This window comes from Vibrio salinus (assembly GCF_021272385.1).
Taxonomy (GTDB): Bacteria; Pseudomonadota; Gammaproteobacteria; order Enterobacterales; family Vibrionaceae; genus Vibrio; species Vibrio salinus.
In genome coordinates, this window is sequence record NZ_JAJSDZ010000009.1 from 285,945 (window position 1) to 343,615 (window position 57,671).

Annotated in this window: 56 protein-coding genes, 9 tRNA genes, 1 other RNA gene and 1 pseudogene (2 of these 67 cut by a window edge); 23 read left to right on the top strand and 44 right to left on the bottom strand. The window is 43.0% G+C overall.

Annotated elements, in window-relative coordinates; all coding sequences use genetic code 11:
* From serA to LRQ06_RS09445, 5 genes are all read right to left on the bottom strand, one after another.
* On the bottom strand, positions 1–400 hold the 5' end (the start) of the coding sequence (serA, locus tag LRQ06_RS09425) for a phosphoglycerate dehydrogenase (RefSeq protein WP_232766099.1). Its footprint begins 830 nt before the window's first position; only the first 400 of its 1,230 coding nucleotides appear in the window; it begins with the start codon at positions 398–400; its stop codon lies off the left edge, out of view.
* Positions 401–642: 242 nt separating this feature from the next.
* On the bottom strand, positions 643–1,299 hold the full coding sequence (rpiA, locus tag LRQ06_RS09430; protein WP_232766100.1) for a ribose-5-phosphate isomerase RpiA: 657 nt from the start codon (positions 1,297–1,299) through the stop codon (positions 643–645).
* A 55-nt stretch (positions 1,300–1,354) separates the two neighbouring features.
* Entirely contained in the window at positions 1,355–1,948 is a 594-nt protein-coding gene (locus tag LRQ06_RS09435) for a 5-formyltetrahydrofolate cyclo-ligase (protein ID WP_232766101.1), read from the bottom strand.
* Between the two features lie 3 nt (positions 1,949–1,951).
* Positions 1,952–2,134: non-coding RNA, 6S RNA (gene ssrS / locus LRQ06_RS09440), on the bottom strand.
* A 19-nt stretch (positions 2,135–2,153) separates the two neighbouring features.
* Positions 2,154–2,465 (bottom strand): cell division protein ZapA, encoded by a 312-nt coding sequence (locus LRQ06_RS09445; RefSeq protein WP_232766102.1) that lies wholly within the window; start codon positions 2,463–2,465, stop codon positions 2,154–2,156.
* A 236-nt stretch (positions 2,466–2,701) separates the two neighbouring features.
* Here LRQ06_RS09445 and LRQ06_RS09450 point away from each other — a divergent pair, with 236 nt between their 5' ends.
* From LRQ06_RS09450 to LRQ06_RS21200, 4 genes and pseudogenes are all read left to right on the top strand, one after another.
* Entirely contained in the window at positions 2,702–3,280 is a 579-nt protein-coding gene (locus LRQ06_RS09450) for a YecA/YgfB family protein (RefSeq protein WP_232766103.1), read from the top strand.
* Between the two features lie 11 nt (positions 3,281–3,291).
* A complete protein-coding gene (gene ubiH / locus LRQ06_RS09455; RefSeq protein WP_232766104.1) occupies positions 3,292–4,473 on the top strand; it encodes a 2-octaprenyl-6-methoxyphenyl hydroxylase in 1,182 nt (393 codons plus the stop codon).
* A 20-nt stretch (positions 4,474–4,493) separates the two neighbouring features.
* Positions 4,494–5,720, top strand: a complete 1,227-nt coding sequence (locus LRQ06_RS09460) for an FAD-dependent 2-octaprenylphenol hydroxylase (protein WP_232766105.1) — start codon at positions 4,494–4,496, stop codon at positions 5,718–5,720.
* Between the two features lie 50 nt (positions 5,721–5,770).
* Positions 5,771–6,036, top strand: a pseudogene (locus LRQ06_RS21200) (transposase); the annotation flags it as partial.
* 379 nt (positions 6,037–6,415) lie between these two features.
* On the opposite strand, the gene ispB reads toward LRQ06_RS21200, so the two are convergent.
* On the bottom strand, positions 6,416–7,387 hold the full coding sequence (ispB, locus tag LRQ06_RS09470) for an octaprenyl diphosphate synthase (protein WP_232766106.1): 972 nt from the start codon (positions 7,385–7,387) through the stop codon (positions 6,416–6,418).
* Between the two features lie 272 nt (positions 7,388–7,659).
* Between ispB and rplU the strand changes: the two genes are divergently transcribed.
* The 6 genes from rplU (at position 7,660) to folA (ending at position 11,492) form a co-directional block, all read left to right on the top strand.
* Entirely contained in the window at positions 7,660–7,971 is a 312-nt protein-coding gene (gene rplU / locus LRQ06_RS09475) for a 50S ribosomal protein L21 (protein WP_073580811.1), read from the top strand.
* 21 nt (positions 7,972–7,992) lie between these two features.
* Complete coding sequence (gene rpmA / locus LRQ06_RS09480; protein ID WP_100800762.1) at positions 7,993–8,250, top strand: 50S ribosomal protein L27; 258 nt, start codon at positions 7,993–7,995, stop codon at positions 8,248–8,250.
* 201 nt (positions 8,251–8,451) lie between these two features.
* Positions 8,452–9,621 (top strand): Obg family GTPase CgtA, encoded by a 1,170-nt coding sequence (gene cgtA / locus LRQ06_RS09485; protein ID WP_232766107.1) that lies wholly within the window; start codon positions 8,452–8,454, stop codon positions 9,619–9,621.
* 119 nt (positions 9,622–9,740) lie between these two features.
* Positions 9,741–10,508 (top strand): threonine/serine exporter family protein, encoded by a 768-nt coding sequence (locus tag LRQ06_RS09490; RefSeq protein WP_232766108.1) that lies wholly within the window; start codon positions 9,741–9,743, stop codon positions 10,506–10,508.
* A complete protein-coding gene (locus LRQ06_RS09495; protein WP_232766109.1) occupies positions 10,505–10,978 on the top strand; it encodes a threonine/serine exporter family protein in 474 nt (157 codons plus the stop codon). The genes LRQ06_RS09490 and LRQ06_RS09495 overlap by 4 nt, the downstream gene beginning before the upstream one ends.
* A 28-nt stretch (positions 10,979–11,006) precedes the next feature.
* On the top strand, positions 11,007–11,492 hold the full coding sequence (gene folA / locus LRQ06_RS09500) for a type 3 dihydrofolate reductase (RefSeq protein ID WP_232766110.1): 486 nt from the start codon (positions 11,007–11,009) through the stop codon (positions 11,490–11,492).
* Positions 11,493–11,537: 45 nt separating this feature from the next.
* Here the strand turns inward: folA and LRQ06_RS09505 are convergent, their stop codons facing one another.
* From LRQ06_RS09505 to lptD, 6 genes are read right to left on the bottom strand one after another with little or no spacing between them, the layout of a single operon-like run.
* Positions 11,538–12,347, bottom strand: a complete 810-nt coding sequence (locus tag LRQ06_RS09505; protein WP_232766111.1) for a symmetrical bis(5'-nucleosyl)-tetraphosphatase — start codon at positions 12,345–12,347, stop codon at positions 11,538–11,540.
* An 8-nt stretch (positions 12,348–12,355) separates the two neighbouring features.
* Positions 12,356–12,736: a Co2+/Mg2+ efflux facilitator ApaG/CorD gene (gene apaG / locus LRQ06_RS09510; protein WP_232766112.1), complete on the bottom strand. Its 381-nt coding sequence runs from the start codon at positions 12,734–12,736 to the stop codon at positions 12,356–12,358.
* A gap of 49 nt (positions 12,737–12,785) precedes the next feature.
* Positions 12,786–13,592 (bottom strand): 16S rRNA (adenine(1518)-N(6)/adenine(1519)-N(6))-dimethyltransferase RsmA, encoded by an 807-nt coding sequence (rsmA, locus tag LRQ06_RS09515; RefSeq protein WP_232767132.1) that lies wholly within the window; start codon positions 13,590–13,592, stop codon positions 12,786–12,788.
* A 14-nt stretch (positions 13,593–13,606) separates the two neighbouring features.
* Positions 13,607–14,602, bottom strand: a complete 996-nt coding sequence (gene pdxA / locus LRQ06_RS09520; protein ID WP_232766113.1) for a 4-hydroxythreonine-4-phosphate dehydrogenase PdxA — start codon at positions 14,600–14,602, stop codon at positions 13,607–13,609.
* Positions 14,602–15,879, bottom strand: a complete 1,278-nt coding sequence (surA, locus tag LRQ06_RS09525; protein ID WP_232766114.1) for a peptidylprolyl isomerase SurA — start codon at positions 15,877–15,879, stop codon at positions 14,602–14,604. The genes pdxA and surA overlap by 1 nt, the downstream gene beginning before the upstream one ends.
* A gap of 34 nt (positions 15,880–15,913) precedes the next feature.
* Positions 15,914–18,256 (bottom strand): LPS assembly protein LptD, encoded by a 2,343-nt coding sequence (lptD, locus tag LRQ06_RS09530; RefSeq protein WP_232766115.1) that lies wholly within the window; start codon positions 18,254–18,256, stop codon positions 15,914–15,916.
* A gap of 148 nt (positions 18,257–18,404) precedes the next feature.
* Here lptD and djlA point away from each other — a divergent pair, with 148 nt between their 5' ends.
* The gene (gene djlA, locus LRQ06_RS09535; RefSeq protein WP_232766116.1) at positions 18,405–19,253 is read left to right on the top strand and encodes a co-chaperone DjlA; all 849 of its coding nucleotides are present in this window, start codon (positions 18,405–18,407) and stop codon (positions 19,251–19,253) included.
* A 33-nt stretch (positions 19,254–19,286) separates the two neighbouring features.
* Here the strand turns inward: djlA and LRQ06_RS09540 are convergent.
* From LRQ06_RS09540 to mutY, 12 genes are all read right to left on the bottom strand, one after another.
* A tRNA-Asn gene (locus tag LRQ06_RS09540) sits at positions 19,287–19,362 on the bottom strand.
* Positions 19,363–19,370: 8 nt separating this feature from the next.
* Positions 19,371–19,446, bottom strand: a tRNA-Thr gene (locus tag LRQ06_RS09545).
* 28 nt (positions 19,447–19,474) lie between these two features.
* A tRNA-Asn gene (locus tag LRQ06_RS09550) sits at positions 19,475–19,550 on the bottom strand.
* A gap of 8 nt (positions 19,551–19,558) precedes the next feature.
* Positions 19,559–19,634 (bottom strand) — tRNA-Thr (locus LRQ06_RS09555).
* A gap of 48 nt (positions 19,635–19,682) precedes the next feature.
* Positions 19,683–19,758 (bottom strand) — tRNA-Phe (locus tag LRQ06_RS09560).
* A 220-nt stretch (positions 19,759–19,978) separates the two neighbouring features.
* A tRNA-Asn gene (locus tag LRQ06_RS09565) sits at positions 19,979–20,054 on the bottom strand.
* Between the two features lie 8 nt (positions 20,055–20,062).
* Positions 20,063–20,138, bottom strand: a tRNA-Phe gene (locus tag LRQ06_RS09570).
* 7 nt (positions 20,139–20,145) lie between these two features.
* Positions 20,146–20,221, bottom strand: a tRNA-Thr gene (locus tag LRQ06_RS09575).
* A gap of 44 nt (positions 20,222–20,265) precedes the next feature.
* Positions 20,266–20,341 (bottom strand) — tRNA-Phe (locus LRQ06_RS09580).
* Between the two features lie 111 nt (positions 20,342–20,452).
* Positions 20,453–21,592: a membrane-bound lytic murein transglycosylase MltC gene (mltC, locus tag LRQ06_RS09585; RefSeq protein ID WP_373054822.1), complete on the bottom strand. Its 1,140-nt coding sequence runs from the start codon at positions 21,590–21,592 to the stop codon at positions 20,453–20,455.
* A 56-nt stretch (positions 21,593–21,648) separates the two neighbouring features.
* On the bottom strand, positions 21,649–21,921 hold the full coding sequence (locus LRQ06_RS09590) for an oxidative damage protection protein (RefSeq protein WP_232766117.1): 273 nt from the start codon (positions 21,919–21,921) through the stop codon (positions 21,649–21,651).
* A gap of 10 nt (positions 21,922–21,931) precedes the next feature.
* Positions 21,932–22,990 carry an A/G-specific adenine glycosylase gene (gene mutY, locus LRQ06_RS09595; protein ID WP_232766118.1) on the bottom strand — a complete coding sequence of 353 codons (1,059 nt, stop codon included), beginning with the start codon at positions 22,988–22,990 and terminating at the stop codon, positions 21,932–21,934.
* 206 nt (positions 22,991–23,196) lie between these two features.
* Here mutY and trmB point away from each other — a divergent pair, with 206 nt between their 5' ends.
* Positions 23,197–23,916 carry a tRNA (guanosine(46)-N7)-methyltransferase TrmB gene (gene trmB, locus LRQ06_RS09600; RefSeq protein WP_232767136.1) on the top strand — a complete coding sequence of 240 codons (720 nt, stop codon included), beginning with the start codon at positions 23,197–23,199 and terminating at the stop codon, positions 23,914–23,916.
* Between the two features lie 82 nt (positions 23,917–23,998).
* On the opposite strand, the gene hemW is transcribed toward trmB, so the two are convergent.
* From hemW to LRQ06_RS09630, 6 genes are all read right to left on the bottom strand, one after another.
* Positions 23,999–25,153 (bottom strand): radical SAM family heme chaperone HemW, encoded by a 1,155-nt coding sequence (gene hemW / locus LRQ06_RS09605; protein ID WP_232766119.1) that lies wholly within the window; start codon positions 25,151–25,153, stop codon positions 23,999–24,001.
* Entirely contained in the window at positions 25,147–25,749 is a 603-nt protein-coding gene (locus LRQ06_RS09610; RefSeq protein ID WP_232767138.1) for an XTP/dITP diphosphatase, read from the bottom strand. Before LRQ06_RS09610 ends, hemW begins: the two co-directional genes overlap by 7 nt.
* An 81-nt stretch (positions 25,750–25,830) precedes the next feature.
* Positions 25,831–26,118 carry a DUF167 family protein YggU gene (gene yggU / locus LRQ06_RS09615; protein ID WP_232766120.1) on the bottom strand — a complete coding sequence of 96 codons (288 nt, stop codon included), beginning with the start codon at positions 26,116–26,118 and terminating at the stop codon, positions 25,831–25,833.
* A 2-nt stretch (positions 26,119–26,120) separates the two neighbouring features.
* Positions 26,121–26,678 (bottom strand): YggT family protein, encoded by a 558-nt coding sequence (locus tag LRQ06_RS09620; RefSeq protein ID WP_232766121.1) that lies wholly within the window; start codon positions 26,676–26,678, stop codon positions 26,121–26,123.
* 35 nt (positions 26,679–26,713) lie between these two features.
* Complete coding sequence (gene proC / locus LRQ06_RS09625; protein WP_232766122.1) at positions 26,714–27,532, bottom strand: pyrroline-5-carboxylate reductase; 819 nt, start codon at positions 27,530–27,532, stop codon at positions 26,714–26,716.
* A gap of 51 nt (positions 27,533–27,583) precedes the next feature.
* Positions 27,584–28,291: a YggS family pyridoxal phosphate-dependent enzyme gene (locus tag LRQ06_RS09630; protein ID WP_232766123.1), complete on the bottom strand. Its 708-nt coding sequence runs from the start codon at positions 28,289–28,291 to the stop codon at positions 27,584–27,586.
* Between the two features lie 31 nt (positions 28,292–28,322).
* On the opposite strand from LRQ06_RS09630, the gene LRQ06_RS09635 reads away from it, so the two are divergent.
* Entirely contained in the window at positions 28,323–29,351 is a 1,029-nt protein-coding gene (locus tag LRQ06_RS09635; protein ID WP_232767140.1) for a type IV pilus twitching motility protein PilT, read from the top strand.
* Here the strand turns inward: LRQ06_RS09635 and ruvX are convergent.
* The 6 genes from ruvX to metK form a co-directional block, all read right to left on the bottom strand.
* Positions 29,314–29,736, bottom strand: coding sequence for a Holliday junction resolvase RuvX (gene ruvX / locus LRQ06_RS09640; RefSeq protein WP_232766124.1), 423 nt, complete (start codon positions 29,734–29,736; stop codon positions 29,314–29,316). The two genes, LRQ06_RS09635 and ruvX, sit on opposite strands and share 38 nt — an antisense overlap.
* Positions 29,737–29,751: 15 nt before the next feature.
* Entirely contained in the window at positions 29,752–30,315 is a 564-nt protein-coding gene (locus LRQ06_RS09645; RefSeq protein WP_232766125.1) for a YqgE/AlgH family protein, read from the bottom strand.
* A gap of 27 nt (positions 30,316–30,342) precedes the next feature.
* A complete protein-coding gene (gene gshB / locus LRQ06_RS09650) occupies positions 30,343–31,299 on the bottom strand; it encodes a glutathione synthase (protein WP_232766126.1) in 957 nt (318 codons plus the stop codon).
* An 11-nt stretch (positions 31,300–31,310) separates the two neighbouring features.
* On the bottom strand, positions 31,311–32,042 hold the full coding sequence (gene rsmE / locus LRQ06_RS09655; protein WP_232766127.1) for a 16S rRNA (uracil(1498)-N(3))-methyltransferase: 732 nt from the start codon (positions 32,040–32,042) through the stop codon (positions 31,311–31,313).
* 95 nt (positions 32,043–32,137) lie between these two features.
* Entirely contained in the window at positions 32,138–32,632 is a 495-nt protein-coding gene (locus LRQ06_RS09660; RefSeq protein WP_232766128.1) for a SprT family zinc-dependent metalloprotease, read from the bottom strand.
* Between the two features lie 72 nt (positions 32,633–32,704).
* Positions 32,705–33,859, bottom strand: coding sequence for a methionine adenosyltransferase (gene metK, locus LRQ06_RS09665; protein WP_232766129.1), 1,155 nt, complete (start codon positions 33,857–33,859; stop codon positions 32,705–32,707).
* A gap of 323 nt (positions 33,860–34,182) precedes the next feature.
* Between metK and tkt the strand changes: the two genes are divergently transcribed.
* Together tkt and LRQ06_RS09675 are read left to right on the top strand one after the other, a co-directional pair.
* Positions 34,183–36,180, top strand: coding sequence for a transketolase (tkt, locus tag LRQ06_RS09670; protein ID WP_232766130.1), 1,998 nt, complete (start codon positions 34,183–34,185; stop codon positions 36,178–36,180).
* Positions 36,181–36,886: 706 nt separating this feature from the next.
* On the top strand, positions 36,887–38,029 hold the full coding sequence (locus tag LRQ06_RS09675) for an LTA synthase family protein (protein WP_232766131.1): 1,143 nt from the start codon (positions 36,887–36,889) through the stop codon (positions 38,027–38,029).
* 40 nt (positions 38,030–38,069) lie between these two features.
* Here the strand turns inward: LRQ06_RS09675 and LRQ06_RS09680 are convergent, their stop codons facing one another.
* Entirely contained in the window at positions 38,070–38,996 is a 927-nt protein-coding gene (locus LRQ06_RS09680; RefSeq protein WP_232766132.1) for a glycosyltransferase family 2 protein, read from the bottom strand.
* The gene (locus tag LRQ06_RS09685; protein WP_232766133.1) at positions 38,977–40,839 is read right to left on the bottom strand and encodes a hypothetical protein; all 1,863 of its coding nucleotides are present in this window, start codon (positions 40,837–40,839) and stop codon (positions 38,977–38,979) included. Before LRQ06_RS09685 ends, LRQ06_RS09680 begins: the two co-directional genes overlap by 20 nt.
* Positions 40,840–40,910: 71 nt before the next feature.
* Here LRQ06_RS09685 and epd point away from each other — a divergent pair, with 71 nt between their 5' ends.
* The 3 genes from epd (at position 40,911) to fbaA (ending at position 44,484) form a co-directional block, all read left to right on the top strand.
* Complete coding sequence (epd, locus tag LRQ06_RS09690) at positions 40,911–41,942, top strand: erythrose-4-phosphate dehydrogenase (RefSeq protein ID WP_232766134.1); 1,032 nt, start codon at positions 40,911–40,913, stop codon at positions 41,940–41,942.
* 143 nt (positions 41,943–42,085) lie between these two features.
* Positions 42,086–43,249, top strand: a complete 1,164-nt coding sequence (locus tag LRQ06_RS09695) for a phosphoglycerate kinase (RefSeq protein ID WP_232766135.1) — start codon at positions 42,086–42,088, stop codon at positions 43,247–43,249.
* A 158-nt stretch (positions 43,250–43,407) separates the two neighbouring features.
* Entirely contained in the window at positions 43,408–44,484 is a 1,077-nt protein-coding gene (gene fbaA / locus LRQ06_RS09700; RefSeq protein WP_232766136.1) for a class II fructose-bisphosphate aldolase, read from the top strand.
* Positions 44,485–44,534: 50 nt separating this feature from the next.
* Here the strand turns inward: fbaA and LRQ06_RS09705 are convergent, their stop codons facing one another.
* From LRQ06_RS09705 to LRQ06_RS09715, 3 genes are all read right to left on the bottom strand, one after another.
* A complete protein-coding gene (locus tag LRQ06_RS09705) occupies positions 44,535–45,650 on the bottom strand; it encodes a sulfotransferase (protein ID WP_232766137.1) in 1,116 nt (371 codons plus the stop codon).
* 378 nt (positions 45,651–46,028) lie between these two features.
* Entirely contained in the window at positions 46,029–46,286 is a 258-nt protein-coding gene (locus LRQ06_RS09710; protein ID WP_232766138.1) for a hypothetical protein, read from the bottom strand.
* A gap of 1 nt (position 46,287) precedes the next feature.
* Positions 46,288–47,640, bottom strand: a complete 1,353-nt coding sequence (locus LRQ06_RS09715) for an arylsulfotransferase family protein (protein WP_232766139.1) — start codon at positions 47,638–47,640, stop codon at positions 46,288–46,290.
* A gap of 231 nt (positions 47,641–47,871) precedes the next feature.
* Here LRQ06_RS09715 and mscS point away from each other — a divergent pair, with 231 nt between their 5' ends.
* Positions 47,872–48,738: a small-conductance mechanosensitive channel MscS gene (mscS, locus tag LRQ06_RS09720; RefSeq protein ID WP_232766140.1), complete on the top strand. Its 867-nt coding sequence runs from the start codon at positions 47,872–47,874 to the stop codon at positions 48,736–48,738.
* Between the two features lie 68 nt (positions 48,739–48,806).
* Here the strand turns inward: mscS and LRQ06_RS09725 are convergent, their stop codons facing one another.
* Positions 48,807–49,427, bottom strand: coding sequence for a LysE/ArgO family amino acid transporter (locus tag LRQ06_RS09725; RefSeq protein WP_232766141.1), 621 nt, complete (start codon positions 49,425–49,427; stop codon positions 48,807–48,809).
* 111 nt (positions 49,428–49,538) lie between these two features.
* On the opposite strand from LRQ06_RS09725, the gene LRQ06_RS09730 reads away from it, so the two are divergent.
* Positions 49,539–50,435, top strand: a complete 897-nt coding sequence (locus LRQ06_RS09730; protein ID WP_232766142.1) for a LysR family transcriptional regulator ArgP — start codon at positions 49,539–49,541, stop codon at positions 50,433–50,435.
* Between the two features lie 98 nt (positions 50,436–50,533).
* Positions 50,534–51,226 (top strand): oxidative stress defense protein, encoded by a 693-nt coding sequence (locus LRQ06_RS09735; RefSeq protein ID WP_232767142.1) that lies wholly within the window; start codon positions 50,534–50,536, stop codon positions 51,224–51,226.
* A gap of 80 nt (positions 51,227–51,306) precedes the next feature.
* On the opposite strand, the gene pykF is transcribed toward LRQ06_RS09735, so the two are convergent.
* Positions 51,307–52,719: a pyruvate kinase PykF gene (pykF, locus tag LRQ06_RS09740; RefSeq protein ID WP_232766143.1), complete on the bottom strand. Its 1,413-nt coding sequence runs from the start codon at positions 52,717–52,719 to the stop codon at positions 51,307–51,309.
* A 694-nt stretch (positions 52,720–53,413) separates the two neighbouring features.
* The gene (locus LRQ06_RS09745; protein WP_232766144.1) at positions 53,414–53,785 is read right to left on the bottom strand and encodes a hypothetical protein; all 372 of its coding nucleotides are present in this window, start codon (positions 53,783–53,785) and stop codon (positions 53,414–53,416) included.
* Between the two features lie 296 nt (positions 53,786–54,081).
* Here LRQ06_RS09745 and LRQ06_RS09750 point away from each other — a divergent pair, with 296 nt between their 5' ends.
* Together LRQ06_RS09750 and LRQ06_RS09755 are read left to right on the top strand one after the other, a co-directional pair.
* Positions 54,082–54,450: a hypothetical protein gene (locus LRQ06_RS09750; protein ID WP_232766145.1), complete on the top strand. Its 369-nt coding sequence runs from the start codon at positions 54,082–54,084 to the stop codon at positions 54,448–54,450.
* Positions 54,451–54,462: 12 nt separating this feature from the next.
* Positions 54,463–57,671, top strand: partial view of an RHS repeat-associated core domain-containing protein gene (locus LRQ06_RS09755; protein ID WP_232766146.1) — the 5' end (the start) only. The gene runs 3,841 nt beyond the window's last position; 3,209 of the gene's 7,050 nt are visible here — the first part of the coding sequence; it begins with the start codon at positions 54,463–54,465; the stop codon falls past the right edge of the window.

A 57,671-nucleotide genomic window follows, 5' to 3' on the forward strand; every position in this document is an offset into this window, starting at 1 on the left:
CCAGGGCATTTTTTTCAGGCACGCCACGTAACAGCAGAATAATTTGTCCCAGCACTAATTCAGCAACACTCCGGGTGTTGGAGAACGGTGCATTAAATACCGGAATACCTCTTTTTGCTGCGGCATCTAAATCAACCTGATTTGTACCAATACAGAAGCAGCCAATTCCTACCAGTTTTTTCGCTTTATTCAGCACATCTTCAGTCAGATTTGTGCGTGAGCGGATACCGATGAAGTGTGCATCCTTAATCGCTTCGATCAGTTCATCTCCACTTAAGGACCCTTTATGATACTCGATATTGGTATAGCCAGAGGATTGAAGGGCTTCTACAGCAGAAGATGATACGCCTTCAAGAAGTAAAATTTTAATTTTGTTTTTTTCCAGTGAAACTTTGGCCATTATTCTCGTCCTTAAACTATCGAAAGGTGGGCAACACGAGGCGCACAGGTTATCTATATGCAATAAAGTAAGCTTTTACTGCTACGCAAACGTTTTCCTTGCGCGTCTTCTGTGCAATAAATTACCAAAAAAAAGGCTGGATTGGTAAGAAAATTACGTCATAAGCAATAATTTTCTTTGTTAAAAAAGAAAAACGACGCGTTTGAGCGCCGTTTGTTAAAAAAACGTATGAAAAATACAAATTATTCTTCGATTTTTGCTCCGGAAGGAGTTCCTGTGATGACAACATCGGCTCCCCGGTGAGCAAACAGACCATTGGTTACAACGCCGGGAATATTATTAATTTTGTATTCCATATCTTTAGGTGAGGTGATTTGCATATCCTGAACATCTAAAATAATGTTACCGTTATCGGTGATTACGCCTTCCCGGTAAACCGGATTACCACCCAGTTTGCGCAGTTCGCGGGCAACCTGTTCTCTGGCCATAGGAATGACTTCAACCGGCAGAGGAAATTGACCCAAAACATCAACGCCCTTGGTGTCATCAACGATGCAGACAAATTTTTCAGAAATAGCGGCAACAATTTTTTCACGGGTAAGCGCGGCGCCACCACCTTTGATCATATCTTTTGTCGGGTTGATTTCATCTGCACCATCGACATAGACGTCCAGTTTTTCAATATCATTGCAGTCAAAGACCTGAATCCCCAGCTCTTTGAGCTTTTCTGTTGATGCGATGGAGCTTGAAACTGCGCCTTTTATTTCATCTTTTACAGAACCTAATGCATCGATAAAATGATTAACGGTTGAACCGGTGCCTACGCCAATAATTCCGCCTTTTGTGACGTATTTTAAAGCAGCCCAACCTGCTGCTTTTTTCATTTCATCTTGAGTCATGTCCATCTCCGGGTAACAGTAAATTCTGAGGCGTGATTATAGCCACAATCATGGTTTATTCCCAACACCATATTTTGTTTGGGGTAATGATTTTTGGTAAAGGGATATCCCACGATTCGATTGGCAGTTCTTCTATAAACTGGCATTCATGGGCGATACCGATTGGTTTTGCCCCTTTATACGTCCTGAACCAGGGTTCCAGTGTCCGATCATAATATCCGCCTCCCATTCCCAGACGGTGGCCTCGTCGGTCAAAAGCAACCAAAGGTGTAAAGATGATGTCCAGTTCATGGGCCGGAATGATGTCATTTTTTCTTAGCTTAGGTTCCTTGATACCATAACGATTGGGAATTAACTGTGAGTCAGGATGATAGTGTAAAAAGAGTAACTGTCCTTTGGAAAAAGGGTGAATAACCGGAATGAAGACCTGCTTCTTATTTTTCCAGCACCATTCGATAAAAGGCCTGGTATTGAGTTCTCCATCGTTACTTAAGTAAAGAGCCAGATGTTTGCTCTGAGAAACTTCTTTGAGTTGCAGACACTGCTCCAGTAGCTGGTTGGATGCCCGGGTCTGTTCTGCATCCGATAAAGACCGGCGCTTCTCTCTGATTTGTTTACGAAATTCTTGGCGGGAAAAATAATGTTTCATATAAGGTACCCCAGGATGCCGTCGCAGATTTTGACCCTTGAACCAGCTGGTTCAAGGCGGGTCAGCAATGATAACCGTAGGCTTCTCGGTTCGAGCCGAGCTTGCTCAATAGCTACCAAGTACCGACCCTTAGGCATTGCTTATCGGCTCAGGGACGTAATCCGCTGACAAACACCCCAGGGTAAATTCTTGTCTTGCTGAGAGGCTACTGTTGCTGGCCTTTTATGACTCTCTCAAGTGCCTGTTCTAAAGAGGAACTCAGTTGTTCTATCCGTTCCAGTAAGCGATGTTCACTACATTCGCTCTCTTGCTTTTGCACCTGTAGTTCATAACAAATATTCAATGCAGCAATCGTGAGTAATTTTACCTCGTTGTTCACCTTAGTACGCTCACTCATTTCTTGCAAACGATGATCCAAATCCTGAGCTGCCGAAAGCAGAGATTCTTTTTGTCCTTCAGGACAGTTCACTCTTGTAATGTTACCTAAGATTTTTACGTCTACCGCTTGATTACTCATTGTTTATGAACTCATAACGCGCTAAAAATGGATGGCATCAACAGAGCCACCGAGAACGAAACTATAGGTAAACGTCGATTAAGATTCAAGTATTTCACTCACATCGCAGGTAAATGCTGAGTTAAATATTCAGATACTGGACAATTTGTTCAAAACATCGTCATCCTGATGGTTGCATTATTTCCGCTTAATCACACTTAATGGTACGATTGATTTTATTTCCGGATGAATTCCTCATGAGTCAAAAAACACTTCCTGATTATTTAACGCTTCAGTCAGTATTATCTGGCGCATCGTTGTCCGTCACCCCTGCAGAGGCGCATGGGTTGCTGGTTGGTATGCTTGCCGGGGGACTAACACTCAATGATAGCAGTTGGCAGGCTATTTTATTTGATTACACCAATGACGGAATGGGGTGGCCTGTAAGTGCTTTGAAAGAAGCTGAGCTGTTATTGGCATTTTCTGCGCAGGAGCTGATGGGAGATTCTCTGACGGTTTCTTTGTTGATTCCCCGTTCTGATGAAACCGCTTCTTTATTCGAACTTGCTGATGGTGTGTGTGACTGGGTTAACCATTTTATCTCAGGACTGGGCTTAATCGGTTTTGACAGTAAGCGGGCAAAACCCGATGTAAAAGAAGCTTTGTCTGATCTGGAAGAGATAAGTAAGTTGGGCATTGATGAAGAAGATGATCTGGAAGAACAGGCTTTGTTACTAGAGCAGGTTATTGAACATATTAAAGCCTGTGTTCTGACCATTCATTCCGAGTTGGGTGCACGATCTGAACAGGCAGAGAACAAACCAACACTTCATTAAAAAGGTATCGAGTGAAAAACTATGATGTTGTCATTGCTGGTGGTGCTGTTGTCGGAGCAACATTTGCTCTGGCACTGAGCCGGCAGGCACAAAGATCTTTGTCAATAGCTGTAGTGGAAGCAAATCCCTTTGATCCGAGTCAGAACGGTGGGTTTGATGCCCGGTCAATTGCGCTTTCTTTAGGAACAAGAGACATTCTGGATCGTTTTGGACTGTGGGAAGAGATAGAGTCAGTGGCAACCCCGATTAAACGCATTCATGTTTCGGATAAGGGTCATGCCGGTATGACGGGTATTGAGGCTGAGAAACTTCATGTTCCTGCTTTAGGGTATGTTGTTGAGCTTGCTAAAATTGGTGAGATATACAATAACAAGTTAAAGAAAAGCAGCAATATAGAACTGATATGCCCTAGTGCGATTTCTGGCCTTAACCAGCAGGAAAATGCCGTCGATATTGAATTATCCGGTGGTAATTGGATTCGTAGTAAACTGCTTGTTGCCGCGGATGGTACAGCGTCGGAATGTTGCCATCTTGCAGGAATAGATTCAGAGTTTGAAAATTACGGTCAGGTCGCCATCATTGCTAATGTTGTACCGGAAAAAAATCATAACGGAGTTGCTTACGAACGCTTTACTTCCGAAGGTCCGGTCGCAATGCTACCAATGTCGGATAAACGCATGTCTCTGGTTTGGTGCGTCACACCCGACAGAGCTGAAATTTTGATGGACAGTAGTGACGATGAATTTCTGTCTGTACTACAAAAACAATTTGGTTGGCGTCTGGGTAAAATTAAAAGTACAGGTATACGACACCTGTATCCTTTAGGACTGACCGTCCGGCGATCTAAAATTTCCCATCGGGTTGCTGCTGTCGGAAATGCTGCTCAGACATTACATCCGATTGCCGGACAGGGATTTAATCTGGGAATCCGGGATGTTGCCAGTCTGGTGGATGAAATGATTCACTATTCGGGTGATGATTTTGGCGAATACCGCTGTTTAAGCCGTTACCAGAAACGTCGGGAGGCCGATCAGGAGCAAACCATTAATTTGACGTCGTCGTTGGTTCATACCTTTTCAAATACATGGCTTCCTACTCTGGTTGGTCGAAATATCAGCCTAATGGTTGCAGATAATATTCCGGTATTAAAACGTTCGTTGTTGAGTCGGACATTAGGAAAAGTACCCAGATAAACAGGAGAGATTTCTTCGCTATGATGCAAAGTTTTGATGTGACAATTATTGGTGGGGGCATGGTTGGATTAGCTCTTGCTGCGGCACTTAAAGATAGCGACATGCGGGTTGCCATTATTGAGGGTAATGACATTGATGAACATCTGAATGATGTACCTGAAATACGGGTTTCTGCGTTGAATCGTGCGAGCGAAGTTTTATTGAGGAACCTGCATGCCTGGGATGAAATAGAAAAACGACGGCTTTCAGAATATCGTGGTATGTCGGTTTGGGAAAAAGACAGTTTTGCTTCAGTATCCTTTGATGCTGATTCTTTGTATCAGCCAAATCTGGGCTATATTGTTGAAAATAAAGTTATTCAGCAGTCTTTATATGAGCGGGTGAAACAGCAAGGTAATGTCTCGTTGTTCATGTCTTGCCGGTGCCAAAGCTTAACGATGGGTGAAAGTGAAGCATGGCTCGTCTTAGACAATGGTCTCTCAATGACGACTAAGTTAGTTGTTGGTGCTGATGGCGCTAATTCATGGGTGAGAGAGCAGTGTGATATTCCTCTTACTCACTGGGACTACGGTCATTCAGCTCTTGTCGTGAATGTGGAAACTGAATTGCCTCATGAACGCGTTGCCAGACAAATTTTTACCCCTCAAGGTCCGCTTGCTTTTTTACCAATGTCTGATCCACACCTTTGTTCTATCGTATGGTCGACGGATCCGATCAGAGCGGAACAGTTACATCATTTGTCTGATGAAGAGTTCAATAAAACGCTGAGTGTTGAATTTGATCACCGACTGGGCTTATGCAAAGTAAAAAGTGTTCGTCAGGTTTGTCCTTTAAAAATGCGCTATGCCCGTGATTTTGTTCAGGAACGTATCGCGTTAGTTGGTGATGCTGCTCATACGATACATCCTCTTGCGGGACAAGGTGTCAATCTGGGTTTTCTTGATGCGGCCTCTCTTGCTGAAACTCTGATTCAATCCTGGAATGAAGGGCAGGATATTGGAAGAAAGAAATACCTTCGTCAATATGAGCGGTGGCGTAAAACTGAAGCCTGTAAAATGATTACAGCAATGCAGGGATTTAAGATGTTGTTTGACGGCGATCTGCCGTTGAAAAAAGCATTCCGGAGTATCGGGATGTCTTTGTTTGATCGATTAACAGCCCCCAAAGATGAAGTGATGAAAAGAGCTTTGGGGCTAAAAGGTGAGTTACCCGAATTATCGGTATCGGTTAAACGGGTTCTACCCTAATTTAGCGGACACATCTAAAAAGAGGCATACTATGTCTAAAAGGAGTGTTCATGACTAAACGCAGAAAGTATCCCCAGAATTTAAACGTGAAGCCGTTGCACTAGCTCAACAACCAGGTGAGCTGTCGTCAGATAGCATTAGATATTGGTATTAACCCTAACTTATTGAGCTGTTGGAAACGAGAAGCTGAACGAAACTCAGAGCAGGCATTTAAAGGAAGCTGCTCTCCCCGGGATGAAGAAGTTGCGCGACTCAAACGGGAACTCGCTAGAGTGAAGAAGGAACTGGATTTTTTGCGAGAAGCGGCGACGTTCTTGGCGCACCTCGCATCGTTGAAGACCTTCATTCAGATCGTGCAACACAATTTACCAGAGTCTGCTTAAAAACAATCGCCTGATCAGTAGTATGACTGCCGTATATCATTGTGGAGATAATGCGGTCTGTGAAGGATTTTTCGGAGTTCTAAAACGTGAACGGATCAATTATCGACACTACCGGACACGAGATAAAGCAAGAGCCGATATAGAACGGTTCCATAATCGGGGAATGTGACATAGACTAGCGAACCGAGATCATCAGTTTACATCTTTACAAAACCGTCCGTGAAAATGGGGCAGCCCCCCACAAAAAACAATGCTACTCACCTTAAGTGAAGGGCATTAGGAGTAACCTGCCTCATTTTTGTTTTGTATAGTCTACTTATTTCTCTCTACAGCAAGGTGAGCAAGAGCGATTAGCGCTTGTTTATAATCGCTATCCGGAATAACAGAAAGCGCCTGAATGGCTTTGTCTGCCTCTTCATGAGCTTTTGCGCGGGTGTAATCCAAAGAACCGGTTTGTTGCATAATAGAGAGTATTTCATCAAGGTGATCCATCCCATTTGCTTTCTCTATCGCTTCTTTTATGAGTTCGGCTTGCTCCGGGTTTCCTTTTTGCATGGCGTAAAGCAAAGGAAGAGTCGGTTTCCCTTCAGACAGATCGTCTCCGACATTTTTTCCCATTTCTTTACCGTCAGATGTATAGTCCATAACATCATCGATTAACTGAAATGCAGTGCCCAGATAACGTCCATAGTTTTTAAACGCTTCCTCAATTTCTGGCGACGCTCCATTCAAAATCGCACCAACCTGAGTTGCTGCTTCAAAAAGCCGGGCTGTTTTTGAGTAAATAACCTGCATATAGCTTTCTTCGGTAGTATTCGGATCGTTACAATTTATTAATTGTTGCACTTCACCTTCAGCAATGACATTGACGGATTCACTCATTAAATCAAGAACTCTAAGTGATCCCAGTTGGGTCATCATTTGAAAAGAACGGGTGTATATGTAATCACCAACTAATACGCTTGCGGCATTACCGAAAGCCGCATTTGCTGTGGCTTTGCCACGACGAAGATCTGACTCATCTACAACGTCATCATGCAGAAGAGTCGCGGTATGGATGAATTCTATAAATGCGGCTGCTTTTATATGCTTAGAGCCTTCATATCCTAATGCCCGGGCAGATAAAACGGCCAGCAAAGGTCTTAACCGTTTCCCTCCACCGCTAACGATATAAAAACCAAGCTGGTTTATTAAAGAGACGTCAGAATTGAGTTGAGCAAGAATTGTTTCATTGACTTTTGCCATGTCACTGGCAGTAAGCGTTTGGATAGTCTTAAAATCCATTGTAAATCCGGCTAAAGTTAGTTCTTATAAGGATCAACTGTCCTCACTATATAACCAATAATATACTAAAAAACATTGATCAATACATGACTTAAAGGCATGATCGCGGCACTTTTAGCTGGCGATTAGCTTTTCGCCAATTTTTTCAAAATATGGCTTGTCATCGACGCATTGTTCGAGTAGAATCTGCGCCCTATTGATGATTAGTTTAGCGCACACCCTATATGCTCAAAATTAAAGCTCGTGGCTGTGCGGAAAGAGCGGAGTAAAATATGTACGCTGTTTTCCAATCTGGTGGTAAACAACACCGTGTAAGCGAAGGTCAAACTCTTCGTTTAGAAAAATTAGACGTTGAAACTGGTGCTACAGTTGAATTTGATAAAGTTCTTCTTGTTGCTAACGGTGAAGACATTAAAGTTGGCGCACCTTTAGTTGAAGGTGGTAAAGTGACAGCTGAAGTGGTTCAGCACGGTCGTGGCGATAAAGTTAAAATCGTTAAGTTCCGTCGTCGTAAGCACTCTCGTAAGCAGCAAGGTCACCGTCAGTGGTTCACTGAAGTGAAAATCACTGGCATCAACGCTTAATTTTAGTAGGAGAGTTTAACAATGGCACACAAAAAAGCTGGTGGTTCTACTCGTAACGGCCGCGATTCAGAAAGTAAACGCCTTGGTGTTAAGCGTTTTGGTGGTGAATCTGTTCTTGCAGGTAACATCATCGTACGTCAACGTGGAACTAAATTCCATGCTGGTAACAACGTAGGTATCGGTAAAGATCATACTTTATTTGCTTTGTCTGACGGTAAAGTTAAATTTGAAGTTAAAGGTCCTAAAAACCGTAAATTTGTTAGTATCGAAGCTGAATAAGTTTCGGTTTCTTACTGAATTCAAAAGCCCTGCCATATGGTGGGGTTTTTTATTTATCTGAAAGAATAAAAAAGCAGTCATTGGAGAGTAAGTGACTCCTTTTTTGTTCTTGATAGTCAAAATTAGTTTTACACAGCATTCTGCTAAAATAACTATCATTAGTTATGAATGCAAATGCATCGCGTTTAGTGCGGAGTAGATATGAAGTTCGTTGATGAAGCGGTAGTTAAAATTGAAGCTGGAGATGGTGGCAACGGTGTTGTCAGTTTTTGGCGGGAAAAATTTGTGACCAAAGGTGGTCCGGATGGTGGTGACGGTGGTGATGGTGGTGATGTCTATATTCAGGCAGATGAGAACCTAAATACGCTGATAGACTACCGATTCCAGCGTTTTTATTCTGCTGAGCGTGGTGAAAATGGACGCGGAGGGAACTGTACCGGTAAGCGTGGTAAAGATAAAGTGCTTAAAGTTCCTGTCGGGACCCGTGCGGTTGATATTCATACCAATGAAATTATTGGTGAAGTGGCTGAGCATGGGAAAAAACTGATGGTGGGTAAAGGCGGTTGGCATGGATTGGGTAATACCCGGTTTAAGTCCTCTGTTAACCGGGCTCCCCGTCAAAAAACAATGGGAACTAAAGGTGAGGTACGGGAACTTCGTTTAGAGTTATTGCTGCTGGCTGATGTAGGCATGCTTGGCTTGCCAAATGCCGGAAAATCGACCTTTATTCGTTCTGTATCTGCCGCAAAACCTAAAGTAGCAGATTATCCATTTACTACTCTGATCCCAAGTTTGGGAGTGGTTAGTGTGGTTCCTGAAAAAAGTTTTGTTGTCGCTGATATCCCAGGATTAATTGAAGGGGCGGCAGATGGTGCAGGCCTGGGTATCCGGTTTCTTAAACACTTAGAACGTTGTCGAGTGTTGTTGCACATGATCGATATTTTACCGGTTGATCAATCCGATCCTGCGGAAAATGCAAAGATCATTATCGAAGAACTTGACCATTACAGCGATAAACTGGCCAGTAAACCTCGTTGGCTGGTGTTTAACAAAGTGGATCTTATGCCTGAAAATGAATCAGATCAGATCATTCAGCATGTATTGGATGAGCTGAACTGGGATGATGAATATTTCAAAATCTCGGCTATTAATAAAAAGGGGACAAAAGAGCTTTGTCTGAAATTAGCTGATTTTATGGATTCTTTACCGGCAGATGTTCAGGAAGTATCTGAAGAAGATAAAGTCGACTTTATGTGGGATGATTACCATAAAGATGCGATGAGTGGCGATAATGTGGTCACCGAAGATTGGGATGACGACGACTGGGATGATGAAGAAGATGACGGGCATGTCATTTACGTCCGGGACTAAGTTGTTATATTATCATTATAAGCCGCAGCAAAAGTTGCGGTTTTTTTTGCCTAAATCATTTTTTATATCAATATATTGATTCAGAATTAGTGACTCTGTAGAACAATTAGGAAGGAATCATGGCTGAGGGAAAGCAGAGGAGAGTTTCTCGATTGATTGCTCAGGCCGGTCAAATGTTGTTGGCACACGGTGCGGAGAGCACTCTTGTTGCTGATATCATGAGAAGGATGGGGCTGGCTGGCGGTATGGACGATGTGGAAGTTGCACTCATGGCTAATTCTATTGTGGTGACAACGGTATGTCAGGAGCATTGTATTACGACCGCGAGACGATGTTTGGATCGGGGAATTAATATGAAAGTGGTGATACAGATTCAGCGTATTTGTATCATGATGGAAAAACAGATTATTGATTTTGAAGGCGCTCAGAAAAAGCTGAATGACATTAGTCCGGAAAGGTATAACCGCTGGGTGGTAATGTTTATGATTGGCTTTTCCTGTGCCGCATTTTGCCGGCTTGCGGGCGGAGACTGGACGGTTTTTCTTGCTACATTTATTGCTTCTTTTGTTGGTATGGGGGTTCGCCTGGAAATTGGGCACCGTCACTTTAACCCATTGCTTAATTTTGCGGTAACCGCATTTGTTACGACGGTTATTTCGGCCCAGGCAGTCATTTACCATTTGGGTAACCGGCCGACGTTGGCAATGGCTTGTTCGGTACTGATGCTGGTTCCGGGATTTCCTTTGATTAACTCTGTTGCTGATATGATTAAAGGGTATATTAATACTGGCGTCGCCCGTTTTATCATGGCCTCATTATTAACACTGGCAACGTGTCTTGGTATCGTTGCTGCTATGTTTATCACCGATGTTTGGGGGTGGTCATGAATGTGATTGATTTTTTTCTGGCGCTGGCAAATGATATGTTTTTTGCATCGATACCAGCGGTCGGGTTCGCTTTGGTCTTTAATGTTCCAACTCATGCCCTAAAATATTGTGCTGTGGGTGGGGCTATTGGTCATGGATGTCGTTTTCTTTTCATGCAATATGGTGTTCCTATTGAATGGGCTACGTTTTTTTCGGCAACCATTGTAGGTATGATTGGCGTGCATTGGTCTCATAAAGTTTTAGCTCATCCCAAAGTATTTACTGTTGCAGCTCTGATTCCGATGGTACCAGGCGTTTTTACCTATCGGGCAATGATTGCAATGGTAGAGATTAACCATCTTGGCTTTACTCCGGATTTATTCTCAGCTTTAATGGAAAACTTCCTAAAAGCCATGTTTATTATTGCCGGTCTTGCCTTAGGGTTAGCTGTTCCGGGATTATTCTTCTATCGAAGAAAACCCATCGTTTAGGCTATGAAGAATAAAGGATAAAACGTTAATGATCGTAAGTATGATTGCGGCAATGGCCCGAAATGGTGTTATTGGCAAAGATAATCAGATGCCTTGGCATTTGCCTGCAGATTTCATCTGGTTTAAACGTTGTACAATGGGAAAGCCTATTATCATGGGTCGAAAAACTTTTGAATCGATTGGCAGACCGTTACCGGGCAGATTGAATATTGTTGTTACCCGGCGGGGAGTTAACGCAGAAGGGGTTGAAGTCGTTTCGTCAATTGATGCTGCGATTGCTTTAGCGGCATCTAAGCATCATGAAGTGATGATTATCGGTGGTGGTAGTATTTATAAAACATGCCTTCCGCACGCGGATAAATTGTATTTAACCATCATTGATGAAGACATTGAAGGTGACACGCGTTTCCCTGAAATTGGCGGTAAATGGGATGAGGTTTACCGGGAGCGTTATCCAGCTGATGAGAAAAACGCGTATGATATGAGTTTTATTACTTTGGAAAAAAAGAAGTAGCAAGATGCCATTACTTCTTTTTGATGTGGTCTGTTGGTGTTGAAATTACCTGTTCAATGATTGCTGCGTGAAAAAGCGTTTGTCTTCCCAGCGAAGCATCGTCAAATGTCCTCCCCAGACACAACCTGTATCTAATCCGATGACCTCTTTGTTATAAACCCCATTCAATGCTGCCCAATGTCCGAATAATATCGGCTTACTGAGTTTCTCCCGGTGGGAGTATTGAAACCAGGGCAATAATGAGGTTGAATCCGCTTCATCCGGGGGGAGTTTACATTCCATATCCAAAGAGCCATCGGGATGGACAAATCTCATTCGGGTAAATGCATTGATAGAGTACCTGAGGCGTTGGAGTTCATTCAGGTTATCTTTCCATCGGCTTGGTTTGTCTGAGTACATATTTTCAATTAACCAGCGCCATTCATCGTTTTTCAGAATGTGTTCAATGTCTCTGGCTGCCTTTCTTGCCGTTTCCAGAGTCCATTGTGGTGATATTCCGGCATGGCAAATTACAAACTCTTTATGCTCGGCTAGTATAGGTTGGTGCCTTAACCAGTCTATTAATTCTTGCCTGTCAGGTGCGTTTAGAATGGACTTTGTTTTGTCTTTGGCTTTGACCGGGTGAATACCGAGGCTGACTGCCAGTAAATGCAGGTCATGATTTCCCAAAACAACCCGGGCATGTTTACCTAAGGACTTAATGAACCTGAGAGTTTCCAGTGATTTGGGTCCTCTGGCAACCAAATCACCCGCAAGCCATAATGTGTCCTTTTTCTTTGAAAAGTTGACGTCTTTAAGAATGATTTTCAGCTCATCAAGGCAGCCCTGGATATCGCCAACGATGTAATTTGCCACAAGAATCCTTAATTTAATATATTGGGAACCGATAGCCGGAAAGGAGGAATTTTTGCGATGAATTCTATGTTTTCCCCTCGGTACATTATGTAGTGTCCCTGCATGACGCCAACCGGTGTCTCTATGGCTGTTCCACTGGTGTAAGTATACTCATTTCCAGCCAAAATTACGGGTTGTTCTCCAACGACTCCATCTCCTTCAATGATTAGTTGTTTTCCATTTGCATCGGTAATAAGCCACCGACGGCTCATTAACCTGACCTGTTCGCTGCTTTGGTTTTGGATGGTAATCGTATAGGCGAATACGTATCGATTGTGCTCAGGAGTAGATTGTTCAGGAATAAATTGACTCTGAACCAGAACATTGATGCAAGGGATAGAGTCCACCATACATTCTCCTTAACTCAGTAAAGTGGGAAATATTTCCCCACTTTTTGATTTATTTGTTTTTAGTATCCAGCCAGTTCGCCAGAGAAACAAATTGTTCCAGAGTCAGGTTTTCCGGACGAAGGGTCGGGGTTATACCAAGAGATTCAAGATCTTCTGCATTTATAAGAGATTTAAAGCAGTTTCTTACTGTTTTTCTTCTTTGATTAAAACCATCCCTGCAAACCCGGTCCAGCCACTTTAGGCTGGTCGCCGGATACGGTAATGTTTCATAAGGCACAAGCCTCACTACTGCTGAATCGACTTTGGGTGGTGGAACAAAAGCCGTTGGTGGGACTTCCAACACAGGAATGACTTTGCAGTAATACTGGGCCATCACGGTTAAACGGCCATAGGCTTTGGTTCCCGGGCCAGCTGCCAGGCGGTTCACCACTTCTTTTTGCAGCATAAAATGCATATCTTCAATTTGTTGATGGAACTCGAACAAATGAAACATTAGTGGGGTGGATATGTTATACGGCAGATTACCAAAAACACGCAATTTATTGTTTGACTTCACTAACTGAGTGAAGTCAAAACGCATCGCATCACCTTCATAAATGGTGAGTTTACTTTTTAACTCGGGGTGTTGTCTTAATCTGTCAGCAAGATCCCTATCGAGTTCAATAACACTCAGTTTATCTACCTCAGCACCAACCGGCTCCGTTAATGCGCCAAGTCCGGGACCGATTTCCACCAGGTTTTGCCCCGGTCTGGGGTTAATAGCAGAGACGATACCATCGATGATATAGGGATCGTTCAGAAAGTTTTGTCCAAAGCGTTTTCTGGCTTTATGTCCAAGGTGGACATCGTTTCTTATCATATTCTTTAGCTTTAATTTGTTTTTGAATTCACTAACTCAATGGCTTGTTCTAGTGCTGTTTTAAAACTTCCTGTATCAACCTTTCCGGTTCCTGCAAGATCAAGAGCAGTTCCATGGTCGACCGATGTACGAATAAACGGAAGACCCAAAGTTATATTAACTGATTGTCCAAACCCTTTATATTTTAGTACAGGAAGAACCTGATCATGGTACATGCCTAATATTGTATCAGCCTTTAGCAAATATTTTTCATTAAAAATGGTATCTGCGGGTAATGGTCCGGTCAGGTTATAATGATATTCTTTTTTTAATTTTTCGAGTGTTGGAGTGATTGTCTTGATTTCTTCCATTCCCAGACATCCATCTTCACCCGCATGAGGGTTAAGACCACAAACATAAATGTTGGGTGAAGTAATACCAAATTTGTTAATGAGGTCGTTATTGAGAATGTGGATAATTTCTTCGAGACGATTTTTTGTAATGGCCTGAGACACAGATGAAAGTGGGAGATGTGTCGTGACCAGTGCAACTCTCAGTCCTTTTGTTGCCAGCATCATCACGACCAGAGGTGTATTTGATTTTTCAGCAAAGAATTCAGTATGGCCGCTAAAAGGTACGCCGGCTTTGTTGATGATGCCTTTATGGACGGGGCCGGTGACAATGGCGTCAAATTCTTCCTGCATACATCCATAAGCAGCTCGCTCCAGAGTTTTCAGAACATACTGGCTGTTTTGCTCATCCAGTTTTCCTGCGGTAACGGGCACCGTTGTAGCAATATGTTCTACCAGTAGTGTGCCAGCGATGTGGGGGCTGACGGGGTTATTTTTATCGTAATCTACCAGAACGACTTTTATACCGAGAAGAGCAGCCCTTTCAGCCAGCATCTTTTTATCGGCCATAACAACAACCTGGTGAGTCCAGCTGTGTTGTGATAATGCCAGAACCAAGTCCGGGCCAATGCCTGATGGTTCTCCGGCAGTAATAACAATCCTTTTTACATCGCTCATTATTTTTTGTCCAGATACTCAATATAAGCGCTGGCTCTCAGCTCCTGAAGCCAGGCCGATGATTCTTCATTAAACTTACGGTTAAATATTATCCGGTAGGCTTTGTTTTTCATTGCCGCGTCAGTTTTATCAACCTGTCGGCGGCCCAGAACTTCAACAATGTGCCAGCCATGGACAGTTTTAAAGGGTTGGCTGATTTGTCCAACCGGCAGAGTTTCAATCTGGTGTTTAAACTCTGGCACATACAAATCAGGTGTCTGGTAGCCCAGATCGCCTTTTCTGGAAGCTGAACCTGGATCCTGACTGTATTGTTCGGCAAGTTCTCCAAAGGTTGCTTTGCCTGATTTTATTTGCTGAATAAATCCTTTCAGCTCTTTCTTAGCACCATCATCACTTAAGATGATAGACGGTTTTATCAATATGTGCCGGGCGTCAATTTCGGTGACCGAAACACTTTCCAGACCTTTGACATCATCGATTTTTAAAATGTGGTATCCGATTCCGCTAAGGAATGGTCCGACGATACTGCCCTTATTTTCTAAAGAAAGATGGTCAGCAAAAATGGTTGGCATTTCTTCTTTTCTCATCCATCCCCAGTTACCACCTTTCAGAGCTTTTGGCCCTTTAGAATAAGTTAGAGCAAGCGTGGTAAAATCGGCACCATTTTTCAATTTCTTAACAATGTTGTTTGCCAGTTTTGCCATCTCATTTTTATTGGTATCGTTGACTTTTAGCTGAATGTGACTGATTTTGTATTCAACTGACTGACTGGTTTTCTTCGCCATCAACTTAGCGAGTGTATTTACTTCATTAGGTAAGATATTGATTCGGCGACGAACTAAAACATTTCTTGCTTCAGTCGCAGCGAGCTCCTGACGGATTTTTTCACGAAATTCGGCGTAGGTTACTCCCGATTTTTCTATGGAGTGGCGTAGCTCTTGCGGTGTCTGATGATTATGTTTTGCAATGTCTTCCAGGGCTTTATTTAATTTGGTGTCGTCAATTTTTACCCCAATTCGTTTGGCTTCCTGTCCCTGTAGTTTATCGGAAATCAGCTGATTAATAATCTGCTCTCTGAGAACCTTAGCAGGAGGAAGCTGACTGCCTTGCTTTCGTGTACTTGCTTTAAGCAGCTTGGTTGCTGTTGATATGTCACTTTGTAGGATTGCACCGTCGTTTACAATAACAACGACTTTATCAAGCTCAACAGGACTGGACTGAGCGGTAAAGCTTAGTAGTAGTATGAAGCTTGCCAGTACGTGTTTCCAAAGATTCATTGAAATTCCTATTAGATTAATATTTGTTAGTGATTTAGTTATTCAGGAAAAACGGATTTCCGTATCCCAGTGTCCCGGAGCTGTTACTACTTGAACCGGCAGACATATTGGTTCCGAATCCTACGATACCAAAGTTGATTCCGAAGTTATTTTCGTATTCAGGATCGGAATCCGGGTATTGAGAGAAACCGTTGGTCCAGTTATTGAGTTCTTTTGAATATGAAAAGCCAATGTACCAGCAGTCGGACAGATACGTAAGGCCTGCCTGCCATTCGATGGCTTGATCAATCGTCAGATCATAGTAATAGTCACCATTGACTTTCCAGTGCCTGTTGATGGCGTACTGGCCGACAGCTCCTACCTGAGAAATACCATCTTCTGTTAGTTCATCTAAGCTGATTGAGTTTTTAGCAAAACTGTCACCCAGTGTATTTTCTATGTATTCTTTGGATACATAGCGATAATTAGCCTGAATAAAATTATCATCCTGACGAAGCTCTAATGAACTGTTGGCAAGTTGCATTTGATCGGCATCAACATCGTACTGAACACCACCATGATAAAAGAGATAATCATTAAAGTTGAAGTCACTTTCAATTGCCCATGCGGAGTAATCGGAGCTGTCATTCGCACCGGATGAGTTCAATGGATTAATGGCACTGTCAATGTAGAATATCTGACCGAAGGATAAATTGAAGCGTTCTTTATAGTTGTTGTCAAAGAACCGGGTTGTAGCCCCGTAGCTGACCTGATTCGCAGGCGCTATGTAGTCTACACTTCCGTATTTCCGGCTACGGAATAGTCCATAGTAGTCTGTTTGCAAGATGGTTGTATCATAGCGTGCGATCTCAGACTGATCCTTTTTAGGAACATACAAATATTGTATTTGCGGCTCCAGAGTCTGAGTATAGCCCAGTAAAAATGACTCACTGTTCTCCAGAACCAGTCCCATGTGCGAGCGAAACTCAGGAATGGTTCTGGAGACACTTTCTTTGTAGTCACTGCCAGTGATGTCTTTCAAATCTTGTTTGTAATAGGTTGAAAGCAGTCTGGCTTCAGTTGTCCAGTTACCCCAACTGGCACCCAGAGGAATCGCGATTCCGGGTTCTATGTGTACGCGCGTAGCGTCTGGTAAATCTTTGTCATTGGTTTCAAAACGGGATATATGGCTTTTTACATCAAAATCGAGATGTTTGACAACACCCGGTGCATAGTAATTAAAGGCCAGCTGTGGCATCAGACGATAAGGTTGAGTGCCGTCTGAAGTCAGAATCTGGAAATCTCTGGTCAGTAACGATAAATCCCAGTCTTCTGCCCGGTAGGCGACTTGCCCTTCCTGCACCAACTGTCCATCCTGCTTGGTACCGATACTGGAATCCACATCAGTGAAGTAATCAACATCACTGACTTTTGCGTAGTTAATACCAAATTTCCAGTTCTGATGATAAATACCAGAGTGTTGGTATTGTAATCCCCAGCGATCGCCTTTTTCCGGATATTTGTCATCGTCTGGCAGATATTCATAATCAATGCTACCTGAACCTAAGGTGGTTAAATAACGAAACTTACTGTTTAGTTGGGTTCCGCGTTTTTCCATATAGTGGATATCGGTCTGTAAATCGTAATTGGGCGCTAAATTCCAGTAAATAGGAATGTTCGTCTGAAAACCATTATTGGAGCCGAAAGCAAAGCTGGGGTAAAGCATGCCTGTTTTTCTGGTGTCACCGATAGGAACAGTGAGCATTGGCAGGTAGAAAACAGGAACGTTTAAAATTTCCATTCTTGGATTGTAAAAAGTGGCTTCTTCTTCATTTTTATCGATGTCAATACTTGAGGCTGTCATGCGCCAGGCATCATCGCCTTCCGGACAGGAAGTTATTGATCCATCTTCTATCTGGTAAATTGCTTTACCTGTTTTTGATACATAAACAGCATCACCCCGGCCCGGCTCACAAAGAAAATGATATTTGGTATTTTCTAATGTGATTTTATCATCATTAAGTCGGTTTGTGGCTTTGGTCGACGTGGCTTTCACCTGACCATCATTGAATGTGACGTTACCTTCTGCCACAACCACATTCTCTTTTTGATGCATAGTAACTTTTTCGGCTGAGATTCTTTTGTTACCTTGAACGACGATAACATTACCAGAATACGTCGCTTTATCACCATTAACGGCTTCCAATTTGTCCGCTTCAACATTAATTGGTTGTTCAGTGTTTTTATCCGTCGATTTGTTTTCGATGAGACACTGTTCGTTTAATGGAGTAATTGAATTGTTATTGTTATCATCAGATGACGTATTTGCTTGAAGTTGCGGTGCAAACAAAGCAGCACTGACAGACGCGGCAAGCAATGAACGTGGAAATTGTAACATCGAGTTGTATTATCCTGTGAATCGTGACTAAATCGAGGTTATACGCTTCAGTTCAAACGTGAAATATCCCTAATCATAAAGGAAAAATCGTATTTCAGCATTAGTAGACTTCGTTATTGCTAAAAAATTCAAAGATTGAGAGAACACAATGCACATTTTCGGTAAAATTTTGGGTGCTATTTTTGGTTGGTTAATTTTAGGACCATTTGGATTATTGGTTGGATTGTTTATCGGCCATCAATTTGACAAAGCCCGTCAATATCAGAACTTTTCCTTTTCCACTTCAGGAAATTCAGAAGAACAATTAAAAAAACAGAATGAGTTTTTTTATTCGGCCTTTGCGGTGATGGGGCATGTGTCGAAAGCGAAAGGGCAGGTTCGTGAGGAAGATATCCGGCTGGCAATGATCATGATGGATCGGATGCAGCTTAATGAGCATCAGAGAGCAGCAGCTCAGGAAGCATTCAGGGCCGGTAAGTCCAGTGATTTTCCTTTGGAACATGAATTGACCAAAGTATTAGAATCCAGTGGTGGTCGTTATGACTTATTGCAATTTTTTCTGGAACTGCAAATTTCCGCTGCCTTTGCTGATGGAGATATTCATCCCAATGAACGGGATATTTTACATAAGATAGCGTCTGTTTTAGGTTTTTCTGCTGAACAACTGGAACGTCGTCTGAAAATGCAGGAAGCAGCTTTCCGGTTTAAACAGGGTGATGGTTTCAACGGTGGCCAGCAAGGGTACTCTTCGGGTCAGCAGTATTCTCAGGGACCTACCCGAAATCAACTGGCAGATGCCTATAAGGTGTTGGATATATCTGAAGATGCTGACAGCAAGCAGATAAAAAGGGCTTATAGGAAGCTAATGAATGAGCATCATCCGGACAAGCTGATGGCAAAAGGGCTACCTCCGGAAATGATGAATATGGCAAAAGAAAAGTCTCAGGAAATACAGAAAGCTTATGACATGATAAAAAAAGAAAAAGGATTCAAATAGAAAAAACCCGGTCATCTGACCGGGTTTTTTAAATGGCTCCCCCTGCGGGACTCGAACCTGCGACATACGGATTAACAGTCCGCCGTTCTACCAACTGAACTAAGGGGGAAAAATAAATGGTGCCGACTATCGGAATCGAACTGATGACCTACTGATTACAAGTCAGTTGCTCTACCTACTGAGCTAAGTCGGCACGCTAATTTATTAAACTAATTGTAAAATGGCTCCCCCTGCGGGACTCGAACCTGCGACATACGGATTAACAGTCCGCCGTTCTACCAACTGAACTAAGGGGGAAAAATAAATGGTGCCGACTATCGGAATCGAACTGATGACCTACTGATTACAAGTCAGTTGCTCTACCTACTGAGCTAAGTCGGCACACTTTATTCTTATAAAGTGTACGATGCTTTCGAACACCAAAATTTTTGGTGCCCGGAGGCGGAATCGAACCACCGACACGAGGATTTTCAATCCTCTGCTCTACCGACTGAGCTATCCGGGCAACGGGGTGTATTAAAAGGTTTTTCTGTTATTTCGTCAACAGTAAAATGCAAAAAAAAGATTGTTTGTTGTTTTTCTGTACTTAATGCGCTGTTTTTGGGCATTTGTCGTTAATATTCACAATAAAGATGGAAAGATAGGGGGATGACAGAGGGATACGGCCCGGTGAATGGCTGTTTTTTGAAATAAAAAAGCTCAGTTTTTCAACTGAGCTTTGAAAGTGGCTCCCCCTGCGGGACTCGAACCTGCGACATACGGATTAACAGTCCGCCGTTCTACCAACTGAACTAAGGGGGAACAAATTGTGGTGCCCGGAGGCGGAATCGAACCACCGACACGAGGATTTTCAATCCTCTGCTCTACCGACTGAGCTATCCGGGCAAATAAATGGTGCCGACTATCGGAATCGAACTGATGACCTACTGATTACAAGTCAGTTGCTCTACCTACTGAGCTAAGTCGGCACACTTTATTTTTAAGCGTACGATCTTTCGAACACCAAAATTTGTGGTGCCCGGAGGCGGAATCGAACCACCGACACGAGGATTTTCAATCCTCTGCTCTACCGACTGAGCTATCCGGGCAACGGAGCGCTATTAAACGTATTTTCGGCACTGACGTCAACTTGTTTTTGTAAAAAACACCAAAAATTGGTTTGATTGGTGACTTTTTCAGCGAATCTGAGACGAAGGTAACTAATTATAGTTGTTGTTAAAATCTTTTTTAAACTTGGTTACCTTTTGCAGGTAACGCCGTGACTCGGAGTTTTTGTGTTTGTGAGTCAGGGCCCAGTATACCTGATTGGGTTGTAACGAATTAATATCACGAAATGCCCGTCGTTTGTTTCGGTTGAAAGTATACAAGACGCCACCGGCACCTCCGTTATAAGCGGAAATCATACTGTATTCAAGAGAAAGCGGATTATTAATATTATTCAGATATTTATTTTTAAGAAGATAAAAGTAAGCCGTACCAGTATCAATATTATTTTCCGGGTTATACAGATACTCCGGAGAGGGTTGACCTGAGCGATGTTTTACCAGACGAAAAACATCTTTGCCGGCCGTTTTTGGCACTACCTGCATCAGACCGTAAGCATTTGCCCAACTGACAGCATAAGGATTAAAACTGCTTTCGGTTTTGATGATGGCGTAGATCAGATCTTCGGGAATGCCATAGCGTTGGGAGGCTTTTCGGATGATATCCGCATATTGATAGCTTCGGATTCGGATCTGATCTTTTACCATGGGAATCTGAACATAGTATGACTTTTTGAAGTCAACCTGCTTCACTTGCAGTTTGTTTTTTATCAGATAATCCGCATAACGGTTGGCCCGCCATGACCATTGAATTGGCTTGTTATCCTGATCAGTTACCTGCTGATACAAAAAGGGTTGTCCTTTTAACATGATGTTTTGAGAAGAGAAGAGGTCAACGTGTTTGGGGTCATCCGGTGTCAGTAGTGTGGTAATAATCGCTTTTTTTAAATGAGCCAGAGGTTCGGTTGTGGCCACGGTCTCGACAACGATCGTGCCCTTGGAAAAGTTAACATCAGCCCGGCTGGAATAGTCATCAATGTATTTGACATAGTTACTTTTTCCGGCGATTTTGATTTCTTTCAGACCCCACTTATTTTGTATCTTGCCGGTAAAATGGCTTATAAGGGCATCAAGTGCGCCGGTATCTTTCTCAAATTGACCGGGCAGGGGGGCGAGGTGTTTTGCAAACCGGTTCGTGGGCTCATAGTTGACATGATATAGCTCTTCTATGAATTCCCGGCTACACCCCGTCAGAATAGAAAATAACGTCAATAGAATGAGCAGTTTTCGCAGCATAATATCCCGATATAATAAAATACCTGATATGGTGGTTATCAGGTATGAAGATGGCACTATGCTTTCGGCGGTGTATAACCGTCTATCTGGACGTCTTTGCCTTCGAATAAAAAGCGGGTCATTTCCTGCTCAATCTGCTTACGATGTTCAGGATCCATCATGTTGAGTTTTTTTTCATTGATGAGCATTGTCTGTTTTTGTTGCCATTGAGACCATGCTTCTTTTGATATGTTGTCAAAGATGCGTTTCCCCAGTTCACCGGGATATAACTGAAAATCCAGTCCTTCTGCATCTTTATGTAAACGAGCGCAAAACACCATACGGCTCATAGAGACCTCTTTAGTTATGAAGTTCAAAATTGAGATTTTCAAGCAACTGTTTCACTGGAGCTGCTAACCCAATCTGTTTTGGTTGAAATAAGTTATACCAAAGACCTGCTTTGTCTTCCATCATGAAGTGTGGAATTTGCTTTAATTCGACTAAGATCGGCGTAATATCGAGATGATAGTGGCTGAAAGTATGACGAAAGGCAATCAGTCTTTTTATTGAGTCGATATCGTTTTTTTCTGCGCCGAATGTTTCACAAAGAGTCTCAATATCGGGGTTGCCAGATATTTCAGGAAAACAATGCAGGCCTCCCCATATTCCCTGTGAAGGCCGCTGTTCAAGCCAGACCTGATGATTGACGGTCAGGATAATAAAGTAGGTTGATTTTTCAGGTTTTTTCTTTTTAGGTTTTCTTTCCGGATAATCTTCCGGGTTTCCCTGTCTTAAACTCACACATTGTTCAGAAACCGGACACAACGTGCATTTGGGCTTGCTTCTGGTACAAACCATAGCGCCCATATCCATCATTGCCTGATTGTATTTATCGGCATCTTCCTCCGGTGTATGTGTGTCGGCTATTTCCCACAGGCGGTTTTCTGTTTTTTTCTGTCCGGGCCAGCCGTCGATAGCAAAGCATCTGGATAATGTGCGTTTGACATTACCATCCAAAATACTATGTGGCTGTTTGTATACAGAAGACAGGATAGCCCCGGCTGTTGAACGACCGATACCCGGTAGAGCATGTACTTTTTCAAGATTCGTGGGGAAAATGCCGTCATAATCGTTAGTGATGATTTTCGCTGCTTTATGAAGGTTTCGGGCCCGGGCATAATAACCTAATCCAGTCCAGTAATGCAGTACCTCATCCTGACTGGCGTTAGCCAGTTCAGATATTGTCGGAAACCGTTCTGTAAACCGCTCAAAGTATGGAATTACCGTTGTCACCTGAGTTTGTTGCAGCATGATTTCTGAAAGCCATACCCGGTAAGCCGTTTTCTGTTGTTGCCACGGGAGATTCTTCCGGCCGTAGGATTCATACCATTTGAGGATTTTATTTGCAAAAGGAGTCACGACTTGCTCTTTATTATCTATTCTTTACAAAAATAAAATTCCAACATAGATTTGAAGGCTTGTAAAACCTATCTTTAATGTGGGTATTGTATGAGTGTTTATTGATGATGATCAGCGTGAGAGTGATGATTTAGACTTGCACAAAGAACAATTCTTTGGATAATCACAATCCTTTTGGGTCAGGCGAAAAACAGACGGGCAGAAAAATGACGGAAGTGACCACGAATGAATATACTGAAGACGGAAAGGTTGTGCGGAAAATCCGCAGCTTTGTGCGTCGTGAAGGCCGCTTGACGAAAGGTCAGGAAGCCGCCATCAATGAATGCTGGGAAACCATGGGTATTGATTATCAGGCTCAGGAACTTAACTGGCGTTCCGTGTTTGGTAATGATAATCCTGTTATCCTTGAAATCGGCTTCGGTATGGGGGCATCTCTTGTTGAAATGGCAAAGAATGCACCCGATAAAAACTTTATTGGTATTGAGGTTCATTCTCCGGGCGTCGGAGCTTGTCTGTCATCGGCAAGAGATGCTGGGATTACGAATTTACGAGTAATGTGTCATGATGCTGTTGAAGTGTTTGAGCACATGATCCCTGACAGCAGTTTGTTTACGCTTCAGTTGTTTTTCCCGGATCCATGGCATAAAAAGCGTCACCATAAACGCCGTATTGTCCAGCTTGAGTTCGCAGAAATGGTTAGGCAGAAACTCATTCCTGAGAAGGGAGTTTTCCATATGGCAACAGACTGGGAAAATTATGCTGAGCATATGGTTGAAGTGATGGAACAGGCTCCGGGATTTAAAAATATTGCAGAAAATGGTCCTTATGTTCCGCGTCCGGATGATCGTCCTCTGACGAAATTTGAACAACGGGGACACCGTCTTGGGCATGGTGTCTGGGATATAAAATATCTGAGAGTTGAGTAGTTAACCATAAAAGGCAGGAGAAACGACTTTCCCTGCCTTTTTATTCTTCGTGTGCTGCCACCCAATACTGAGCTTATTCGTTTTATTCTTCCATGAAGGCTTCAAGCAGGTCATTTAAAAAGAGTTTGCCTTTTGGCGTCACCTGCCAGTTTGCTTCCGTTTCCTGAAGGTATCCTTGTCCCACCGCCCAACGAACTTTATGCCGAATGGTACTGAGTGGCAATCCGGTAGTTTGAACAAATTCATCCTTAGGGCAGGGTTCAATTAACCGGAACCGGTTCATGAAATATTCGAACGGGCGATCTTTGGCGTCTACGTTCTGCTCTGTATCTAAGTAAGGTTTCAGTATATTCAGATACCCTTTCGGATGTTTGACTTTTGTTGTTCTGATAATTCGTCCATCACTGAAACTGATTTTGCCATGAGCGCCGCAGCCAATGCCCAGATAATCACCAAAGCGCCAGTAATTGAGGTTATGTTCGCATTGAAATCCCGGTTTACTGTATCCGGAGATCTCGTATTGAACATAACCTGCTTTCAGGAGTTTTTGGTGACCTGATTCGAAGATCTCCCATAAATCATCATCATCTGGCAGGTGTGGCGGTTTGAAATAAAAAAGGGTATTGGGCTCAATGGTTAATTGATACCAGGAAAAGTGTGGCGGGGACAATTCGATGATTTTATCCAGATCTGACAACGCTTGTCCGACGGTTTGATCCGGAAGTCCGTGCATCAGATCCAGATTAAAGCTGTTCAGACCGATTTGGTGAGCAAGCTTTGCCGCACTAATAGCTTCTTCCGGCCCGTGAATACGCCCCAGCTTTGTCAGTTTGTCTGCATCAAAGCTCTGGACGCCAATTGAAATACGATTGACGCCAACCGTGCGGTATTGGGCAAAGCGTTCTGCTTCAATGGTGCCAGGGTTGGCCTCCATCGTGATTTCAATATTGTCTGAAAATGTCAGCTTTTCACGGATTCCTGATATTAACCGACCAATGCCTTTTGCTGAAATCAGGCTTGGCGTTCCGCCTCCGATAAAGATGCTGTGCAGAGTACGTGGATGGTCCTGCAAATGATAACGGGTCAGATCACTGTCCAGATCGTCGAGCAGAGCTTCGATATAGGTATGTTCCGGAATCTCTGTTTTAAGTGCGTGTGAGTTGAAGTCGCAGTAAGGGCACTTCTGCACACACCAGGGAATATGAACATATAAGCTAAGTTTGGGGGGCGTCAGCATTTTTTTTGTTCTTTTAAAGCATCAAACAATGCACTAAGAGCTTTGCCACGGTGTGACAGTCTTTTTTTACAAGACGATTCCAGTTCCGCTGAGGCACAGTTTTCCTCAGGAACGAAGAATACCGGATCATAGCCAAACCCGTTATTGCCTTTTGGCTCTGTCAGGATGGTACCTTCCCATTGTCCATGGCAGATTAATGGTGTTGGATCATCGGCGTGTTTCATCAGAACGAGAACACAATGAAAGCGGGCGGTTCTTTTTTCTTCCGGAATCCCTTTCATTGCTTTGAGCAATTTACTGATATTGTTTTGGTCGGTTGCATTATCCCCTGAATAGCGGGCTGAATAGATTCCCGGCTGTCCGTTCAGAGCATCCACTTCAAGACCTGAATCATCGGCTATTGCCGGTAGTCCGGTTTCTTTTGCGGCGTGCCGGGCTTTAATAATGGCATTTTCAACAAAGGTTGTGCCGGTTTCTTCGACATCTGAAACATCAAATTCGTTTTGTGCTTTCACATCAAAGCCAAATGCCGATAAAAGGTCGGCCATTTCTTTTACCTTACCCTGATTGCCGGTAGCCAGTACAAGTTGCTTTATTGTCATGGTTCTGTTCATTTATTTGCGAAAAGTTAAGTAGAAGTATATCCCGTTCTCCGGAACGGGATAAGAAAAAAGCCATTATAAAACGGCTTTTATCGAATCAGGAAATTGAGATGGATTGGCAATACATACTTGTTTGTGTCTGCCTTGTTCGCCTTTTTCTATTGTAATGTGACTTTTGGCTACTTTACATTGTTTTGATAAAAATTTGATCAAACAGGCATTGGCTTTTCCATCAACTGGTGGTGCGGTAATGGCGACTTTTAACTCATCGCCATGAATACCGATGATGCTGTCCCTGCTTGCCTTAGGTTGTATGTAAAGTCTGAGGTGAAGATCGGAGTGTTCAAACCATGCTGTTTTCATACTCAGAGGCTAAACCACATTGGACCAATGAAATCACCCATCAGAATATTAGCGAACTGTAACAGGATAAAAACAACCAGAACACTTAAATCCAGGCCTCCTAAATTAGGTAAAATTTTTCTTACCGGCGCTAATAGAGGTTCTGTGATCTGAAAGAAAACATATTCGATCGCACTTCTTCCCTGACTGACCCAGCTTAAGATAGCTCTGATAAGCAATACCCAAAAAAGCATGCCGCCTGCTTGTTTCAGTAGTGTCAGTAATCCCAGCAGCAGGTAAAAAACACTGAATCCCATCGCTCCGCCTGATGCGGTCAGAACCAGTATCATGAATTTAAGCACGCATAATACGTAAGCAAAAAGGATGGTCGCCAAGTCGATACTACCGACAGAGGGAATGACTCGTCGTAAAGGACCCACCACAGGTTGAGTTGCCTTAACTATAAACTGTGAAAATGGGTTGTAAAAATCAGCACGGGCTGCCTGAAGCCAGACTCTCATTAAAACGACCATAATGTAGAGGTCAAACAGGGTGTTGATTAAAAAACTCACTGAATTCATATTGGATCCTTCTTTGATCTAATCAGATCGCTGTATTAAAATAATTTTTCCATCTCTTCTGCTCTGGATACGGCGGATTGAATTGCTTTTGACACAATATCATTCAGAGCATGAGCATTAAATGTTGATAGAGCTGCGGCCGTTGTTCCTCCTTTAGAGGTTACCCTTTCCCGTAAAGTTGAAATATTCAGATCCGGGTTATTAACGACCATTTCAGCAGCACCCAATGCCGTTTGTTGTACCAGCATTCTGGCTGTTTCACTGTCGAATCCCTGTCGCTGGGCTTCCTGTTGTATCGCTTCCATAAACAGGAAAAAATAAGCGGGTCCGCTGCCGGAAATACCGGTAATGCTATTAATTCCGGTTTCCTGTTCTGTCCAGCATATTTCACCAACGGATTTTAACAGCTGTTGTGCATACTGTTTGTCATTCTCTGATACGTTTTCATTAGCAAATAATCCACTCATTCCCCGGTTTAGTAAAGATGGCGTATTAGGCATGACACGAACCAGAGCAATGTCGGAATTGAGCAAAGAAGCAATTCGCTGAGATGTCACACCTGCAGCAATGGAAATGACTAACTTTGACGAAAAATCAATATCAGTCAGAGCCGTGCAGACTTCTTCCATCATTTGGGGTTTTACTGACATTACGACAACATCGGCTTTTTCTGTTGCTTCGTGGTTATTCTGGGTTATCTGAATACCGTATTTATTTCGGATGTATTCGAGTCGTTCCCGGCCCCGGTTAGCTGCAATAATACGGTTTTTGTCATAGTCGCTTGCCAGCATGCCGGAAAAAATGGCTTCAGCCATATTACCTGAACCAATAAAAGCAATTGTTCTCTGTTCCATTATTCTTTTTCCTTTGTCATATCTAAACGATATTGGATTTTCAACAGGTTATTAATGTTTTGTATAATCCCGTGCGCCAAATATCGCCGTCCCGATTCTGACAATTGTGCTGCCGGCTGCTATCGCGGCTTCCATGTCACCGGTCATACCCATTGATAGGGTATCTACTTCTGAATACTGAGCTGAAAGTTTTTCTTTCAGCTTAGCCAGTCTTTCAAATGCTCGGAACTGGGATTCATAGTCGTCCACATTTGCCGGAATAGACATTAATCCTCTTAAAGTGAGGTTAGGAAGAGAAGAAATCAACTCTGCCAGTTCAAATATCTGAGATTCATCAGCTCCGGATTTTGATTCTTCACCACTGGTATTCACCTGAATGAGTACTTGCAGGGGCTTTTCCCCGTGAGGGCGCTGATCATTAAGACGTCTTGCTATTTTTTCCCGGTCAACGGTGTGCACCCAGTCAAAATGTTCTGCAACCGGACGGGATTTGTTGGACTGTATCGGTCCGATAAAGTGCCATTCTAAGGTAGTTTCCGGAAAATTAGTTTTGAAAAATTGAACTTTATCAACGCCTTCCTGAACGTAATTTTCCCCAAAAGCCTGCTGACCTGCACTGATCGCTTCTAAAATGGCTTCGGTAGGTTTGGTTTTGCTTACTGCCAATAAATTTACGGAATTACGAGGACGTCGACATTTTTCTTCCATTGTCCTTATAGAAGAAGTGATATCTTGAATATTCTGTTTAACGGTAGTCATAACAATAGCTTAATAGTTCAAAATGATGGATATTTCGATTTCTACTCTGTTGGCTTGTGCAGTGAAGTATAAAGCCTCTGATCTACACCTGTCTGCCAATTGTTCTCCTATGGTACGGATAGATGGACGACTAAGGAAGCTTGAATTTGATGAATTAGCTCCGGAGAAAATAAAAAGTTTACTTTTTTCAATCATGACCGATGAGCAAAAGGCTGATATTGAAGCGTGCAAGGAGATGGATTTTGGATTTTCTCACGATGAAATCGGACGGTTCCGGGTCAATATTTTCCGTCAGCTTCGGGGGTATTCCGGTGTTTTCCGGTTAATCACCGATACCATTCCGGATCTGAAACAATTGCGGTTGCCGGAAATTATTCTTTCAGATTTTATTAATAGAAAACAAGGTCTTGTGTTAGTGACAGGACCAACAGGAAGCGGAAAGTCGACCACATTGACAGCGATGATTCATCATGTGAATCAAACTATGGAAAAGCACATCATTACGATTGAAGACCCCATCGAATTCGTACATCAGTCTGAATTGAGTCTGGTTCAGCAAAGGGAAATCGGAACAGATACGCTAAACTTTCATGCAGCATTGAAAGCCGCGCTCAGAGAAGATCCTGATATTATTTTTGTTGGTGAGTTAAGAGATCTTGATTCAATGAGGTTAGCGTTAACGGCGGCCGAGACCGGTCATTTGGTGTTAGCTTCGTTGCATACACAAAGTGCGTCAAAAACCGTTGATCGAATTGTGGATGTGTTTCCTTCCCGGGAGCAGGCCAGAGTGAGAGTTCAGTTATCGGAATCTTTGGCTGGTGTCGTTTCGCAGCGGTTGTGCGCTTTGCAAGGCGGTGGCCGGATAGGCTGTTATGAAGTCATGGTGAATACGCCGGCAGTCAGCAACCTTATCCGGGAAGGAAATACGTCTCAGATCGAATCGGCAATACAAGCCGGACGCCAGTTCGGTATGATGACGCTGGATCAGGCTAAACAGGAAATTCTGAATACAGGGATCGCACTTAGCTCCACTGAGATTCAAACCAACTTTCTAAAATGATTACTGCTGACTGGCAGTCAATGTTTCCTTTTTTTAAAGCTTTATAGCCACCGTGAGAAAAAAGCTCAGAACGGGCTTCGGTTGTTGATAGCCGCTCATCATGAAGTTCAACCTGAATACCAAAGCGTCCATGGAGGCGGTTGGCAAACTTTCTGGCTTTGGGGGTTATTGTTTCCAGTGATTTTCCATGCAAATCCAAAGGCAATCCGACCACAATCAGATCCGGTTTCCATTCTGTTATTTGCTTTTCGACCTCAGTCCAGTCAGGAATGCCGTCGGTAGCTTTAAATGCTTTGAGAGGGGATGCGGTACCGGTAATTTCCTGACCAATCGCACTACCAATACTTTTGGTTCCGAAATCAAAGGCCATAATTGTTCGTGACATGAAATTCTCTCTTAATTAGCCATGTCCTGACAGGACAGACAGTTGCGCTGGATCTATGCCTAATTTTTTGATCGACTGACGCCACTTTTCGTGGATCGGAGTATCAAAAATAATGGTGGCATCCGCTTCGGTGGTAAGCCAGGAGTTGTCAGCAATCTCTTTTTCTAACTGACCGGTGGACCAGCCGGAATACCCTAAGGCAACGATATAATCATCGGGCTCGGCAGAGGTGCCCAGCACCGCGAGAATGTCTTTTGATGTGGTGACGGCTAGTGAATCGGTCATTGTTACACTTGAATCATAATGTTCATGAGGTTTATGCAGAATAAACCCTCTGTCTTCTGCTACCGGGCCACCATTAAATACCGGTCGTTCCAGACTATCCTCTCGTTGCTGGGGGTAAAGAGGATCAATTTCTACCTGTTTGAGCATATTGCCAACTGTAATGTCCAACGGAGCATTAATCATAATGCCCATTGCGCCTTCTTCATTGTGTTCACAAACATAGATAACACTATTTTTGAAAGCGGAGTCAGCCATTCCTGGCATAGCAATAAGGAAATGGTTTGTCAGGTTCATAATGTCCTCTTTTCCCTCATAATTTGATTATAAAGAAAATGCTTTTACACGACGTTCAATTGCATCCATGAGTTTCCCTGTGATAGAAATATCGAATGTTGCTTCTATCTCTCTTACACAGGTCGGGCTGGTGACATTAATTTCTGTGAGTTTATCGCCAATAACATCAATACCGACAAAAATAAGTCCTTTCTCTTTCAGTACAGGGGCCACGGTCTCAGCAATTTTTCTGTCAGTGTCACTTAACGGACGGGCTTCTCCACGTCCTCCTGCTGCTAAGTTTCCTCTTGTTTCACCTTCCGGAGGAATGCGGGCAAGACAATAAGGCATCGGTTCACCATCAACAACGAGAATTCGTTTATCGCCATTACTGATGTCCGGTACGAATGTCTGAGCCATGCAATAAGTCTGACCGTCGTTCGTTAATGTTTCTATGATGACTGAAACATTTGGATCATTTTCTTTGATCCGAAAAATGGAGGCACCACCCATACCGTCTAAAGGTTTGAGAATGATATCGCCATGTTTTTCCCGGAACGCTTTAATGGTAGCGGCTTTGCGGGTCACAATCGTTTTCGGGGTCAGATCAGCAAACCAGGCGGTAAAGAGTTTTTCGTTACAATCTCTTAAGCTTTGAGGTTTGTTAACAATTAATGCGCCTTCCTCTTCTGCTCTTTCCAGAATATAGGTTGCGTAGATATATTCTGTATCAAAAGGCGGATCTTTGCGCATAAGTACCGCATCTAACTCACTGAGTTTAATGGTTTGTTCTGATTGTATTTCAAACCAATGATCCGGGTTTTCCTCAAGCAAAACAATTTTAGTATCGGCAAACGCGGTTCCCTGATCCAAATGCAGATCCTGCATTTGGATATAATGGATTTCGTAACCACGTCTCTGAGCTTCTAACATCATTGCGAAGGTGGTGTCTTTCTTAATTTTAATGGACTCAATCGGGTCCATTACAATACCTATTTTTAACATATGATCTCCCTTTAGCCTAAGTCACCAAAACGTACCTGTAATGCAGTAATTGCGGTTAAAGCCGCAGTTTCAGTTCTCAGGACTCTTGGACCCAATAGTATCTCTTCAAATTGATACTTTTCAGTCATTATGATTTCTTCTTCGGATAATCCACCTTCCGGTCCAATCAGTAGCCGAATGCGGCTGACAGGCTCAGGAAGCGTATTGATCGAATATTTTGCTCTTGGATGAAGGTTTAATTTGAGCGCATCCGTTTGTTCTGCGCACCATTTCTCCAGTGGCATCACCGGGCGGATTTCAGGAATGACATTGCGTCCGCATTGTTCGCAGGCAGCAATCGCAATTTTTTGCCACTGGTTGTGTTTTTTTTCAAAACGTTTTACATCCAGTTTGACACCACAACGTTCTGATAGCAAAGGGGTGATGGTATTAATGCCCAGCTCGACGGATTTCTGAATGGTAAATTCCATCTTATCACCGCGGGAAATTACCTGTCCCAGATGAAGGTTAAGGGGCGATTCAATATTTTTGAGCCTTACTTCATCTATGCTGACCGAAACCTGTTTCTTCGTGATGTCTGAAATAGTGGCGGTATACTCGTATCCCGTGCCATCAAACAGTATGACTGGTTGCCCCTGTTGCATACGAAGAACCCTGGCAATGTGTCCGGCTGCATCATCACTCAATTCGGTTTGCTGTAAATCTCCGATGGGTGAAGGATGAAATAAACGGGGAATACGCATGTTAATTCTCTGACTGATGATAAATTTTTACTAGCCTTAAGATGGGCATTTAAGTCTCAAATTGCAAGAGCTGGTCTAAATTAGTTATCGATTAGTTATTCTTTTATGTATATAAGTGGGGTCAGACAGCGACGGCAACGGTATTCGGCTTTTCCTCTCTGAACATTATTGTGTCTTCGGATACTTAACAGATGAGTGCTGCAATGGCATTGGTAAGTAAACTGTTTTCCGGCAACGGCTGAGACATCAAACTGATGGGTTGCCCGGGCAGGACTTCCGAAGACTTCCGACATGATGTATTTCCATTCTTTTCCGTGGGGTTTCACTTTGCCAAAGTACTGAAACGCAACAAGATGAGCGAGCTCATGGGGTATTACCTCATCGATGAATGCCTGATAATTATCACTGAATAGACGTTTGTTTAAGCGAATTTCATTCTTCTGAAGATAGGCTTTCCCCGCGCTTTTCCCACGCAGACGAAAATTGATCTCAGGTAGCGGGTAGGAGACTGAAAAATGGCGATTCGCCGTCGACAGGCATTTTTTCAGAGTATCCGTTGCTGCATTCAGCAATTGTTCATCGTTTATCATGTCTGAATCTTAACAAAAAAGCCCTTACCGTTGTGGCAAGGGCCTGAATTTTTCAATTTCCGGCTTAAAAAATTATTTTAACCCGGCGAAATCTCTCAGTAGAGCAGCCTTATCAGTTGCTTCCCAAGGGAATTCATTACGTCCAAAGTGGCCATAAGCGGCTGTTTTTTTATAGATTGGACGAAGCAGATTTAACATTTCCTGAAGACCATAAGGGCGAAGATCAAAATGCTGTCTTACGGCTTCAACGATGATGCTATGAGAGACTTTTTCCGTTCCGAATGTCTCAACCATGATTGATGTTGGCTCAGCAATACCGATGGCATAAGAGAGCTGAATTTCACATCGATCGGCAAGACCTGCTGCCACAATGTTTTTCGCAACATAACGGGCTGCGTAAGCAGCAGAGCGGTCAACTTTTGAAGGGTCTTTACCAGAGAAAGCACCACCACCATGACGGGCTGCGCCACCATAAGTATCAACAATGATTTTCCGGCCGGTCAGACCGCAGTCACCCATTGGTCCGCCGATAACAAAACGGCCGGTTGGGTTGATAAAATATTTGGTTTCTTTTGTCAGCCATTCAGCCGGTAAAACCGGTTTGATGATCTCTTCCATTACGGCTTCACGTAAATCCGGCGTTGAGATGGAATCGGCATGCTGAGTGGAAAGAACCACCGCATCGATGCCGACAATTTTGCCTTCATCATACTGGAACGTTACCTGAGATTTCGCATCAGGACGTAACCAGGGAAGTGTACCGTTTTTACGAACTTCGGATTGTTTTTGAACCAGGCGGTGCGAATAAGTGATTGGAGCCGGCATTAATACGTCGGTTTCATTCGTTGCGTAGCCGAACATAATGCCCTGATCACCCGCGCCCTGATCTTTCGGATCCGCTTTGTCTACGCCCTGATTAATATCTGGTGACTGTTTACCGATGGTATTTAAAATTGCACAGGAATCGGCATCAAAGCCCATTTCAGAGCCGGTATAACCAATTTCACGCACGGTATCACGTGTTAGTTGTTCAATATCGACCCAAGCAGAGGTTGTGACTTCACCGCCGACCATTACCATGCCCGTTTTTACGTAGGTTTCACAGGCAACCCGTGCTTTTGGATCCTGTTCAATGATAGCGTCTAAAACCGCATCAGAAATCTGATCGGCAATTTTATCTGGATGTCCTTCTGACACCGATTCGGAGGTAAACAAATGCTTAGCCATAATTGCTCCACTCAGGTTTTAAGCAAGTCTTAAGAGTCTTGCTGTTCAAAAATTTGTGCGCCCCTTGTTAAATAGGGGTATTTACATCTAGACGTCTATTCTAATTTTTAGCCCTCAGATTACAAGCATTTTTTGATGTAAGTTAATTTTTGAACATTAAATTCCATTTTTTCCGGCTAAATATTCACGGTTTTAATGGGTTCTATTTATTTTTGAGGCGTAATTACTATCAAAAGGTAGTAATCGTTTGCACAGCTCTGTCGGCTTTGCGACAATAGCGGCAATTTTTCTGACCATACTCTGATTTGACTTTAGGAGCTCAAATGTCATCTGACAAACGTCTTGCAAATGCTATCCGTGCACTAAGCATGGATGGAGTGCAAAAAGCTAACTCTGGCCACCCTGGTGCCCCAATGGGCATGGCCGATATTGCTGAAGTTCTTTGGCGTTCTCATTTAAATCATAATCCGGCTAACCCGAAATGGGTTGATCGTGACCGTTTTGTCTTATCGAATGGTCATGGTTCGATGCTGCTTTATTCTTTACTTCATCTGACCGGTTATGATCTTTCGATTGATGATTTAAAAAACTTCCGTCAGCTTCATTCTAAAACCCCGGGTCACCCTGAATATGGTTATACAGCAGGTGTTGAAACAACGACCGGACCTTTAGGGCAGGGAATCACCAATGCGGTTGGTATGGCCATTGCCGAAAAAACATTAGCGGCTCAGTTTAACCGTGATGGTCATGACATTGTTGATCATTTCACGTACGCATTTCTTGGGGACGGTTGTCTTATGGAAGGCATTTCCCATGAAGCCAGTTCGCTTGCCGGTACTCTGGGACTGGGTAAATTGATTGCCTTCTGGGATGACAATGGTATCTCAATCGATGGCGATGTAGACGGTTGGTTTACGGATGATACACCAAAGCGCTTTGAAGCTTATGGCTGGCAGGTTATTCCGGCTGTCGATGGGCATGACGTTGAAGCCATTAATAAAGCAATTGAAACTGCGAAATCCGATTTGACCCGTCCAACGCTGATTTGTACGAAAACCATCATTGGTTTTGGTTCTCCAAATAAAGCCGGTTCTCACGAGAGTCATGGTGCGCCTTTAGGTGATGATGAAATTAAAGCGGCGAAAGCCTTCCTTGGCTGGGAATATGGCCCGTTTGAAGTTCCTGATGATGTTTATGCTGCATGGGATGCGAAAACTGCCGGTGCGGAAAAAGAATCAGTATGGAATGAAAAATTCTCAGCTTATGAAGCTGCATATCCTGAACTCGCGGCAGAATTTAAACGTCGTATTTCCGGTGAGTTACCTGAAGTTTGGGAAGAAGCGTCATCAAAAGTGATTGCTGAACTGCAGGCAAACCCTGCAAACATTGCTTCTCGTAAAGCGTCTCAGAACGCATTGGAGGCGTTTGGTAAGTTACTGCCTGAATTCTTGGGTGGTTCTGCGGATCTGGCGCCTTCAAACCTGACAATGTGGTCTGGCTCGAAGTCATTAACCTCTGAAGATTTTTCCGGTAACTATATTCACTACGGTGTCCGTGAATTCGCCATGACGGCTATCATTAATGGTATTGCATTACATGGTGGCTTTGTTCCTTATGGCGCAACCTTCCTGATGTTTATGGAATACGCACGTAATGCGATGCGTATGGCGGCCCTGATGAAAATTCAGAATATTCAGGTTTATACGCACGATTCCATCGGATTAGGTGAAGATGGTCCGACTCACCAGCCGGTTGAACAGATGGCCTCATTGCGTGTAACACCGAATATGAGCACCTGGCGTCCTTGCGATCAGGTTGAATCTGCGGCTGCCTGGAAATTTGCGATTGAACGCAAAGATGGTCCGACAGCAATGATCTTCTCGCGTCAGAATCTGGCTCAGCAGGAACGTAATGCAGAACAGTTAGCCAGTATTGCAAAAGGTGCTTATATACTGAAAGACTGCGCCGGCAAACCAGAACTGATTCTGATTGCAACGGGCTCAGAAGTTGAGCTGGCCGTTAATGCTGCTGCAGAACTTGAGAAAGAAGGCAAAAAAGTCCGTGTTGTTTCTATGCCGTCAACGGATATTTTTGATAAGCAGGACGCCGCTTACCGAGAGTCTGTACTTCCTTCTGACGTTACTGCCCGTATTGCTATTGAAGCCGGTATTGCGGATATCTGGTACAAATACGTGGGCTTTGGCGGTAAAGTGATTGGTATGATGACGTTCGGTGAATCTGCACCAGCCGGTGAACTGTTTAAACAGTTTGGCTTCACTGTTGAAAATGTTGTTAAGACAGCCAATGAAGTATTAGCGTAATACGCTGTTTATTGTCGAATTTGAAAGCCGGGTATTTATACCTGGCTTTTTTATACACGGATAACACGAATAAGCAGGATTTGACGTTATCCAAAGTTATTAGCGGAGAACGGTGGAATTATTTTATGTATAAACAATAATGATTAGTATGCGTCTGTAAACAGACTGAAAATCAGAGGACTTAAATTTTGAGACTCTTATGATATTAATTATTTTTGTTCTGACTTATCTTGTAAAGATTGTCTTTCTAGGATCATTACTGTTTCATGATGACTCTAACAGTTATTTAAATATTGCTGTCAGTGATAGTGTAATTTTATCATTAAGTTTTATTTTGTTTTACTTATCATTCCTTTTAAATGTGTATTTATCCCGGTTTGTTAAGGGCATTGTTGTAGCACTTCTCCTTTTTTATTTGCTTGATTTTGGCTTGATATACGCATTTAACACCAGATTGTATTTTTATGATGTTCATAAGTTTTGGCGTGAATTAGATTTTTCGTTATTTAATGTGGAAATATTTATTTTTGTCCTTTTATTTTTTCTGTTAAGTTTTATTTTTGTTTTTAAATCACACTATCAGATTGATAATATAAAAAAGAGAATAGTACTATTTCTTTTTTTCTTTATTCTCGGTTGTCGTTATAATGTTGATTCATCAGTAAGAAGTCCTTTTTTTAAAAATTATTTACTTGTCAACATAAACATGACTTATAACAAGGCGTATACAGAAGGATTCCAATCTTCGTTCCGTTTTGTCAGAACCCCGCTTTGTTTTCCTGAAGAGCCAATAAAACCTAAAAATATTATCATTTTCGTGTTTGAATCCTGGTCTAATTACCATAGCCTTTTTTATGGTGGTAATAACAACTGGACACCTGAATTAGATATGATTGCTAATCAGAATATTGCTTTCCGGCAGTTTTATTCTAATGGATTCTCCACCGAATCTGGTTTGTATGCGTTACTGACCGGTGCGCCGGTTATCCCTTATAAAGACAAGTATGGGACTAATGGAGCCTTAGGATTAAGTTCCATTAAGTTTGATAAATCGTATCCGGAAATATTATCGGAGTTGGGTTATCAGACAACTTTTATTACTTCTGGCGATTTGAGCTTTTTACAAAAAAGAGATTGGCTGAAATTACTGCATTTTCAGAATATCATCGGCAATGAATCGTTTGATAAAGAGGAAAGGCGCTTTCCATTTAGTTCGGTGTCGGACGAAGTGTTATACAAAAAAGTATACAGTCTGTTCGAGAATTCATCGGGACATTTTGTTGTTGTTGAAAATGTTAATACGCATCAGCCATTCTATTATCCTGAAGGCGATGAGATAAAACGATCAGAAGAGTTTGCGTTCAGATATGCAGACAGACAACTTTCCGGGATAGTAAAAAAATTATCCCGAGACTCGGACAACATGATTGTTGTGATGAGTGATCACCGGGCAATGACACCGATAACCCCTAAAGAGCAGTCTGAATCCGGCCGGTTGTCGGTCAGTCGTGTTCCTATGTTTATCGTCTGGAATAAAAAACAGGCAGTGATCGGTAATATTTTTCAGCAAACCGATGTTTTACCCGGTATCACGAATGCAATTAAAGGACGCCAATGTTATGACCCATATCAGGGGGCTATTTTCCCGATAAGTCATCCGGTCAGCTCCCGGTGTGTTTTCCACGCGAGAGGCGATGAAAGGTCAAAAGTGTCGGCTATGTGCGATGGTCAGCCGTTCGATATTGTATTAGATGGGGACGATACCCGGATATCAGGCAATCAAAAAGATACACTGAACTCTGTTGGGTACATTAATGCAATACGTATCCATAGTCAGAATCGTCACTGAACATTTTCTTTTCTATCGGAATTATCCGGTGATGCCGGAGTCAGTGTCGATTCAGATAGTGAAGCAGTTTGGTTTCGACTCTCCCCCGGCTGACATTATCCAGAATCAATCCGGTAAATAGCGAAAGAATGGCAATAATGCCGATGCTGCTGGCCAGTATTGCAGTCGGAAACCGGGCCACTAACCCGGTTTCAATAAATTCAATGATAACCGGGATTCCCAGAGATAATGAAATCATGGAAAGGACGAAAGAGGCTGAAGCAAAAAATAGCAAGGGTTTCACGTCTCTTATCAAAAAGAAAATAAAACTTAGTATCCTGAATCCATCGGAAAACGTATTCAGTTTGCTCGTGGTTCCTTCCGGCCTGGCATGGTAAGTGGTCGGAACCTCAAGCATGGGAAATTTATGGTGTAGGGCATGGACGGTGAGTTCCGTTTCGATTTCAAATCCACTGCTGAGTACCGGAATGGTTTTTACGAAACGCCGGCTCATAACCCGGTAGCCGGAAAAGACATCTTGCAGTGATGCATTAAAAAATTTATTGATGAGATTTGAAAAAGCGATATTTCCTAAAATATGTCCGGTGGGGTAAGCCTTCTGGCTAACGGAACGGGTACCGACCACCATATCAAGCTGATTGTCGATCAGGGTTTGAATCAGTAATGGTGCGGCCTGAGGATCATAAGTGGCATCACCGTCAGCCATGATATAGATATCGGCCTCAACATCAGCAAACATTCGCCGGACCACTTCTCCCTTACCCTGATTCGGCTCTTTTCTGACGATTGCACCTGCATGACGGGCTTCCAGGATAGTATTGTCTGTTGAATTATTGTCGTAAACGTAAATAACGCTTTGTGGAAGAACGGTTTGAAATCCGGTGATGGTATTCGCAATAGCACCTTCTTCGTTATAACAGGGGAGTAAAACCGCTATTTTTAAGGAACTAAGATTGTCTACCGTCATTGTTATTCACCTTAAACAGGAAAAATCCATTTTCAGTGTGTTCTATTAATGTTAGCCAGGGTGGAATATGACCGTTATACAACTGATTGATAAGTGCGTCTTTATCAGAATAGATGCTAAATATCCGGCTGGCAGAGTACGGGCCGAACATAATGTAATTTATGTGATTGGCTTTTAATTTCTGATAACAGGCTGGCTGATTGGTGGATGTGAATAACTGAACTGCAAGCCGGTTTCCCCGGATGTTGCGATGATAAGGGGCAGCAATCACCTGATTGTTGGTTAACGCGATGATTTTGGCTCCATAGTCCAGTGGAGCGAGGATTTTGCCGTTGGAAATATGGTGCCTGTTTATCAGGGCGATAATTTCTGACCCCGTTAAACTTTTGGTAACTGCTGGAGACTCGTCTTTCAGAATGTCATTCAGATAGCTAAATAACAGGGCCAGAATCAGCGGGCTTAATAGCAGTGTTGTCAGTATCTTTAATATGGCTGAATGGAACCGTGAACAACAGCGGATGACAAAAAATGCCTGCAGAGGAATGGCAATCAGAAGCGTAATATTATTGGTTCGTATCTGCCAGAAAATAAAAGGAATGGCTAAAACAAGGAATAGGATATACACGAAGAATAGGGTGTCTTTTCTGTGTATAAAAAGAATCGATAAAAAGGCCGGTAGTAAAGGAAGGATGTAATTTTTATCGTTCAGTATGCCATCAGAAGACATGTAATCGAGCGTCGATTTTGCTTCGATGACATGTGAGAGCCAAAACCGGTTCAGTTCAGGCGGATATTGATAGTAAACCCCCAGAATGATTTCCGGATACCACAAAATAATGGGAAAAACAGAAAGGAGTCCAATTAGCAGATACACAAGAACGCGATTTTTTTTATATTGTTTTAAAACGTAAACTGAGAGCCGGCAGAACAGATATCCACAGCATAAAGAAACGAGATAAGCGATTGAGAGGCTATCTACGCGACTGGAAAAATATTCGCTGACAGGACGGTTCAGAGGAATAAAAACTGCACAAGATATGATGGCACTGGCACAAAGGCGCTGAACATAGAAGAGATAGCGGAGAGAGTGAAAATAGCCAAATAGGGTCAGCATAGTCAGTATGGAAACAAAAAAGATGATGTTTTCAATACCCACCCAGAAAGACACACCCAGTATTATGCCTTGTAGCATGGCATGGTTTTTCTTTTTGCATTCATAACGGTGGAATGGCGTTTGAGTCAGAAACAGAGCAGCAAGCATGAGTTGAATGTTGTGATGATCAATAGAACCCGGTAGAAATTTACCAATCACCATGGATGCGAAGGCAAACACAACGGCAGTAAAAGTGTATTGAGGACCGAAAATCCGGTAGGTAAATGTCCCGATGGCAAATAAAAAAATCACGAAGTACAAAGGCGGAACGGCGGACATGGCTATCGCTTCCGACATTTTCTCCGGCAGAAACAGATGGCATAAAAGTGTGATGCCGGCCAGTAAAAAGTCCGGGACTCTGGACCAGTGAAACAGAACCCCATCCTGCGGGTTAAACTGTGGTATCGGTTCGAGATACCAATGACCGTTCTTAAGCCAGGTTGTGAACTGAACATAACGCATGAAGTCATCGTTATCTTTTAAATCCATGGCCAGAACATCAGGGAAATGCTTGTAAATCAGTCCACAGAACAACAGAAGCCAGAGAATGAGCGTTGCTCTTGTCAGTTCTTTGTAAGAAGGGAAGGGCACTCTGGTAAACGTTTCGAATAAACCATTCATCATCGCTGAAATCGATAGAATAATTGCTGGTAATTTATTCAATATAGTCAACGAAATATCGGTCAGCAATGTCTCATTCCGTAAGTATTAGTGATAAGATACCGCCGATGTTAGGGAAAATAGAAAAATGAGAAGTAAAGATGTTAAGAGTTGCGATTAATGGTTTCGGACGCATCGGACGCAATGTATTACGGGCCGTTTATGAAAGTGGTAAAAATCAGCAAATAAAAGTGGTTGCGGTTAATGAGCTGGCAAAAGCAGAAGCGATGGCCCACTTGTTACAATATGATTCGACGCATGGGCGCTTTTTTAAAAAAGTCAGCCACAATCAGGAGCATCTTTATATTCATCATGAGGATGGAGAATTCGATTCTGTACGGCTTCTTCACATGTCAGAAATTAAATTGCTGCCCTGGGAAGATTTAGGCGTGGACATTGTACTTGATTGTACCGGTGTGTTCGGATGCCGGGACGATGGTCTTGAACATATAGGTGCCGGGGCAGAAAAAGTTTTATTCTCCCATCCGGGAAGCCGGGACCTGGACAATACCATTATCTATGGTGTTAACCATAATACACTTCTGCCGGAACATAAGATTGTGTCTAACGGGTCGTGTACCACAAACTGCATTGTGCCGATTATTAAAGTGCTCGATGAGTCATTTGGTATTGATTCCGGCACCATTACCAGTATTCATTCATCGATGAATGATCAGCAGGTCATCGACGCTTATCATGGAGATTTGCGAAGGACGCGTTCAGCAAGTCAGTCTATTATTCCTGTTGATACCAAATTGCATCTGGGAATTGAAAGAATCTTTCCTAAGTTTTCAAATAAATTCGAAGCGATTTCCGTTCGGGTACCGACAATCAACGTTACCGCGATGGACTTAAGCGTCACGATTAAGTCAAATGTGAAAGTTTCTGACGTAAATCAAACCATAGTAGAGGCATCTCAGTGTACATTACGTGACATTGTCGATTATACCGAAGAGCCTTTAGTTTCCATCGATTTTAATCACGATTCCCATAGTGCCATTGTGGATGGAAGCCAGACCCGGGTAAGTAACGGGCATTTGGTTAAAATGCTGGTTTGGTGTGATAATGAATGGGGATTTGCAAACCGAATGTTAGACACTGCAATTGCGATGAGTTCAGCAAAAGCAGAGTAGGCTTCGGTCGGGTGGGTTTATTTATTTTTAGTGTTGAAATAAATAAAATTGCCCCAAGTTATAACAGCAGTAACGTAAATTTATAAGCCCGGCAGGGTAGCCGGGCGTCTAAAACTTTTAATGACTATTTGAGAGGACTAAACATGTCTGTGATCAAGATGACTGACCTGGATCTGGCCGGTAAACGAGTATTTATCCGTGCTGACCTGAACGTGCCGGTAAAAGAAGGCAAAGTAACTTCGGATGCCCGTATCCTTGCATCTCTGCCAACGATTAAGCATTGTCTGGCTGCCGGCGCAAAAGTAATGGTAACTTCACACTTAGGCCGCCCGACCGAAGGTGAGTACGCAGAAGAGTTCTCTCTTAAACCGGTTGTTGATTACCTGAACAATGCCTTGGATTGTGACGTTAAACTGGCTCAGGATTATCTTGACGGATTAGAATTAAACGCCGGTGAAGTGGTTGTTCTTGAAAACGTACGTTTTAACAAAGGTGAAAAGAAAAACGACGAAGCCCTTTCTAAAAAGTATGCAGCACTTTGTGATGTGTTCGTTATGGATGCATTCGGTACAGCTCACCGTGCGCAGGCTTCAACTCATGGTGTTGGTATGAATGCTCCTGTTGCATGTGCCGGTCCTCTTCTTGCTAACGAACTGGAAGCACTGGCTAAAGCGATGGACAAACCAGCCCGTCCAATGGTTGCTATTGTTGGTGGTTCAAAAGTATCAACAAAACTGACCGTTTTAGAATCTTTGTCTAAAGTGGCTGATCAGTTGGTTGTTGGCGGCGGTATTGCCAATACCTTTATTGCAGCGGCAGGTCACAACGTGGGTAAATCCCTGTATGAAGCAGACTTAGTGGGTACTGCTAAGAAACTGATGACTGAATGTTCGATTCCGGTTGCAACTGATGTTGCCTGTGCAAAAGCATTTGACGAAAACGCTGAAGCTGAAATCAAAAAAGTGGAAGACGTTCAGGACGACGACATGATTTTCGACCTTGGTCCTGATTCAACAAAAGTTTTGGCTGATATTCTTAAAGATGCGAAAACTATCCTGTGGAATGGCCCAGTCGGTGTTTTTGAATTCAAAAACTTCGAAGCCGGTACCAAAGGTATTTCCGAAGCGATTGCATCATCTGAAGGCTTCTCAGTTGCCGGTGGCGGTGACACACTTGCCGCGATTGATAAGTTTGGCATTAAAGCAGATGTATCTTACATCTCTACCGGTGGTGGTGCTTTCCTTGAATTTGTTGAAGGAAAAGTCCTTCCTGCGGTTGAAATGCTGGAAGCACGCGCGAAAGCTTAATTATACACAGCGGGAGTCTTTTGACTCCCGCTCGCCTATCATGTTTGCTGCACATTGTTGGTTTATTTGCTAAACTTTCAGCACGGCAAACAGGGGTGTTTGCATATTTGTTATTTAACGAGTTTTATTTATAAAACGACAGAAAATAGGATCAACCCATGTCTAAGGTTTTTGATTTCGTAAAACCAGGTGTTATCACTGGTGATGACGTACAGAAAGTATTTGAAGTTGCTAAAGAAAACAACTTTGCAATTCCTGCAGTTAACTGTGTAGGTACTGACTCTGTAAACGCTGTTCTTGAAGCGGCTGCAAAAGTTAAGTCACCGGTTATCGTTCAGTTCTCTAACGGTGGTGCGGCTTTCTTCGCAGGTAAAGGCGTTAAACTGGAAGGTCAGGGAGCTCAGGTTCTTGGCGCAATTTCTGGTGCTAAACACGTTCACGCTGTTGCAGAAGCTTACGGTGTGCCAGTGATTCTACACACTGACCACGCGGCTAAAAAACTTCTGCCTTGGATCGATGGACTTCTTGATGCCGGTGAAAAACATTTCGCTGAAACTGGTAAGCCTTTATTCTCTTCTCATATGCTGGATCTTTCTGAAGAATCATTAGAAGAAAACGTAGAAACTTGTGTTAAGTATCTGGAACGCATGTCTAAAATGGGCATGACTCTGGAACTTGAACTGGGTTGTACCGGTGGTGAAGAAGATGGCGTAGATAATTCAGATATGGATGATTCTGAGCTGTATACTTCTCCTGAAGACGTAGCATACGCTTACGAAAAACTGATTGCAGTAAGCCCTCGTTTCACTATTGCAGCTTCTTTCGGTAACGTACACGGTGTATACAAACCAGGTAACGTTGTTCTGACTCCAACAATCCTTCGTGATTCTCAGAAATACGTATCAGAAAAATTCAATCTTCCTGAAAAATCTCTGAACTTTGTATTCCACGGTGGTTCAGGTTCAAGTGAAGCAGAAATTCAGGAATCTATCTCTTACGGTGTTATCAAAATGAACATCGATACTGATACTCAGTGGGCTACATGGGATGGTATTCGTGGCTACGAAGCGAAAAACCACGATTACCTGCAAGGTCAGATTGGTAACCCAACTGGTCCTGATGCACCAAACAAAAAATACTATGACCCACGCGTATGGCTACGTGCCGGTCAGGAATCTATGATTGCCCGTCTGGAAAAAGCGTTTGCTGACCTGAATGCAATTGACGTTCTTTAATCTATCGATTATCAGAACATGAAGAAGCCGCTCAATTAAGAGCGGCTTTTTTATTTGTCTGCTTCAATAACGTCAGCTCCTTTTGGGGGAGGGGATTGATTGGTCGTTGCGAGAAGGCATTTTGACAGCAGTTCCTGATATAAATGATTTGCCTCGGAAAGCAATCCGGCATCTGTATCATAGTCATGAAGGGAATGTGTGTTCGATGGTTTCAGGACGGCTACAGCCCGGTGACGTTCTTCATCACTTACGTTTATGTTCAGAGTGGATAATAAATGAGAGACAGACTGGCCCGGAGAACGACATAACGATTCATAGCAGATAAAGTGAAGGCTATCGAACTCAATAAGATATTTATACGCGGAAATCCAGTAATGAAGCCAGTAATTGATATTATCCGGCTGATAGTGGATGTCTTGTAGCTGAAAGCCAGGGAATGATATTGGTTTATGTAAGTGGCCAAATTCATAGTGTCCGATATCTTCCATATAACGTATAGAAAAGTTATCGTCGGTATGAATTTTGGTAAATAACCGATGTTTATCGAATAATGAATAAACGTGAGATATCGGGTGCCGGAAAGGGATTAAAATAAAGGAATCCGGGAACATATTTTTCAGAAGCGGGATTCTGGAGATATTAGCATTATTTTTGCTGAGATATCTGGCGCCTTTTACCGGTGACGTATAAAGACATTTTTTGATTTGAGTATTAAAAAACGTTTGAAAAGAGGAATCATTATCGGGCCATAAAGAAATTGAATCTGATTGAAACCTATCCGGGTAGTAGTGTTTCCATACAACCTCTTCAAACGCTTCTGGGCTGTTGTAGTCTATCTGGATACCGTCATTATGGGCTCTGAATATTGACGTGCGGTTTTTTCTGAATAATTTTGCTGCATAATTCCATATGACCGGATTCATGATAAATGGCATATTGCGGTAACTGTAGGAATATAATTGATCGCACCGGCTTAATGCCATAAGTAAAATGGTTGTTCCTGCTCTTGGTAATGATGTGATAAATACAGGTTTAGAAACAGGGATATTGGAATAATTCTTTGAGAAGAGTTCTGATTCAATATCGGATAAGAGAGCTTTTAAAGTCGTCGAGTGAAAGGCAAGATGATGCAAGCTTTTATCCAATAGTGAATACGTTATGTTCAAAACTTTCTCCTTTTCATTATCAGAAAGTAAACGATAAAATAAGCGGATGAAATGAGTAGTACTTCTGGTTTTTTAAAGAAACCTTCGACGGTATTGAATGCATTAAAGAATATTACAAATATAAAAAATGGAGATAGAATCAGTACAATAATAAGGCAGGATTTGGTTGTTAAAATCAAAGATGTTTTTAATAAACTGAATGATAGTTTTCTTATTTTTCTCTCTTTGTCTAAATCTGATATTTTACGGTCTTTTATAATAGACATGGACTTTCTGATTACACTGAACCCATCTTTTACATTGTTTATTATGTGTGTCTTTTCTATGGAAATAGAAAGTATGGCTATAGATATGAATAATAATAGCCAAAGATAAGCATCATTCATGATGAGTGTCATCTTGTTCCTCTGCTTCTTCTTTTTTTTCAATGTTGTTCTGATTTGGTTTGTGTTTTATTTTTTTTATCAGACGTTTTAATGGAAACCAAAATAAACCGATCAATAAGAGCAATATGGCGCCCAAAAAAGTAATCACACTGCCAAGCACGCTCAACCCCGCTCCGGGACCAACATAAGCATAAGACACCGGAGTGACGGATATTGTTATAAATAAGATCAGGACTCGCCATATCATCATCTCAATTTTCCTCTTTTGGTGAGCATTGTTTACCGGAAAGTAAGTAATCCCTATCAATTCGTTGTGAGTAAGAAATATTGGAGGCAAAGCGATTATCGTAATTCTGGATATATTCCCATGCAATGTCACCGGACGGGGTTAATTCGATAACCCTTCCTCTGGTTGACTCTGAAATTAAAGTATTGCCATTGGGTAATCGTTGGTGAGTCCCCATGATTCTGGTATAGAAGGCCGCGTTCTTATTTTTTGGCTGATACACGTCATAGGTCGAGTTCTGAGGATCATACGTTATCAGATTGCTGCCTTTGATTTTATTCAGGCTGAATTCCGGTCTGGAGTTATTAAATACGGTAATGTTGCCATCTTTTGTAATGTCCGGGTCATGCTGGAACAGCCATGGGCCGATGTTGTGCCATTTTAATTTCCCGGTTTTTTTATCTAAGATGGCCAGCATGTTCATCTGGCGCACTGAGATTAATAAGTCACCTTTATTTACATTTTTTATTTTGTCAGAGAGTGCGGATGTCACTATTTCAATATCATTGATATGTAATGGATCAAGGTGTGAAATTAAATGGCTAAAGAAAAAAGAGGATTCAATATTGGCATCGAATAGCGCTTTTAATATAGAGTATTCTGAAATTATCTTTCCATCAGGTGAGATCTTTAACGCTGTCTGATTATAGTGACTGGAAGTAAATAAATGATGTTCTTTTTCATCTTTAATGAGTTTATTTTTACTTCTATCTCCTACTAGATATCGTTTATCTGTATCCTCTATCAGATATCCGGAAGGAGCCCATATTGAACCATCTGAATCAATGGTAATGGAGTGGTGTGTTGGCCTGTTTAATTTCCAGATTAAATGAGAACAATAATCCAGTTTAATCATGCCTTTATAATTGATATTGATAAGTATTGAGCCATCTTTATATAAATGCAGCCCCTGAATGTGGTAATTTAATTTTGATTTTGGTATTTGGTAGCGCTTAAGGTGATGAGGTTCCGGCCAGAACTTAAAAAAATCGACATTCCACTTGTGTAACACATGCCCTTCCATATCGATTAATATGACCTGTGGGGTTTCATTAAAAGTACCCTGAAGAATGGTCCAACCCTGATAGGCCGTTTTTTTGTTATAAACCGTAACTCCTTCCTTATCATAGTATTTTTTTGACAGTATCAAGGGATGTGGATGAACATACTCATTCCAGACAATCTTTATCTTTACAAGGCTTTTCTGTATATACGGAAATGGTTCATACCCTGAAAGTGCAATTAACCCGCCGCAAACAAAGATCAGGATGGAATACGCCACTCTGGAAAACAGTTCGGGTATTGTGTCTTTACGCAAAAGAAAGCCTATCGTATCTGCCCATTTATAAAATTAAGCATAGTACCGATAATACAATCGTGGATAGGTGTCGGTAGAAAATGGTCTGTTTTCAGTATCAGATAAGTAACTGGTAGGTTTTATTATTGGTATGAATGAAATTTGCTAGTCAATATTGCCTTATTTGCTTACTCTATAAGTCTAAGAAATAGAAATTCACATTCTATAAATTTGTAATTAAGGAGAAAGTATATGGCTGGGGAATCGGTATCAGGTGTTGATACCCAGATAGTGAACAGTCTGGCAGATGTGAACCATTGGCTGACTGATAATTCCGATATTTTTATTCAGTATGGTGTTAATTTAATTTCCGCTATTCTGATTTTATTTATCGGGAATATTATTGTTAAAATTTTGGCAGGCAGTGTTGCCAAAGTTTTAAGTAAGAAATCGATGGATAAAGCCGTTGTCGATTTTATTCACGGACTGGTGAAGTACCTGCTGTTTGTTATTGTTCTGATTGCGGCATTAAGCCGGGTTGGTATTCAGACGGCCTCCGTTGTAGCGGTTATCGGTGCCGCCGGTTTGGCCGTTGGTCTGGCATTGCAGGGATCTTTGTCTAACTTTGCTGCCGGCATTCTGATCGTCGCCTTTCGTCCGTTTAAATCGGGTGATTATGTCGAAATTGGCGGAGTATCGGGTTCGGTCAGTTCCATTCAGATTTTTCAGACCGTCTTAACGACACCGGACAATAAGATGGTGGTGGTTCCTAACTCTTCCGTTATTGGTGGGGCCATCACAAACTATTCCCGTTTTCCTGAACGTCGTGTCGACTTGTTAATCGGTGTTTCTTACAGTGCCGATTTACAGAAAACGAAAGAAGTATTACAGAGTGTTGTTGAAGAGGATCCCCGGGTTCTGAAAAATAGAGATATTACTATTGGGGTTCATGAGCTTGCTGATTCGTCAGTGAATTTTGTGGTCAGACCCTGGGTAAAAACGGAAAATTACTGGCCTCTTTATTGGGACCTGATGCAAAACATCAAAGAGGCTCTGGATGAGCATGGTATTGAGATTCCTTTCCCGCAGATGGATGTTCATTTAAATAAAGTAGACTGATTGGATGACATGATCTGATTAACAATAAGCGGCCATTGAGCCGCTTATTTTTTTGAAGAACTTATTGTTTATCTGAAGAAATAGTGGGCAAGCTTGATTGCAAGCAGCAGCATAAGAACGGCAACGGCAATATCGAGCAGACGACGGACACCGGGGCGGCTTAAAACCGGCGACAGCTTTGCAGCCGCCATGGATAAGCTATAGAACCAGAGGAAAGACATGGCGATTGAGCCGACAGCAAAGGACAAGCGTTCGTTTCCGTTAAACTGACCGCCTATCGAGCCAAGAATTACAATGGTATCCAGATACAGATGGGGATTGAGTAATGTGATGGCAAGTGCCCCGCCAATGGCCGTAGCGCGGCTGTCCGTTTGGTTGTGGTTTACCGCTTCATCTCCGTTATTGTCCGTAAAGGCACTTTTCAATGATAAAAATGCATAAAAAAGTAAGAAAATGATGCCACCGGTGGTGATGATATTCAGTAATACCGGCCGGCTGGCTATCAGCTGCCCTCCGCCGAAAATACCGGCTGAAATAAAAATAATATCCAGAAAACTGTATACAGCAGCGATGGTTAAATGATGTTGTTTTTTGATTCCCTGATTTAACAGGTAGGCATTCTGAGCCCCGATTGGCATCAGAAGACTGGCGCCCATTCCCATTCCCTGTAGTAAAACGGCAAAATTCATACTTATTCACTCATTGTTTGTTTTTATTAACAGAGACAAACAGTAATCGTTTTATTAAAATAAATATAATTAATGATTTTAATTTATTATTAGTCACACTAATGGTGAAAAATGAAAGGTCTGGATTATAAGTGGTTAGAAGCGCTCAACGAAGTGATGGCACAACAGGGCTTTGAACCGGCTGCTGAAAAATTATTTATTTCTCAGTCCGCTGTCTCACAGAGAATCAAACAGCTGGAGAAATACGTTGCCCAGCCGGTGCTGGTCAGAGAGCAACCATTACGTTTAACTCCCGTGGGAAAAAAGTTAATCGGATTGTACCGTAAAGTCTGTGTGTTGGAAGAAGAGCTGTTACCGGAGCTCAAAAACGAACCGGTCACCACACCGGTGACGCTTAGCATTGCAGCAAATGCGGATGCTCTGGCAACCTGGCTGCTTCCTTCCTTATCTGGAGTGATGAAATCCGGTAAAGTGGAATTGGATATTAATATCCTGACGGAGTTCCGGGCGGCAGAAAAATTAAAAAATGGCGAAGTTTCCGGAGCGATCAGTCAGGAAAAAGACCCCATGCCCGGCTGCGTTTCCGAGTACCTTGGTCGGATCGATTACTTGTGTGTGGCCAGCCCGGCGTTTATTCAGCTCTATCTTACTGAAGGGGTCACAGCGCAGTCCTTAATGAAAGTCCCCGCAGTCCGTTTTGATCAATATGACACTATGTATAAAGAGTTTCTGATGACTCATTTTGGCGCGTTTGACGGCAATAACGTGTGTCATACCGTCAGAAGCTCTGAAGCCTTTGTCAGGCTCGCTTTGGAAGGAATGGCTTATTGTCTGATCCCACAGATTCAGATTGAAAAAGAGCTGGCAGACGGGCGGTTAATTGATATTACGCCGGGGAAAACCTACAGTTATCCTATTTACTGGCATCACTGGCAATTGGAGTCCGGTGTGCTCAGGGATGTGACACAAGCGATTACCGGCTTTACCCGCAGTCATTTACCTCAGTAAATAATACGTCAGAGTTATGTGATTTTATGATCGCTGCGCTTTTTGTGGTGGTATTTTTCTCTATTATGAGTGAATTACTGTTGAACAGGGAATTAATGATGAGATCGTTTTTTAAAGTCGTTTCACTGATATGCTTGTTTTATACCGGAGCTGTATTTTCTCAGTCCATTCCTTTTCCTCATATTATAACGACAGGTTACGGTGAAGTGAGCGTTGCACCGGATAGCGCGACGTTTTCGGCCGAAATTGAAAAGACCATGATGAACGCTGATCAGGCGAAAGAAAGTGTGGATGACGTGGTCGGTAAATTTTTGAGCCGCCTTTATAAAATGGGTATAAAGAAAAAAGACATCAGCAGTTCCAACCTGTATTTAGCACCTCAGTATTATTACCCGAAAGACGGCAAAGCACAGTTGATGGGGTATAAAGCCCGACGGAAGATAACCGTGAACGTGAATGATCTCAGCCAGCTGAATGACTACATTGACACAGCAATTGATTCGGGGCTTAACCGGGTTCAGAACATACAGTTAAAAATAAAAGACGATCAGAAATACATCGAACAGGCCAGATTAAACGCCATTGAGGATGCCGGTCAGAAGGCCCGTTCTTTAGCCAAAGGATTTAAACGATCTCTGGGGGCGGTCTGGCAGGTGACGTATAACAACAGAAGTACGTCTCCGGTGATGATGAAAACCCTGTCAGCAAAAGGGGAGTCTGTCCGGGATTCTTATCAGGATTCACACATCGTTATAAGAGACAGTGTGGACGTGATCTACAAGCTTAATTAATCAGGTTTACCTTGTGGGTAAATAAAAAAACAGGGACTGAGAAGCCCCTGTTTTTGTTGCTCTGTGCAGATGCCGACAGTTTACAGTACGTGTACTGATGTTGTGTTGGTTGTACCGGAAGCAACCAATGCGCCGGATACCATAACAACGATGTCGCCTTTTTTACCCAGTTTGGTTTCAAGCGCTCTCTGTTTACCTAAGTGGTAGAAAGAGTCAGTACTTTCAATTGAGTCAACAACGATAGGACGAACACCTTTGGTCAGTACTAACTGAGCCGCAGTTTTCTTGTTAGTTGTTAATGCAAGAATGTTTGCTGTAGGGAAGTACTTACGGACTGAACGTGCAGATTTACCCGCTTCAGTTGCAACGATAATAAGAGGAGCGGCCAGTTTTTCTGCTGTATCCACCGCGCCTTTACATACCGCTTCAGTGATACGAAGACGTGGGCTGTCAAGACGATCACTCAGTTCCGCTTTCAGCGCACTGTCAGTACGGTTAGCAATCTGAGTCATGATAGTAACGGCTTCAACCGGGTATTTACCTTTCGCGGTTTCACCGGAAAGCATAACAGCATCAGTGCCATCCATGATCGCGTTCGCAACGTCACCGGCTTCTGCACGGGTTGGACGAGGGTTTTTGATCATTGAGTCCAGCATCTGAGTGGCTGTGATAACGGTTTTACGGGCACGGTTACATTTTTCGATCATCATTTTCTGAGCGAAAATAACTTCTTCCGGTGGAATTTCAACACCCAGGTCACCACGGGCAACCATGATACCGTCAGACAGTTCTAAGATCTCATCAAAGTTGTCCACACCTTCCTGGTTTTCAATTTTTGAAATGATGTGGATGCTTTCACCGCCGTTGGCGTCCAGAATTTCACGAATTTCCTGAACATCCGATGCTTTACGGATGAAAGAAGCTGCAACGAAATCAACGCCCTGTTCACAACCGAATTTCAGGTCGTTTTTATCTTTTTCAGATAACGCAGGAAGGCTGACTTTTACGCCGGGAAGGTTAACCCCTTTATTTTCGCCCAGCGCGCCGTTGTTCAGTACGGTGCATTTTACTTCTTTATCTGTAAGGCCAATGACTTCCATTTCAAGCAAACCATCATCAACAAGAATGGTATTACCTACTGATAAGTCAGATGCAAAGTCAGCGTAAGTAACGGCTACTTTATTTTTGTCGCCGATAACGCTTGAATCGGTTGTAAACGTAAATTCCTGTCCGGCAACCAGATCAACGTCTTTGCCGCCTTCCAGTTTGATGGTACGGATTTCAGGACCTTTAGTATCAAGTAAAATAGCAAGGGTTTTACCTGTGTTTGCCATTACCTGGCGGAAATTTTTAATGCGGTTTCCATGCTCTTCGTAATCTCCGTGAGAGAAGTTAAGCCGCATAACATTCATGCCTGCTTCGACAAGTTCTGTCAGCTTCTCTAGTGATTCAGTTTTAGGGCCAATCGTACAAACGATTTTGGTCTTTTTCATGGAAGATGTTCTCCGGTATACAATCATCAATTTTTAATTGGATATTTTAAGTGTTGCTATTGAAGCGGTGGCCTTCTTCTTTCTGAAAACCGGATATTTGTGCTTATCAATAGGGCATTTAAAATATGAAAGTCTTTCAGAATTTAAGTCATTTTTTAACTGCTTTTTATGACCAATAGCGAAAAAAAACCGCAAAAATTGACCAATTCCTCGATTTCTTACCATCTGATTCGGTAAGTAAACTGTCAATTTTGTAATTTTTTTTCTTTTGCGACGCGAATTCTAGCACTTTATGAGAAGAATATCACTTGTTATTAATTGTCACAGGACAAGGTTTTAGTCCTAATTATTAATTTTTACCATCGAAATAAATAAACAAAACGGGTTTCATTTCAACGCTTTTTATTTTTATTTCAAAACTTATTTTGTGATATTAACTATTGAACCGAAAGTTAATAAAGCCACAACGTTTCCGGATTACCCGGACAAATAGCCGGGGTATTGTGAATGAAGGCGGTCTGTTTTGAGGTGATACCCATTTAAAAAGTAATGGTAAGTTTTGAACCGAAAGCTAAGTGGTTAGTCGTGTGAAGAAATTTGTAAAAGGTTGTCACAAAATGCAGCACAGAAAAGGGTTGGGTGCTCTAATAAGGCATTTGGCAAAAAATGCCTTATTGAGGGGGATTGGTGTAATTTATTTACTCAGGCTGATAAAGTCTCCCGCTTTACCATGGAAAATATGCCCATCAGTAAGGCCGCAGTTTGAGTAATATGTTTCCCAATTAGAGGTTGCTTTTATGTGCACCTCTAAATTCTGAGCAAACGCCATATAAATCATAGAAGCAGTAATATTACTATCATAATCTGTGGCTGTTGAATTGTAAAAGTTGGCATAAATTCCGAACCATTTTCCATCGATTTTAAATACTAGAGTTCTCATCCAATTTCCACTATTTTCGTGTCCAGTACCACAAATTTGAATCTGCTCAATCGTACCGGTGGCTTCTTCGGCAAAGGTTAGGGGAGCCGCTACCAGCAGCAATACACATAACATCAGTTTTTTCATCTTCGAATCCTGTTTTGTCTTTTATTTATGGACTGAATTGTGCGAACCCCGGTTTCTCACGCGTTACATCGGTTACCAGCCAGGGAACATCCATAAAAGTCAATAATTGGCTGAATAGTATCAATTTTCCCGTGAATAGGTTGATAAAAAAGACAGACAATTGACATTGTTTTGACAATGGTCAACTTGCCATCATTATTGGGTTGATGAATGCCAGTGCGGTTCATTATTATGCCATCGCACTAATAGGGTGAAAGCGCTGATGGGTTCAGACTGAGTAAATACGGGGTAACAGGGTGAGATACAAAACAGGAATTTGGATTGCCGGTTGTCTGGTCGTTGCCGGTGGAGCGCTATGGATGTATTGCCATACAGAGAGCCAGCGACAACCCCCGCTCTCTTCTTCGGAAGATTCACGTTCAGAGCCGGATGAATCTTCTCCATCTGCCCGCACCACCTTGTTGAGTAAAGATGCCGAATATCCGGTGCCCGTCATCCAGCTTCAGAAGGAACTGACTCACGATTTGGTGATGGAAGCGGCGTCTGATTTTCCGGTTATCAATGATGACAGAGACGTCTCTGCCGGTTCCGGTACCGATGCCGGTGAAAAATTACAAACTTTGCGCCGCCGCCTTAGCGAGCTGCAGGCTTTAAACAAACAATAAAAACGTCCTATTATGCTACCAATTAATGTCAGAAGTGGTTTCTTCCTTTCTCTGTTTTCGTCTTTGCTGCTGTCTTTTTCCAGTCCGGCCTTGGCGGTATCGTCCGGTGGTGGACGTACCATTCAGTTGTCCGGACAGTATCAGACTCAGGGGGGACAGGCGACGTACGTTTTGCCGGTCGATGTTGCGCCGGGCCGGGCCGGATTTCAGCCGGAACTGAGTTTGTCGTATCAGAGTGATGGTTCAAACGGCTTGCTGGGGATGGGGTGGCAGCTTGATGGCATTTCGGTGATCAGTCGGTGTGGTCAGAACCGGATTACCGACGGACACTGGCGGGGCGTGAATTTCAACAGTGATGACCGGTATTGTCTTGATGGTCAGCGTTTAATTGCGATCACGGGACGGGATGGGGGAAACCGGACCGAGTACCGGGTTGAAAAAAACGGTTATAAAAAAGTCGTCTCCTACGGTTCACTTTCCGGCGGGCCTGAATATTTTAAAGTCTGGAGCAAAGACGGTTCGGTGCGTGAGTATGGTGCGACCGGCGATTCCCGCGCCGTGTTATCCGGACAGGGGCTGGTTTATCAGTGGCGGATAAGCAAACAAACCGATCTTTCCGGTGAAAACCACATTCACTATCAGTATGAAACAAAAGAACAATCTGATGTCCCGCTATTAAGTGAGATTTCTTACACCGGCGGGAAGCTTTCTTTTACCTATGAAGAACGTACGGACAAACGGGCCTTTTATCTCTATGGCGGTAAACTGACAAAAAATTACCGTTTGAGCAGCATTACCACGTATGACAGCGCACTGGCCGCGATTGGTGATTATAAGCTGACCTACGATTATGCAAGCGGCACAAAGCGCAGCCTGCTTCAGAAGGTTCAGTTTTGTGCCACCGGCGGTTTGTGTTCCACACCGGTCCGTTTTGAATGGCAAAGTCAGGATCGTGTTGAGCTGAGCACCCGGGAAGGCACGTCCTTTAAAACCCCACAACTGTATGATGCTAACGGTGACGGTCAGGCCACATTTTACGGCGTGTTGGATCAGAACGAAACAACCGGGAAAATGAAAGTCATGGATTTGCAGGGGAAAACCCACCAGTCTGTGATGTCTTATGCTCTGAGCGGCAATTCGTTTAATCCAACGCTGAAATTCAATCAGTGCAAATACAATGTTGGTGCCAGTTATCTGAATGAGAACGGTGAGTATAAGCCTTACTGTCAGTTCAGTACCTGCAGTGGAGATTCCTGTCAATATGCCTCCAAAGGCGTCAATGCCGGTGATTTTGATGGTGATGGCACCACAGAGACGGTGGCCGGTTATCTGGTGGCGGATTTTAACGGCGACGGACGGGACGATAAACACCGGTTTGATATTCCCGGAGGCGGCTATAAATATCTCATTTCCGGTGGCGAAACCGGGACATTGCCGTCTGCCGGAACTCAGGTACTGAAAGTGCTGGGGGATATTAACCAGGATGGGTATCTGGATGTGGTGATGGGGCCGTCGACAGGCAGTGATTACCTGTCTGTTTACCTGTTTGACGGAAAGCGGTTTTTATCACCGGTTAAACTGTCAAACAAGGTAAAACACGATGATATTATCGTGTTGGGTGACATGAATGGAGATGGCTATCCTGAGCTGGGTGTGGGCGGCAAGTTTTACCTTAACCGGTTTGGCGAATTGTCCGATCAGGTGCTGTTTGATACTCATCAGCAGCTCTATGCTTTAAATGATATCAATGGTGATGGCTGGCTGGATATATTAAGCCGCACTGCTAAGACCGCCAAAGTCGATAAGCAACTGTCGGTTCCTCAGGTTCAGGATAAAATCACCGCTATCGGGGAATTTGGTGTCCGTTATCAAATTACATATCTGCCGGCCAGCGATCCGGAAGTGAACACATTCGTTGCCAGTGATGCTTTCCCGGTTCAGAGTATGACCCCGGCCCGGTATCTGGTTTCGGCGGTGGAGAAGAAGCCGGAAGGATACGACCCAATTTCGTATCACTATTTGTATCAGGGGGCTAAGGTGCATCTTACCGGTGGCGGTTTCCTCGGATTTGAAAAGATAACCGAGACAGAAACCGCCACCGTCACCACCAAAACGGAAACCACTTACGAACAGACCAACCTGCATAATGTGGGCAGCCCGTTAACGGTCCGGATCTATAAAAACGATTATCTGGTGTCATCGGTAACGTATCAGTATCAGGACATCAGTCATACGGGACTTACGGCGGATTATTTTCAGGTGTTTGCGTCTGACATCGTAAAGAAGCAGTATCAGCCACAGGATGACGGTGCGGTGATCAAGCAGGAGACGATCACCCAACAAATGGATACGTTCGGCAACATCACCAAAGAAGTTCATCAGTACAGCAGTGATGTGTCCGGAGCCGGAAGTTATACCCGTACCACGGTGAGTGATTATGTCTCGCCGGGCAGTAACCAGAATAACGCCGTGTATCAGTCTGAGATCCAAACCCAGAGCAGTGAAACTACGTCGCTGCCGGATTATCCGGCCGGAATGGGCCGGTACTGTACCGAAAGTGGTGAGGTGTATTTTAAACCGAACGATCTGGTGGTGCTGATAGGCGTTCAGGTGATCACGCCGGTGATTGCGAAACAGTACGACCAGTATTTCAAATACGTTTTCTCAGAGATGACGAATGCCGGTAATGGCGTCAGTACTCATACCGGAAAGCTGGTCAGTGTTTCTCAGTCGGAATTTGAACATGCACAAACCTATGCCTGCGGCGATGTCAATGTATCTGAAGATACGGCTGCCGGTGTCACTAAGCTGGTTTCGGTAAAAACCGTATCGGCAGAGCTGATAACAGAAACGCCCGGGCGGTTCTGGCGCCTTTCTGCCCCTTCTCATCAGACAACCACGATAACCGATAACAGCAGTGGATTATCTCATACCACCCGCACCGGTTTTACCTATACCGATAAAGGGTTATTAACCAACCGTACGGTTTCCGGTTCCGATTACGGCAGTCAGTTGATGTCGGGCGATACGCTGACGGAACAGTATCAGTATGACAGCTGGGGCAATGTATCGGCTCACACGGTGTCGGGTACCGGAGTCAGTGCCCGGACAACCCGTTATCAGTATGGCAGTAATGGTCTTTATCTGAGTTCGGCTTCGAATGCTGCGGGGCATACGACAACCAGTACCTATAACAGCAGAGGATTACTGACCCGTACGGT

Coding starts and splice junctions, on each gene's coding strand:
- djlA (WP_232766116.1), top strand. CDS start 18,405: ATGCACATTTTCGGTAAAATTTTGGGTGCTATTTTTGGTTGGTTAATT.
- rplU (WP_073580811.1), top strand. CDS start 7,660: ATGTACGCTGTTTTCCAATCTGGTGGTAAACAACACCGTGTAAGCGAA.
- LRQ06_RS09450 (WP_232766103.1), top strand. CDS start 2,702: ATGAGTCAAAAAACACTTCCTGATTATTTAACGCTTCAGTCAGTATTA.
- tkt (WP_232766130.1), top strand. CDS start 34,183: ATGTCATCTGACAAACGTCTTGCAAATGCTATCCGTGCACTAAGCATG.
- apaG (WP_232766112.1), bottom strand. CDS start 12,736: ATGGTGGACTCTATCCCTTGCATCAATGTTCTGGTTCAGAGTCAATTT.
- LRQ06_RS09620 (WP_232766121.1), bottom strand. CDS start 26,678: ATGAATTCAGTGAGTTTTTTAATCAACACCCTGTTTGACCTCTACATT.
- ispB (WP_232766106.1), bottom strand. CDS start 7,387: ATGGATTTTAAGACTATCCAAACGCTTACTGCCAGTGACATGGCAAAA.
- LRQ06_RS09435 (WP_232766101.1), bottom strand. CDS start 1,948: ATGAAACATTATTTTTCCCGCCAAGAATTTCGTAAACAAATCAGAGAG.
- folA (WP_232766110.1), top strand. CDS start 11,007: ATGATCGTAAGTATGATTGCGGCAATGGCCCGAAATGGTGTTATTGGC.
- LRQ06_RS09680 (WP_232766132.1), bottom strand. CDS start 38,996: ATGACGGTAGACAATCTTAGTTCCTTAAAAATAGCGGTTTTACTCCCC.
- LRQ06_RS09695 (WP_232766135.1), top strand. CDS start 42,086: ATGTCTGTGATCAAGATGACTGACCTGGATCTGGCCGGTAAACGAGTA.
- metK (WP_232766129.1), bottom strand. CDS start 33,859: ATGGCTAAGCATTTGTTTACCTCCGAATCGGTGTCAGAAGGACATCCA.
- epd (WP_232766134.1), top strand. CDS start 40,911: ATGTTAAGAGTTGCGATTAATGGTTTCGGACGCATCGGACGCAATGTA.
- LRQ06_RS09730 (WP_232766142.1), top strand. CDS start 49,539: ATGAAAGGTCTGGATTATAAGTGGTTAGAAGCGCTCAACGAAGTGATG.
- pykF (WP_232766143.1), bottom strand. CDS start 52,719: ATGAAAAAGACCAAAATCGTTTGTACGATTGGCCCTAAAACTGAATCA.
- proC (WP_232766122.1), bottom strand. CDS start 27,532: ATGGAACAGAGAACAATTGCTTTTATTGGTTCAGGTAATATGGCTGAA.
- rpmA (WP_100800762.1), top strand. CDS start 7,993: ATGGCACACAAAAAAGCTGGTGGTTCTACTCGTAACGGCCGCGATTCA.
- ruvX (WP_232766124.1), bottom strand. CDS start 29,736: ATGTCACGAACAATTATGGCCTTTGATTTCGGAACCAAAAGTATTGGT.
- mltC (WP_373054822.1), bottom strand. CDS start 21,592: ATGCTGCGAAAACTGCTCATTCTATTGACGTTATTTTCTATTCTGACG.
- LRQ06_RS09745 (WP_232766144.1), bottom strand. CDS start 53,785: ATGAAAAAACTGATGTTATGTGTATTGCTGCTGGTAGCGGCTCCCCTA.
- trmB (WP_232767136.1), top strand. CDS start 23,197: ATGACGGAAGTGACCACGAATGAATATACTGAAGACGGAAAGGTTGTG.
- LRQ06_RS09445 (WP_232766102.1), bottom strand. CDS start 2,465: ATGAGTAATCAAGCGGTAGACGTAAAAATCTTAGGTAACATTACAAGA.
- LRQ06_RS09590 (WP_232766117.1), bottom strand. CDS start 21,921: ATGAGCCGTATGGTGTTTTGCGCTCGTTTACATAAAGATGCAGAAGGA.
- gshB (WP_232766126.1), bottom strand. CDS start 31,299: ATGTTAAAAATAGGTATTGTAATGGACCCGATTGAGTCCATTAAAATT.
- LRQ06_RS09675 (WP_232766131.1), top strand. CDS start 36,887: ATGACTTATAACAAGGCGTATACAGAAGGATTCCAATCTTCGTTCCGT.
- cgtA (WP_232766107.1), top strand. CDS start 8,452: ATGAAGTTCGTTGATGAAGCGGTAGTTAAAATTGAAGCTGGAGATGGT.
- hemW (WP_232766119.1), bottom strand. CDS start 25,153: ATGCTGACGCCCCCCAAACTTAGCTTATATGTTCATATTCCCTGGTGT.
- rpiA (WP_232766100.1), bottom strand. CDS start 1,299: ATGACTCAAGATGAAATGAAAAAAGCAGCAGGTTGGGCTGCTTTAAAA.
- LRQ06_RS09630 (WP_232766123.1), bottom strand. CDS start 28,291: ATGACTACCGTTAAACAGAATATTCAAGATATCACTTCTTCTATAAGG.
- LRQ06_RS09495 (WP_232766109.1), top strand. CDS start 10,505: ATGAATGTGATTGATTTTTTTCTGGCGCTGGCAAATGATATGTTTTTT.
- LRQ06_RS09490 (WP_232766108.1), top strand. CDS start 9,741: ATGGCTGAGGGAAAGCAGAGGAGAGTTTCTCGATTGATTGCTCAGGCC.
- lptD (WP_232766115.1), bottom strand. CDS start 18,256: ATGTTACAATTTCCACGTTCATTGCTTGCCGCGTCTGTCAGTGCTGCT.
- LRQ06_RS09735 (WP_232767142.1), top strand. CDS start 50,534: ATGAGATCGTTTTTTAAAGTCGTTTCACTGATATGCTTGTTTTATACC.
- LRQ06_RS09725 (WP_232766141.1), bottom strand. CDS start 49,427: ATGAATTTTGCCGTTTTACTACAGGGAATGGGAATGGGCGCCAGTCTT.
- rsmE (WP_232766127.1), bottom strand. CDS start 32,042: ATGCGTATTCCCCGTTTATTTCATCCTTCACCCATCGGAGATTTACAG.
- surA (WP_232766114.1), bottom strand. CDS start 15,879: ATGAATCTTTGGAAACACGTACTGGCAAGCTTCATACTACTACTAAGC.
- LRQ06_RS09660 (WP_232766128.1), bottom strand. CDS start 32,632: ATGATAAACGATGAACAATTGCTGAATGCAGCAACGGATACTCTGAAA.
- yggU (WP_232766120.1), bottom strand. CDS start 26,118: ATGAAAACAGCATGGTTTGAACACTCCGATCTTCACCTCAGACTTTAC.
- fbaA (WP_232766136.1), top strand. CDS start 43,408: ATGTCTAAGGTTTTTGATTTCGTAAAACCAGGTGTTATCACTGGTGAT.
- LRQ06_RS09645 (WP_232766125.1), bottom strand. CDS start 30,315: ATGAACCTGACAAACCATTTCCTTATTGCTATGCCAGGAATGGCTGAC.
- LRQ06_RS09710 (WP_232766138.1), bottom strand. CDS start 46,286: ATGATGATATGGCGAGTCCTGATCTTATTTATAACAATATCCGTCACT.
- mscS (WP_232766140.1), top strand. CDS start 47,872: ATGGCTGGGGAATCGGTATCAGGTGTTGATACCCAGATAGTGAACAGT.
- pdxA (WP_232766113.1), bottom strand. CDS start 14,602: ATGAGCGATGTAAAAAGGATTGTTATTACTGCCGGAGAACCATCAGGC.
- LRQ06_RS09460 (WP_232766105.1), top strand. CDS start 4,494: ATGATGCAAAGTTTTGATGTGACAATTATTGGTGGGGGCATGGTTGGA.